This is a genomic window from Nocardiopsis tropica, from assembly GCF_042660575.1.
GTDB lineage: Bacteria > Actinomycetota > Actinomycetes > Streptosporangiales > Streptosporangiaceae > Nocardiopsis > Nocardiopsis tropica.
Genome location: NZ_JBHSUF010000003.1, coordinates 222230 through 278586 on the forward strand (window position 1 = coordinate 222230; position 56357 = coordinate 278586).

The 56357-nt window shown below is 74.0% G+C and carries 51 protein-coding genes (2 of these 51 running past the window's edge); 23 read left to right on the forward strand and 28 right to left on the reverse strand.

All coding sequences use genetic code 11. The features are described from left to right. A protein-coding gene (locus ACFQBR_RS06625; protein ID WP_344178646.1) for a hypothetical protein crosses the window boundary here: on the forward strand, positions 1 to 38 show its final stretch. 136 nt of this gene lie to the left of the window's left edge; 38 of the gene's 174 nt are visible here — the last part of the coding sequence; its start codon lies off the left edge, out of view; its stop codon occupies positions 36 to 38. An 11-nt stretch (positions 39 to 49) separates the two neighbouring features. After that, a complete protein-coding gene (locus ACFQBR_RS06630) occupies positions 50 to 817 on the forward strand; it encodes a DUF1266 domain-containing protein (protein ID WP_267949466.1) in 768 nt (255 codons plus the stop codon). A 34-nt stretch (positions 818 to 851) separates the two neighbouring features. Here ACFQBR_RS06630 and ACFQBR_RS06635 read toward each other — a convergent pair whose 3' ends face one another. The 6 genes from ACFQBR_RS06635 to ACFQBR_RS06660 all read right to left on the reverse strand — a co-directional run bounded on the left by ACFQBR_RS06635 (position 852) and on the right by ACFQBR_RS06660 (position 6835). Beyond that, positions 852 to 1826: a methyltransferase gene (locus ACFQBR_RS06635; RefSeq protein ID WP_344178672.1), complete on the reverse strand. Its 975-nt coding sequence runs from the start codon at positions 1824 to 1826 to the stop codon at positions 852 to 854. 54 nt (positions 1827 to 1880) lie between these two features. Further along, on the reverse strand, positions 1881 to 2966 hold the full coding sequence (locus tag ACFQBR_RS06640) for a magnesium and cobalt transport protein CorA (protein WP_344178650.1): 1086 nt from the start codon (positions 2964 to 2966) through the stop codon (positions 1881 to 1883). Between the two features lie 97 nt (positions 2967 to 3063). Beyond that, positions 3064 to 3717, reverse strand: coding sequence for an alpha-ketoglutarate-dependent dioxygenase AlkB family protein (locus tag ACFQBR_RS06645; RefSeq protein ID WP_267949464.1), 654 nt, complete (start codon positions 3715 to 3717; stop codon positions 3064 to 3066). A gap of 135 nt (positions 3718 to 3852) precedes the next feature. After that, positions 3853 to 5655 (reverse strand): hypothetical protein, encoded by a 1803-nt coding sequence (locus ACFQBR_RS06650; protein ID WP_344178652.1) that lies wholly within the window; start codon positions 5653 to 5655, stop codon positions 3853 to 3855. Positions 5656 to 5927: 272 nt separating this feature from the next. Next, positions 5928 to 6098 carry a DUF397 domain-containing protein gene (locus ACFQBR_RS06655; RefSeq protein WP_344178654.1) on the reverse strand — a complete coding sequence of 57 codons (171 nt, stop codon included), beginning with the start codon at positions 6096 to 6098 and terminating at the stop codon, positions 5928 to 5930. Continuing rightward, positions 6095 to 6835, reverse strand: coding sequence for a Scr1 family TA system antitoxin-like transcriptional regulator (locus ACFQBR_RS06660; RefSeq protein ID WP_344178657.1), 741 nt, complete (start codon positions 6833 to 6835; stop codon positions 6095 to 6097). Before ACFQBR_RS06660 ends, ACFQBR_RS06655 begins: the two co-directional genes overlap by 4 nt. 98 nt (positions 6836 to 6933) lie before the next feature. Between ACFQBR_RS06660 and ACFQBR_RS06665 the strand changes: the two genes are divergently transcribed. Beyond that, positions 6934 to 7215: a helix-turn-helix domain-containing protein gene (locus tag ACFQBR_RS06665; protein WP_344178660.1), complete on the forward strand. Its 282-nt coding sequence runs from the start codon at positions 6934 to 6936 to the stop codon at positions 7213 to 7215. Positions 7216 to 7273: 58 nt separating this feature from the next. Here the strand turns inward: ACFQBR_RS06665 and ACFQBR_RS06670 are convergent, their stop codons facing one another. Continuing rightward, on the reverse strand, positions 7274 to 8335 hold the full coding sequence (locus ACFQBR_RS06670; RefSeq protein WP_352984486.1) for an EamA family transporter: 1062 nt from the start codon (positions 8333 to 8335) through the stop codon (positions 7274 to 7276). A gap of 71 nt (positions 8336 to 8406) precedes the next feature. Between ACFQBR_RS06670 and ACFQBR_RS06675 the strand changes: the two genes are divergently transcribed. Continuing rightward, entirely contained in the window at positions 8407 to 9327 is a 921-nt protein-coding gene (locus tag ACFQBR_RS06675) for a LysR family transcriptional regulator (RefSeq protein WP_344178663.1), read from the forward strand. 15 nt (positions 9328 to 9342) lie between these two features. Here the strand turns inward: ACFQBR_RS06675 and ACFQBR_RS06680 are convergent, their stop codons facing one another. Beyond that, positions 9343 to 10272 carry a LysR family transcriptional regulator gene (locus ACFQBR_RS06680; protein WP_267949457.1) on the reverse strand — a complete coding sequence of 310 codons (930 nt, stop codon included), beginning with the start codon at positions 10270 to 10272 and terminating at the stop codon, positions 9343 to 9345. Between the two features lie 317 nt (positions 10273 to 10589). On the opposite strand from ACFQBR_RS06680, the gene ACFQBR_RS06685 reads away from it, so the two are divergent. The 3 genes from ACFQBR_RS06685 (at position 10590) to ACFQBR_RS06695 (ending at position 14853) form a co-directional block, all read left to right on the forward strand. Continuing rightward, positions 10590 to 11132 (forward strand): GNAT family N-acetyltransferase, encoded by a 543-nt coding sequence (locus ACFQBR_RS06685; RefSeq protein WP_267949456.1) that lies wholly within the window; start codon positions 10590 to 10592, stop codon positions 11130 to 11132. A gap of 327 nt (positions 11133 to 11459) precedes the next feature. Next, the gene (locus ACFQBR_RS06690; RefSeq protein WP_378552432.1) at positions 11460 to 12668 is read left to right on the forward strand and encodes a coiled-coil domain-containing protein; all 1209 of its coding nucleotides are present in this window, start codon (positions 11460 to 11462) and stop codon (positions 12666 to 12668) included. A gap of 76 nt (positions 12669 to 12744) precedes the next feature. Then, the gene (locus ACFQBR_RS06695; protein WP_378552565.1) at positions 12745 to 14853 is read left to right on the forward strand and encodes an FUSC family protein; all 2109 of its coding nucleotides are present in this window, start codon (positions 12745 to 12747) and stop codon (positions 14851 to 14853) included. Between the two features lie 68 nt (positions 14854 to 14921). On the opposite strand, the gene ACFQBR_RS06700 is transcribed toward ACFQBR_RS06695, so the two are convergent. After that, a complete protein-coding gene (locus tag ACFQBR_RS06700; RefSeq protein WP_267949453.1) occupies positions 14922 to 15575 on the reverse strand; it encodes a cyclase family protein in 654 nt (217 codons plus the stop codon). 251 nt (positions 15576 to 15826) lie between these two features. Between ACFQBR_RS06700 and ACFQBR_RS06705 the strand changes: the two genes are divergently transcribed. The 3 genes from ACFQBR_RS06705 (at position 15827) to ACFQBR_RS06715 (ending at position 21407) form a co-directional block, all read left to right on the forward strand. Further along, positions 15827 to 16510: a lysophospholipid acyltransferase family protein gene (locus ACFQBR_RS06705; RefSeq protein WP_267950348.1), complete on the forward strand. Its 684-nt coding sequence runs from the start codon at positions 15827 to 15829 to the stop codon at positions 16508 to 16510. 292 nt (positions 16511 to 16802) lie between these two features. After that, a complete protein-coding gene (locus ACFQBR_RS06710) occupies positions 16803 to 18149 on the forward strand; it encodes an FAD-dependent oxidoreductase (protein WP_267950347.1) in 1347 nt (448 codons plus the stop codon). 381 nt (positions 18150 to 18530) lie between these two features. After that, complete coding sequence (locus tag ACFQBR_RS06715; protein ID WP_378552435.1) at positions 18531 to 21407, forward strand: penicillin-binding transpeptidase domain-containing protein; 2877 nt, start codon at positions 18531 to 18533, stop codon at positions 21405 to 21407. A gap of 142 nt (positions 21408 to 21549) precedes the next feature. Here ACFQBR_RS06715 and ACFQBR_RS06720 read toward each other — a convergent pair whose 3' ends face one another. The 6 genes from ACFQBR_RS06720 to ACFQBR_RS06745 form a co-directional block, all read right to left on the reverse strand. Continuing rightward, positions 21550 to 21939, reverse strand: coding sequence for a DUF3040 domain-containing protein (locus ACFQBR_RS06720; RefSeq protein WP_267949451.1), 390 nt, complete (start codon positions 21937 to 21939; stop codon positions 21550 to 21552). Positions 21940 to 22143: 204 nt separating this feature from the next. Further along, a complete protein-coding gene (locus ACFQBR_RS06725) occupies positions 22144 to 23235 on the reverse strand; it encodes an ABC transporter ATP-binding protein (RefSeq protein WP_344182802.1) in 1092 nt (363 codons plus the stop codon). Beyond that, complete coding sequence (locus tag ACFQBR_RS06730; RefSeq protein ID WP_378552438.1) at positions 23235 to 24080, reverse strand: ABC transporter permease; 846 nt, start codon at positions 24078 to 24080, stop codon at positions 23235 to 23237. The genes ACFQBR_RS06725 and ACFQBR_RS06730 overlap by 1 nt, the downstream gene beginning before the upstream one ends. Further along, entirely contained in the window at positions 24077 to 24892 is an 816-nt protein-coding gene (modA, locus tag ACFQBR_RS06735; RefSeq protein ID WP_344182793.1) for a molybdate ABC transporter substrate-binding protein, read from the reverse strand. Before modA ends, ACFQBR_RS06730 begins: the two co-directional genes overlap by 4 nt. Further along, entirely contained in the window at positions 24885 to 25286 is a 402-nt protein-coding gene (locus tag ACFQBR_RS06740; protein WP_344182791.1) for a TOBE domain-containing protein, read from the reverse strand. Before ACFQBR_RS06740 ends, modA begins: the two co-directional genes overlap by 8 nt. A gap of 189 nt (positions 25287 to 25475) precedes the next feature. Next, on the reverse strand, positions 25476 to 27104 hold the full coding sequence (locus ACFQBR_RS06745) for a glycoside hydrolase family 10-like protein (RefSeq protein ID WP_378552442.1): 1629 nt from the start codon (positions 27102 to 27104) through the stop codon (positions 25476 to 25478). 321 nt (positions 27105 to 27425) lie between these two features. Here ACFQBR_RS06745 and ACFQBR_RS06750 point away from each other — a divergent pair, with 321 nt between their 5' ends. Next, positions 27426 to 28706 carry an isochorismate synthase gene (locus ACFQBR_RS06750; RefSeq protein ID WP_344182787.1) on the forward strand — a complete coding sequence of 427 codons (1281 nt, stop codon included), beginning with the start codon at positions 27426 to 27428 and terminating at the stop codon, positions 28704 to 28706. A 66-nt stretch (positions 28707 to 28772) separates the two neighbouring features. Beyond that, positions 28773 to 29273, forward strand: a complete 501-nt coding sequence (locus ACFQBR_RS06755) for a GNAT family N-acetyltransferase (RefSeq protein WP_344182785.1) — start codon at positions 28773 to 28775, stop codon at positions 29271 to 29273. Positions 29274 to 29349: 76 nt separating this feature from the next. Here ACFQBR_RS06755 and ACFQBR_RS06760 read toward each other — a convergent pair whose 3' ends face one another. Beyond that, positions 29350 to 29658, reverse strand: coding sequence for a threonine dehydratase (locus ACFQBR_RS06760; protein ID WP_267949444.1), 309 nt, complete (start codon positions 29656 to 29658; stop codon positions 29350 to 29352). A gap of 61 nt (positions 29659 to 29719) precedes the next feature. Then, complete coding sequence (gene aztA / locus ACFQBR_RS06765) at positions 29720 to 30418, reverse strand: zinc ABC transporter ATP-binding protein AztA (protein ID WP_344182783.1); 699 nt, start codon at positions 30416 to 30418, stop codon at positions 29720 to 29722. Between the two features lie 51 nt (positions 30419 to 30469). Between aztA and aztB the strand changes: the two genes are divergently transcribed. The 4 genes from aztB to aztD all read left to right on the forward strand — a co-directional run bounded on the left by aztB (position 30470) and on the right by aztD (position 34871). Further along, a complete protein-coding gene (gene aztB, locus ACFQBR_RS06770) occupies positions 30470 to 31363 on the forward strand; it encodes a zinc ABC transporter permease AztB (protein WP_267949442.1) in 894 nt (297 codons plus the stop codon). Further along, entirely contained in the window at positions 31360 to 32568 is a 1209-nt protein-coding gene (locus ACFQBR_RS06775) for an ABC transporter (protein WP_344182781.1), read from the forward strand. The genes aztB and ACFQBR_RS06775 overlap by 4 nt, the downstream gene beginning before the upstream one ends. A gap of 4 nt (positions 32569 to 32572) precedes the next feature. Beyond that, entirely contained in the window at positions 32573 to 33514 is a 942-nt protein-coding gene (gene aztC / locus ACFQBR_RS06780) for a zinc ABC transporter substrate-binding protein AztC (RefSeq protein ID WP_344182779.1), read from the forward strand. Positions 33515 to 33683: 169 nt separating this feature from the next. Beyond that, a complete protein-coding gene (gene aztD / locus ACFQBR_RS06785) occupies positions 33684 to 34871 on the forward strand; it encodes a zinc metallochaperone AztD (protein ID WP_344182777.1) in 1188 nt (395 codons plus the stop codon). A 199-nt stretch (positions 34872 to 35070) separates the two neighbouring features. Here the strand turns inward: aztD and ACFQBR_RS06790 are convergent, their stop codons facing one another. From ACFQBR_RS06790 to ACFQBR_RS06805, 4 genes are all read right to left on the reverse strand, one after another. Next, on the reverse strand, positions 35071 to 37089 hold the full coding sequence (locus ACFQBR_RS06790; RefSeq protein WP_267949438.1) for a PhoX family protein: 2019 nt from the start codon (positions 37087 to 37089) through the stop codon (positions 35071 to 35073). A gap of 548 nt (positions 37090 to 37637) precedes the next feature. Next, the gene (locus tag ACFQBR_RS06795) at positions 37638 to 38999 is read right to left on the reverse strand and encodes a GntP family permease (RefSeq protein WP_344182775.1); all 1362 of its coding nucleotides are present in this window, start codon (positions 38997 to 38999) and stop codon (positions 37638 to 37640) included. A 12-nt stretch (positions 39000 to 39011) separates the two neighbouring features. Further along, entirely contained in the window at positions 39012 to 40211 is a 1200-nt protein-coding gene (locus tag ACFQBR_RS06800) for a glycerate kinase (RefSeq protein ID WP_344182773.1), read from the reverse strand. A gap of 64 nt (positions 40212 to 40275) precedes the next feature. Continuing rightward, positions 40276 to 41376: a CdaR family transcriptional regulator gene (locus ACFQBR_RS06805; RefSeq protein ID WP_352984464.1), complete on the reverse strand. Its 1101-nt coding sequence runs from the start codon at positions 41374 to 41376 to the stop codon at positions 40276 to 40278. Between the two features lie 140 nt (positions 41377 to 41516). Here ACFQBR_RS06805 and ACFQBR_RS06810 point away from each other — a divergent pair, with 140 nt between their 5' ends. Beyond that, positions 41517 to 42161, forward strand: a complete 645-nt coding sequence (locus ACFQBR_RS06810) for a VOC family protein (RefSeq protein WP_344182769.1) — start codon at positions 41517 to 41519, stop codon at positions 42159 to 42161. Between the two features lie 364 nt (positions 42162 to 42525). On the opposite strand, the gene menD is transcribed toward ACFQBR_RS06810, so the two are convergent. From menD to menB, 3 genes are all read right to left on the reverse strand, one after another. Beyond that, positions 42526 to 44238: a 2-succinyl-5-enolpyruvyl-6-hydroxy-3-cyclohexene-1-carboxylic-acid synthase gene (gene menD / locus ACFQBR_RS06815; RefSeq protein WP_352984462.1), complete on the reverse strand. Its 1713-nt coding sequence runs from the start codon at positions 44236 to 44238 to the stop codon at positions 42526 to 42528. Between the two features lie 184 nt (positions 44239 to 44422). Next, positions 44423 to 45409, reverse strand: a complete 987-nt coding sequence (locus ACFQBR_RS06820) for an o-succinylbenzoate synthase (RefSeq protein ID WP_344182765.1) — start codon at positions 45407 to 45409, stop codon at positions 44423 to 44425. Further along, positions 45406 to 46245, reverse strand: coding sequence for a 1,4-dihydroxy-2-naphthoyl-CoA synthase (gene menB / locus ACFQBR_RS06825; protein WP_267949431.1), 840 nt, complete (start codon positions 46243 to 46245; stop codon positions 45406 to 45408). The genes ACFQBR_RS06820 and menB overlap by 4 nt, the downstream gene beginning before the upstream one ends. A gap of 239 nt (positions 46246 to 46484) precedes the next feature. Between menB and ACFQBR_RS06830 the strand changes: the two genes are divergently transcribed. The 3 genes from ACFQBR_RS06830 to ACFQBR_RS06840 all read left to right on the forward strand — a co-directional run bounded on the left by ACFQBR_RS06830 (position 46485) and on the right by ACFQBR_RS06840 (position 50175). Next, entirely contained in the window at positions 46485 to 47741 is a 1257-nt protein-coding gene (locus tag ACFQBR_RS06830) for an AMP-binding protein (RefSeq protein ID WP_378552454.1), read from the forward strand. A gap of 532 nt (positions 47742 to 48273) precedes the next feature. Beyond that, positions 48274 to 49683 carry an RNA polymerase sigma factor gene (locus tag ACFQBR_RS06835; RefSeq protein ID WP_344182763.1) on the forward strand — a complete coding sequence of 470 codons (1410 nt, stop codon included), beginning with the start codon at positions 48274 to 48276 and terminating at the stop codon, positions 49681 to 49683. 144 nt (positions 49684 to 49827) lie between these two features. Next, positions 49828 to 50175 carry a hypothetical protein gene (locus ACFQBR_RS06840; protein WP_378552456.1) on the forward strand — a complete coding sequence of 116 codons (348 nt, stop codon included), beginning with the start codon at positions 49828 to 49830 and terminating at the stop codon, positions 50173 to 50175. Positions 50176 to 50203: 28 nt separating this feature from the next. Here ACFQBR_RS06840 and ACFQBR_RS06845 read toward each other — a convergent pair whose 3' ends face one another. Continuing rightward, positions 50204 to 50566: a GntR family transcriptional regulator gene (locus ACFQBR_RS06845; RefSeq protein ID WP_344182759.1), complete on the reverse strand. Its 363-nt coding sequence runs from the start codon at positions 50564 to 50566 to the stop codon at positions 50204 to 50206. A 112-nt stretch (positions 50567 to 50678) separates the two neighbouring features. Continuing rightward, the gene (locus tag ACFQBR_RS06850) at positions 50679 to 51065 is read right to left on the reverse strand and encodes a hypothetical protein (protein ID WP_267949427.1); all 387 of its coding nucleotides are present in this window, start codon (positions 51063 to 51065) and stop codon (positions 50679 to 50681) included. Between the two features lie 144 nt (positions 51066 to 51209). Between ACFQBR_RS06850 and ACFQBR_RS06855 the strand changes: the two genes are divergently transcribed. Together ACFQBR_RS06855 and ACFQBR_RS06860 are read left to right on the forward strand one after the other, a co-directional pair. Next, positions 51210 to 51809 (forward strand): TetR/AcrR family transcriptional regulator, encoded by a 600-nt coding sequence (locus tag ACFQBR_RS06855; protein WP_344182757.1) that lies wholly within the window; start codon positions 51210 to 51212, stop codon positions 51807 to 51809. A gap of 135 nt (positions 51810 to 51944) precedes the next feature. Then, entirely contained in the window at positions 51945 to 52724 is a 780-nt protein-coding gene (locus ACFQBR_RS06860; RefSeq protein ID WP_267949425.1) for a sporulation protein, read from the forward strand. Positions 52725 to 52834: 110 nt separating this feature from the next. Here the strand turns inward: ACFQBR_RS06860 and ACFQBR_RS06865 are convergent, their stop codons facing one another. Together ACFQBR_RS06865 and ACFQBR_RS06870 are read right to left on the reverse strand one after the other, a co-directional pair. Further along, positions 52835 to 54643, reverse strand: coding sequence for an ABC transporter ATP-binding protein (locus ACFQBR_RS06865; protein ID WP_378552459.1), 1809 nt, complete (start codon positions 54641 to 54643; stop codon positions 52835 to 52837). Between the two features lie 113 nt (positions 54644 to 54756). Next, positions 54757 to 55770: an ABC transporter permease gene (locus ACFQBR_RS06870; protein WP_344183082.1), complete on the reverse strand. Its 1014-nt coding sequence runs from the start codon at positions 55768 to 55770 to the stop codon at positions 54757 to 54759. Between the two features lie 381 nt (positions 55771 to 56151). Between ACFQBR_RS06870 and ACFQBR_RS06875 the strand changes: the two genes are divergently transcribed. Next, positions 56152 to 56357 carry the 5' portion of a hypothetical protein gene (locus ACFQBR_RS06875; RefSeq protein ID WP_344183084.1) on the forward strand. It continues 139 nt past the right edge of the window, so the window shows 206 of its 345 coding nt (coding positions 1–206); its start codon is at positions 56152 to 56154; its stop codon lies off the right edge, out of view.

Consider the following 56357-nt stretch of genomic DNA (forward strand, 5'->3'; position numbering starts at 1 on the left):
GCGAGGCGGAGGGGATCCGCCGCCTCCCGAACCCCTGAGGAGGGGCGCCATGGGACTGTTCTCCAAGCGGGCCAGGCTCCGGAGCGACCCCGCGGGGTTCTTCCAGGGGCCGCTGGCGCACGCCTTCGCCTCCGGGGCGCACATGCCGACGGCGGGGGGCGGGGTGTGGAACGCCGTCCACTCGTCGTGCTCCTGCTGCGACGCCGAGGACGAGCGGGCCAAGCTCCGGGACTCCTGGGGCATCACCGACACCGCCGGGTGGGACGGCGCGCTGCGCCGCCTGACCGACGACCACCGCCCCGCCTCGGACGTGACGGTTCTGCTGGACCTGCGCAACCGGGCGATGGCCCGCGCGCCCGGGCACCCCTTCGACGCGGGCGTGTGGCCGGACCTGATCGCCCACTGGTGCCGGGCCCGCGGCGCCGCCCACCGGGTCTACGAGGAGATGGTCCTGGAGGCCGCCCGGATCTGGGAGTACGAGGAGCGCATGGTCGAGGACGGGGTCCTCCCCCGGGGCGTGCCGGTGCGGACCGTGCGCGCCTACGACTTCGGCCGGGCGGTCAACCTCGCCCGGTGGGGCGTCAACGCCGGGTACGCCGACGAGCGGGCCGCGCACGGGCACATCCTGCGGGCGGGTGCGCAGTCGATGCGCCACCACGGCTCGTGGCAGGAGATGTCGGCGGGCTTCGTGCTGGGGCGGGCGATGGCCTTCGACGAGGGCTCGTTCGGCCCCTACTACACGGACTCGGTGGCGGCGCACAAGGTCCTGGCCGGTGATCCGGCGAGCCCGTGGCTCAACCTCCCCTGGCGGATGTGACGGGACGGGCGAGGGCGGAGGGCCCGCCCCATGGTCATGGCTGCGGGACGGGGCCGGCGACGAGGAGCCGCATCTCCAGCGGCAGGTCGAGGATCTCGCGCGTGGTGAGCCCGGCGGAGCGCAGCAGTTCCTCGTAGCCGCGCTCGGTCCGCTCGGCCCCCGGGGTCATCACCATCATGTGCACGTCCAGGACCAGCGACAGCCAGGGACGGCCCTCGTCGGGCAGGATGCGTTCGGCGACGAGCACCCTGCCGCCGGGGGCCATGGACCGGCGGCAGTGGCGGAGCAGACCGCGCGCGTCCTCGTCGGACCAGTTGTGCAGCACCCGGCTGAGCAGGTAGACGTCGGCGCCCTCGGGGACCCCTTGCCGGAAGTCGGCCTCGACCAGGTCGCACCGTCCGGCGTCCGCGAACGCCCCGAGGCGCTCGCGGGCCGCGGCGAGCGCGGCCGGGCGCTCCACCAGGACGCCGTGCGCGCCGGGGGCGGCGGCCAGGACCGCGGCGAGGAGCTCGCCGTCCCCTCCCCCGAGGTCGACGACCGTGCGCACCCCGCCGAAGTCGTACACGTCGGGGATCCGCGTGGAGAACCGGCCGCCCGCGGCCATGCCCGCGGTGTAGAGCTCCGCGTCCCGGGGGTGCCGTTCCAGGTACGAGAAGACGTCGGTGCCGTGGGCCTCTCCGAAGGCGGTCCGCCCCGTGCGGACGGCGTCGGCCAGGTGCTCCCACGAGTCGCCGAACATGTCGCTGTCGTAGAGCAGGGCGAGTTCGGCCATCCCGGAGGGGTGGCCCCGGCGCAGGTGGGAGCCGACCCGGGTGGGCTCGTGGCGGCCGTCTCGCTCGCGGACCACGCCCACGGCCGCCAGCAGCCGCAGCAGGCGGTCCAGCCGGTCCGGGTGCAGGCCGAGCCCCTCGGCCAGGGAGCCGGTGTCGGCGGGGCCCTCGCCGAGGCGGTCCAGGACCCCCAGCTCGACGGCGGTGGCGACCGCCCTGGACACCCACGCCCCCGTCATCAGCCGGATCACCTCGCGTTCGGCGGATTCCCCGTCGCGCACCGTGTTCCCTCCTCACAGCCAGCCGTTGCGTCGGAACACAACGTAGAGGGTGAGGCTGGAGAGCGCCATCAGAAGGAGGGACAGAGGCCAGCTGAACATCCACTCGAACCCGGACCCGGGCGGGATGTTCATGCCGTACGCGGAGGCGATGAGGGTGGGCACGACCAGGATGCCGCCCCAGGACGAGACCTTCTTCATGGCCTCGTTCTGGGCCTGGTCGATGAGGGCGCTGTTGACGGACATGATGTTCTGGAGGATCTGGCGGAACCCCTCGGCGTGCTCGCGCACGGCGCTGACGTGGTCGGCGACGTCGCGGAGGAGGTTGTGCAGCGTACCCCGGGCCTCGGCGGGGGCGTGGGGCGGTCCCGGGTCGGCCTCCTCGGGGCGCTCCAAAAGCGTCATGAGGTCGGTCATGACGACGTCGAGCGGGTCGACCGCGCGGTGCAGGACGATGACCTGGCGGGCGAGCCGGTAGGTGCGGCGCGAGGCCTCCGGGTCGCTGTCGAGGACCTGGGTCTCGACCTCGTCGATGTCGTCCTGGATGTCGAAGACGACGGGCGCGTAGGCGTCCACGACCCTGTCGAGCACCGCGAGCACGACGGCCAGGGAACCGTGGGCGAGGACCCGCGGCTCGGCCTCCAGGCGGCCCCGGACGGCCTCGACGTCCACCTGCCCCCGGTGCCGGATGGTGATGACGAAGCCGCGGCCCCCGAAGAGGTGGAGCTCGCCGACCCGGACGGCCTCCCGGTCCCGGTCGTAGTGCGCCGGTCGCAGCACGACGAACAGGACGTCGCCGTAGGTCTCCACCTTGGGCCGCTGGTGGGCGACGATGGCGTCCTCCAGGGCGAGCCTGGGAAGGGAGAAGTGCCGGGCGGTGTCGGTGAGCTGCTCCTGGTCGGGCTCGTCCATGCTGATCCAGGCCATGAGCCCGCTGTCGCGGGCGAGGGCCCGGCGGGCCTCCTCGACGGAGTCGGCCTCGCGCTCCCGGCGCCCGTCGCGGTAGAGGACGGCGCGGACGGTCCCCGGCGAGTCCCGGGCCGGCAGCCGGGCGGCCTCGTGGCCCAGGGCCATCACGCGTTCGGGCGAGGAGTCGTGCATGGGCTTCCCTCCCGGGCGGTGGGTACTGTGCCCGATCCTGGCGGGGCGCGGGGGCCGGGGCGCGCCGACACGCCACGCCCGGGCGAACCGGGAGCGGTCAGCCCTCCAGGCCGGAGGCGCGGACGGTGATGTTGAGCCGTCCGGCCAGCCCGAGGGAGGGCGGGGCGGTTCCCGGCCGGGTGCGCGGAACGCCGTGGTAGGCCATGCGGGAGGGGCCGCCGAAGACGAAGAGGTCGCCGCTGCGCAGTTCGACGTCGGTGTAGGGGCGGGTGCGGGTCTCGGTGTTGCCGAAGCGGAAGACGCAGGTGTCGCCGAGGCTGAGGGAGACGACGGGTTCGCGGGAGAGCTCGTCCCTGTCCTGGTGCATGCCCATGCGGGCGTCGGCGTCGTAGAAGTTGACCAGCGCCACGTCGTAGGGGTCGGCGCCGGGCCCGGGCGGGGCGCCGTAGGCGGCCCCGACCGCGCGGGCGGCCAGGTCGGCGAGGACCGCCGGGAAGGGCCGGACGGGGGTGCCGTCGGGGAGGGTGCGGGAGTAGGAGTAGGGCTGCCAGTGCCAGCCGAGCCCGACCATCTGAACGCTCATCACCCCTCCGCGGGGCATCGGGTGCCGGCGCATCCCGGCGGGGCCTCGGGCCCAGTCGCGGCAGCGGCGGACCAGGTCGGCCTGGGCGTCCCCGTCCAGCCATCCGGGCAGGTGCACGGCGCCGGGGGCCACCTCCACCGGCGGGGAGCCGAACAACGCGTCGCTCATACCCCCATCGTCCCCGCGCGGGGCCCCGGCGCCAACCGCGGCTCCCGGGAAGCGCCCGGGAGCCCCCCTGGCCCTGACGGCGGGCGCACGAGGGGAGCGCCCCGCCCCCGCGGTGGGGCCGCGGGGGCGGGAGGGTCAGCGGCGCAGGAGTTCGCGGATGTTGACCACGAGCAGGAGCACCACGATGACCGCGATGGGGACGGCGATCGCGATCCGCCAGTCGGCGATGAACGCGGCCACGATCCCGACGGCGATCCCGATCACGAAGGCCGCGATCGCCAGACCGGTGAGGTACTGGATGAACTTGCGGCGGGCGACCGAGTCGACGGCGGCGAAGGCCACCACGACCCCGAGCATCGCGTAGAGCGTGAACTGCCCGTCCAGCAGGAACATGGGCAGGGCCAGGGACACCAGCAGGAGCGGGGTGCTCAGGGCCACCCACAGGTGCAGGAAGCGGGTGGTGCGCTGCTGGCCGGAGGAGTACGGCAGGTGCGGGGCCTTGAGGTGCCCGGTCGGCGTGGGCACCAGGGGCGTCTCGGAGGCCAGGGCCCGGAGGTGGGTGTCCCGTTCGTCCGCGGTCAGCACGCGCTTCTCGTAGACCTGGGCCAGCTCCTCCTCCAGGGCCTCGATCTGCTCGGTGTACTCGCGGGCGCGCGGCCGGGAGTGCGCCTCCCGGGACAGGGCCATGCGGGCGGAGTCGAGCTGGCGCAGCTCGTGGCGGCGGCGCAGGACGTCGGCGTCCATCTCGCGCAGGCGCTCGTCCAGGACGCCCACGTGGGAGCGGAGCTCGGCGCGGGCGGCGGCCTCGGTAGGCGCCACCTTCTGGAGGCCGACCCAGGCCAGCGGGTCCGCCCACGAGCGGCGGATGGTGCCGTCGCGCTCATAGCGGGGGCCGCTGGGCGCGCGCTCCCCGTCGAAGAAGTCGCGGGTGTCGCGCCCCCACAGACCGCGGAAGCCCTTCAGCCAGGGGGTGTCGTCGTCGATCAGGACGGCGTACCACTCGCGGTCGCCGCCGGGGCCGAGGCGTTCGCCGTCGCCGCGCGCGTAGTCGACGAAGGGGACGCCGATGCCGTGGCGGTTGATCGCGCTGTCCGCGCGGAAGACGCGGTGCGCGATCCACTGCCAGACGCGGATGATGCCGCGCAGGAAGGAGGGGTCCACCTGGATGAGGTAGTCGCCGGGGAGCATCTGGTGGGAGTGCGATCCCGCGCCGACGTAGACCATCGGGTGGTCGCCGTCCCGGTGCAGGTCCGGGTCGTTCCAGCTGCGCCTCAGGTCGTCGCCGTGGTACTCGTGCGAGGAGGCGCCGACCCAGACGGGGCGCGTGGTGCCGTCGGGGTTCTCGACGGCGTAGACGGTGACGCGCTCCCAGTCGGCCTCGTGGTCGTTGACCCCGCCGTAGATGGTCCGCCAGTCGTTCATCGCGTAGAAGAACCAGTACTGGAGGATGATGTAGCCGCCCTCGCGGGACACCCGGCCGTAGTAGGTGGCGCCGCCGTTGTCGACGCGCTCCCGGTACCGGGTCACCGCCGCGAAGGTGACGCCGCCGGGGACGGCGCCCCGGATGAGCAGGGAGAGCTTCATGAGGATGTCGAGGACCCGGCCCAGGACGCCGACAGCGGCAAGGCGGCCGCTCTTGGGGATGACCGAGCGGGCGACGCCCTTGTAGCGCCGGGCCTCCTCGCGCAGGGTCTCCTCCTGGACGAAGCGGAGGTGCTTGTGGCGCTCGGGCCACTCCTCCTCGGCCTGGGACAGACGGTCGAGGGTCAGCTCACCCGCGGGGACCAGGACGCGTTCGCGTCCGCCGGGCTCCTCGATCCACAGGCTGCAGTTGCGTACGTAGGCGTCCACGTCGGTGGGGAAGAAGAGTTCCCCCTTCGTGCACATGAGCACGGGTTCGTGGGCGCGCAGGAGTTCGAGATCAGATTTCGCGGCCATGATCGCACCAAGCTAGTGCATTCGGACTGTCCGATACGCGAGGGGAAATCCCAGCTCAGGACCGGTTCCCATACACTACGTGACGGTATGTCCTGCTCAGGCCCCCTACGGCGTCGTGACGCCCGCCGGTTTCCGCCTGAATCCCCCCGCTTTTCCGCCACAGAAGTGTCGCGTCTCACAGTTTGTCCGGTGCGCGGAAACCCCTGGAAGCGGACCCCGCCGATACCCCCGCCCGGTCGGACGACCGGGCGGGCACGGTCTCGGGGCGGCGACTACCGGGCCTCGGCCGCCAGCAGCGCGCGCCACTCGTCGGAGGGGAAGGAGAGGGTTCCCGCATCGCGGTTCTGCGTGTCGCGGACGTCCGCCCCGATCCCGGAGAGACGAGCCTCCACACAGGCCCCACTGTTCGCGGAGTAGGAGGATTTGAACCAGTCAGCAGTCACAGCAGTTCCCCCAGCAGTTCACGGGTGGTCTTGTGGGGCAACGCTAGCGCGTACGCGTCTCGGAGCAACTCGGTCACCCTGGGAAGAACTGCGTCTCCATAGACCTGATTCCCCTCCAAGTGGTCACTCGTCACGACATGTCGACCGTCCCGGAGCTGGAACACCATAATCGGGCCAGGGATACCCAGAAGAAGACTCTTCTCCGGGACCAGGTGAAGTGACACCCATTCCGGGAGTGACAGCAGGTGCTTGACTTGATCAGCACGAACCGCGTTCGGAACACCCGTCAATGCCGTCACGGGAAAAACCGCCCAAATATCTGAGGACAGGTGCCCCAAGCGCTCGGACCGCAACTGCGCGAGACGTTCGACGTCCCGGACTTTTCTACCAGCGCGGTACACCAGACGCGCATATGCCTGGCACCGCAACAAGCCCGGAACCGTGACCGGTGAGATGAGATCAATCCGAAGCGCCTCCCTCTCCAAGGTGTCGACATCCCTCAGGAACGGAGGAAGGTCATCCCTGACCTCCTCCTTCCACGCCGCGAGGACGGCGCCGTTCGCCTCCAGGGCTTGATCCAGGGCGTCCACCGCCCCCCGCGTCGGATTCGTCTTTCCGGAGAGATACCGGGACAAGGACGCCTGAGAGACACGCGAGTGCGAGGACAGCGCGGCCTGCGTCATCCCGCTGAGCTGGAGGTGGCGGCGGAGCACATCGGGGAAGTGAGGAGGCTTCACAGGAATCATTGTGCAACGCCTTCCACCCGCGTGTCCGGCGTATCCCGAAACTCGCCGATCAGTGGAGCAACCTGACCGGCAGAGGCCACTTTGGAGGCATGGAACAAGCACGCAAGTCGAATAAAGAAGCCACGGCGTTCACTACCCCGCAGCCGGCGGTGAACCACCGGTACAACCTGGAGGAGGTCCTCGCCACCGGCCCCGACTTCTACCTGTTCACCGGGGAGGCCGCTCTGGCGCTGGGGGTCGGGGTCTCCACGGTCAGGCGCTGGTCGGACCGCGGACGCCTCGTCTGCGCGAGGAACCCGCGCGGTGTGCGGTTCTTCCGCGCCGGAGACGTCTTCGCACTCCGGGAGGAGCGGACCGGCGGCCATCGGTGAGCACGGCAGGCCCAGGGGGCCGCCCGGACGGGCGGTGGCCCTCCGGCGTTCCCGGGGCTCAGGCGGCCCGGTCGGCCTCGCGGGACCCGGGCGCCTCCGCCTGCTCCGCCTCCGGGGTCCCGAGACCGGCCGGAAGCACGGGCCCGTCCCGGTCCTCGGCGGAGGGCTCCGCCGACGCCCCGGCGACACCCTCGCCCTCCCGGCTCCGGCGCGCGGCCTCCGGGCCGGGCACGGCGGGCCGGTCGCTCCGGTCGCCCCGGGCCGCCCCCACCCCGGCGACCACCACCAGCGCCATGCCCACGACCTGCACGGCCACGGGCGCCTGGCCGATGACGACCAGGCCCATCACCAGGCTGACCGCGGGCTCCAGGCTGGAGAAGGTGCTGTAGGCGGTCCGGCCCATCCGCTGGAGCGCGACCATCTCCAGCAGGAACGGCACCATCGGGAAGAGCAGCGCGATCACCAGCGTGAACAGGATCAGGTCCACGTCCGGGGCGGCGAAGACGGCAGGCGCCCCGAAGGGTGCGCTGACCAGCGATCCCACCGTCATGGCCAGCGCCAGGCCGTGCACGGCCCCGAAGCCGGCGCCCACCCTCTGGGTCAGCACGATGTAGGCGACCACGCAGACCGCCCCCGCCAGGGCGAAGCCGACCCCGGCCAGGTCGAGGTCCCCCCGCCAGGGCCGGGTGAGGCAGAGCACGCCGAGCACGGCCGCGGCGATCCACACGAGTTCGCGCCGGCGGCGCATGGCGGCCACGGCCACGACGAGGGTGCCCAGGAACTCGATCGAGGTGGCGGCGCCGAGCTCGATCCGCGCCGTCGCCTCGGAGTAGAACAGCATCATCCCCGCGCTCGCCGTGCCCAGGATCACCACGGCCCCCAGTTCGCGCGGCGTCGCCGCGCGCACGGCGCGCCACAGGGAGCGACCGCCGAGGGCCAGCAGCAGGACCGCCGCCCACGTCAGCCTGAGCCAGGTGACGGTGGCGGGACTGGCGTGCGCGAACGCGGTGACGGCCAGGGCGCTGCCGGTGTGCAGGGTGAACATGCCGATGAGCAGCATGACCGGCGCCGGGACCTGGAAGCGGGCACGGCGCAGCGAGGACACGAATGAGGGGATCACCCGACCATTGGATCCGAGAGGTTCGTTTCTGTCCACGGACCGATGGTTGATGGACCGTGTAGTTTCGGTGGATGGATTTCACCCGGTTGGGTCTGCTCGTGGAACTGGAGCGCCTGGGCACGATGGCCGCAGTGTCCGAGGTCACAGGCATGAGCACGTCGGCGGTCTCCAAACACTTCGCCGTCCTGGAGAAGGAGGCCGGCGTCCCCCTCCTGGCGCCCGACGGCCGCCGCGTGCGCCTCACGCCGGCGGGGCGGCGGCTCGCGGAGCACGCGGTGGACATCCTGGCGCGGGTGGAGGCGGCCCGGGCCGAGTTCGAGGGCGAGGGCGAGCCCGTCGGCCGCGTCGACCTGGTGATGTACACGAGCGCCGCGCCCGTGGTGCTTCCCGCACTGCGGCGCCTGCGGCAGGACCACCCGGGCATCGAGGTCCAGCTGACCGAGCACGAGTCGGAGCAGGCGCTCACCCTCCTCCAGACCGGGGGCGCGGACCTGGGGGTCGTTTACCAGTACAGCCTTCTCCCCCGGGATTTCCCGGGAACCCTGACGGTGCGCCCGATCGGCGGCGAGGAGCTGCTCCTGTCCCAGCCGTCCGAGGGCGCGGACAGCCGGACCCTGACCCGGCGGCGGCTGCGGGAGCTGTCCGGGGCGTCGTGGATCGCCAGCCCCTACCGGGGGGACGAGGAGGCGCTGGTGCAGCGGATGTGCGCCGACGCCGGCTTCACGCCGCGCATCGCGCACCGCGTCGACACGCTGGAGCTGTTCGAGGAGCTGGTCGCGGCGGGGCTGGGCATCGGCGTGGTCCCGCGCCTGGCTGCGGTGACCCGCCGCGGTGTGGCGCACGCACCCCTGGGAGAGCTGGGCGGGGTCAGGGAGGTCTTCCTGGCCGGCCGCACCGGCGGGTGGGCGTGGCGGCCGATCCAGCTGGTGGCGCGGTACCTGCACGAGGCGGCCGGGGAGGTCCTGAACGACGTCCCGCCGCTGCCCGCCTGAGCCCGGGCGCCCCGGTCAGCCCGCGATGGCGAAGGGTCCCACGGACGGCACCGGGACCTTGCTGGCGGCCTCCCGGACGGCGGTGAGCAGGGGCTCGGGGGAGGAGCCGGCCCGGGACAGGGCGACGATGTGCCGGCGCGCCGTCTCGCGCACGCCCCGCACGACGATCTGCGGCGCGTGCAGCCCCGTCCAGGCCAGCCGCGGCATCAGGGCGATGCCCAGGCCGGCCTGCACCAGGGAGAAGACGGCGCTGAAGTCGTCGACGGTGTGCACCACGCGCGGCTGGAAGCCCGCCTGGTTGGCCGCGCCGGACACGCACTCGTGCCAGGCGGTGCCGGGCGCGGACATGATCCAGTCCTGGTCGGACAGGTCCTCGGCCAGGTGGAGGCTGGTGCGGGCGGCCAGCGGGTGCTGGTACGGCAGGATCGCGTCGAGCAGTTCCACCATGACGGGGTCGACCCGGAAGTCGGGGTCGCCCGAGGCGGGCAGGTGCCGGGTGGACATGGTCAGGGCCACGTCCAGGCGCCCGGAGCGCACCATTTCGGCGCTCTCCTCGGGCTCGGCCTGGACGACCTCGAAGGACCACTCCGGGTGGCTGGTGCGCAGGCGCGCGAGGGCCGGGGCCACGAGGTCGCTGATCCCCGTGGAGAAGGAACCGACGCGGATGACGCCGCGGTCGCCCTGCGCGTACTCGGCGAGGTCGGCGGTGGCCCGCTCCATCTCCGCGAAGATGACGTGCGCGCGCCGGAGCAGCACCCGCGCGGCGCCGGTGAGCAGGAAGCGGCGGCCCTGGCGTTCGACGAGGGGGACCCCGGCCTCCTTGGCCAGGACGGCGAGCTGCTGGGAGACCGCCGACGGGGTGACGTTGAGCGCCTCCGCCGTCGCCGCCACCGTGCGGTGGTGTTCGAGTGCCTGGAGGAGCTGCAACCGCCGAACGTCGATCATGCGATCCAACTTATGACAGTACGAACAGGTTTCCGTGTGGTTTCCGTCCCGTTGCCCCAGCTCGGAAGGTGATTCCGTGCACACTGCCGAAGCGTGGCCCAACACCGGGCGAATCCTGGGTTTACCAAGGAAAGAATCGAACTAATTCTCATAGTGCGATCTCGTGCATCTCTTTTTTTCGTGTCACGCCCGCTCGGGTCGATACCGGCACGTACAGTCGGAGCACAGCTCAACCACGGGTCTCCACCTTGGGGACCCCGGGGGATCAGCACCCAATGCTGGTGGGAACGGGTGAGAAGAACATGCAAACTTCGCTGATGACCAAACCTCGTACGACCGACGTCGGTCTCCTCAGCTTCCGCTACCTGGGCGCGCACGAGGTGGAGGAGCTCGCGGACCTGTGGGGCGCCCTCCACCAGCAGCACACCCTGAGCGCCTCGCACCTGTCGGACATCATCAGCGCTACGAGCCTGGACGAGTCCTGGCGGCGCCGCCGCGCCCAGTATCTGGCCTGGCTGTCGGACCCCGACACCATGGCGATCCTCGCCGAGAGCGGCGAGGACCTGGCGGGGTACGCGATGGTCACCATCCGCGAGAGCGCGCAGGGCAGCTGGGACCGCGGGACGCGGGTCGCGGTCGTGCAGACGTTCGCGATCGACCCGGAGTACGACTCCAGCGGGGTCGGGTCGAAGCTGCTGGAGGAGGTGCGCCGCCAGCTCGCCTCCATGGGCATCCGCGACATCGAGTTCTCCGCGCTGGCCACCGCGTCCGAGGACATCAGCTTCCTGGAGCGGGAGGGCTTCCGCCCCTTCGTGACGACCATGGTCTGCCGCGTGGACGGCTTCGGCGCCCACGACTGAGCCTCCTCTCCCCCGACGCCCACCGCGGACGCGTCCGGGCCCGCCCCCGAGGCGCGGGCCCGGACGGCGCCCCGGCAGGCGCCCCCGCCGCGCCCCGCACCGATCCTGTCCGGTGCGGGGCGCGGCGCCTTTCACCCCGGGCAGCGCGGTCCCGTCCGGCTCCTCGGGACCGATGACGCCGACGCGCCGCCCCACGCCCCCGCGGGAAGCTTGCCCGGCAGGGGCGGGGCCGCGGGCACGGGGCCGCCCCGCGGGCCCGAACCCCTCACGTCGCGGGAGGGCGACACACCCCGGCGGCGGGCGGCGGCGAACCGCTACGCTCACCCCGTGGCCACCTCCGACTCCAACACCTGCAACTTCCCCGGCTGCGACAGGCCGGTGCCCCGCGCGTCCTCCCCCGGGCGTCCTTCCCAGTACTGCGGACTGCCGGAGCACACCCGGTGGCGCGCCTGGAAGGAACGCCAGCGCCAGGCCCAGGAGGCCGAGCGCCAGGAGGAGGCGGCGCGGGCCGCCCAGGAGCCGGCGCCCGGAGCCTCCCCGGCGCCGGGCGCAGAGCCCGTCACCGCCGCGCGCCTGCGCGCGGACGACCTCCTCACCCGGTTCGCCGTGCAGAGCGAGCAGCTCACCGCCACCCTGCGGGCCGCGACCGAGGCCTTCTCCACCATGACCGATCCGGCCGCCGCCGAGGCCCAGGTGGAGGCGGCCCGCCTCGCGGGCGCGCGGCACGCCGCGGAGGCCGACGGGGCCCGGCTGGAGGCGGAGAACCGCCGGCGTGAGGCCGAGACCGCGCGCCGGGTCGCGGAGGACGCGGCCGCCGCCGCCGTGGCCGCCGCCCAGGAGGCCGAGCGGATGGCCGACGAGGCCCTGTCCGCCCGGGACGCCGCCCTGGAGGAGCGCGACCGGCACGAGGCCGCGGCACGCGCCGCCGCCGTCGAGCGCGACGCCGCCACCGCGGAGGCCAACGCCGGGCTGGCCTCGGCCGAGCGCCGGATCGCCGGGATCACCGCCCGGGCGGCGGAGGAGCTCGACCGCGAGCGCGCCGACGCCGCGCGGCGGGTGCAGCACGCCAGGGCCGAGGCGGAGGGGCTGCGCGCGGAGACCGCGGAGCACGCGCGCCGCCGCGACGAGGCGGTCCTGGCGGCGGAGAGCGCCCTGGCCCGCGCGGAGCGCGCCGAGGCGCAGGCGCACCGGTCGGCCCAGGAGCTGTCCGCCGAGCGGGAGCGGTTCGGCGCCGAGCTGGCCCGCGCCCAGGAGCGGCTGGAGTCCGACCGCGCGGCCGCGGCGGCCGAGCGCGAGCGCCTGGCGGCCGAACTCGACCGGCTCACGGCCGACCGCGAGCGCCTGGCCGCGGAACTCGACTCCCAGCGCCGCAACGCCGAACTGACCCTCGCGGAGTCCAGGGAGGCCGCCGCCGCCCGCCTCTCCCTGGCGGAGGAGGCCCGCGACAGGGCGGTGGAGCGGGCCGAGCGGGCGGAGGCGGAGCGCGACGAGGCTGTCGCCTCGGCCGCCGCTGCGGTACAACAGTCGTCCAAGTAGTCACCTAAGTACCGGTTCATCCCGGTCTAGGATGGAAGCCGTGCGAGATCTGGGAACCACAGGAGACACCGGGCCGATGAACCTGGGCGGTTCCCACGCCTCCGACGACGGTCCCGGCGCGGACGCGGACAAGGGGCCCCGGCGGGCCCAGGTCGGAGAGCGCCCCCGCCCCCGCGTGGACCTGAAGGCCGTCTTCGGCCTGGAGGCCGGGGCGTGGGCGTGGACCACCGCGGCCCAGGCCACCATCGCGATGACGGTGTCGTTCGCCCTGGCCGCCCTCGTCTTCGGCCCGCAGATCGGCACCCTGGCCGCCCTGGGGTCCATGACCGTCCTGTACGAGAAGAAGACCCCCTACGCCTACCGCTCCGCCGCCCTCGCCCTGGTGGGCCTGGGCTTCGTCGCCGCCGTCGCGGTCAACTCCATGGCCGCGTCCCTGTCCCCGTGGGCGGCGGTGGCCTCCATCGGCCTGACCGCCGGGGTCGCCACCTGGGTCTGCGCGGCCTGGCGGGTCGACAAGCCCGGGCCGATGTTCTTCGTGCTGGTCGCCACCATCTCCACGATCGCCCCCGGGACCCTGGCCGACGTGCCCCTGCACGCGCTGGTCGCGGCCCTGGGCGCGGCGGTCGGGTGGGCCGTCTCCATGTCGGGGGCGCCCCTGCGCGCCCGGCACCCCGAGTACCAGGCGGTGGCCGCGGCCTTCCGCGCGCTGGGATCCCTGCTGCGCTCCGTGGGAACCCCGGACCTGGACCACGCCCAGCACAAGGCGTCGACGACCCTCGCGGACGCCTGGCGCATCGTCCTGCTGGGGCAGACCCGCGGCTACCGCACCACGGCCGAGGCCGCCAGGCTGCGCGCCCTGCTCCGGTGGGTGTCCGACATCCACCTGGCCGCGACCCAGGTGTGCATGGCGCGCCCCTCCCCGCTTCCGGAGGAGGTCGCGGAGTACGCCGACGCCCTGGCCCTGGCCGTGGCCGACCCCGGCCGGGCCCCGGACCCCGACTCCCTGGACGAACTGCGCCGGGGCATGCGCCCGCGCTCGCTGGAGGCCAGGCTCTACTCGCTGCTCTCCCGGGCCGCGCACTCGGCCCGGCGGGCGAGCCAGGACGAGGAGGACGACGAGCGCACGGAGACACTGCACGACGAGCGCTACCCCGCGCTGTGGGGCGCCCTGCGCTCCAGCCTGAGCGGGGACTCGCTCATCCGCCCGACCGCGCTGCGCATGTGGGTGACGGTCACCGCGGCGGGGGTGTTCGGCCTGTGGCTGGGCCTGGACCACTACTACTGGGTGGCGCTGACCACGACGGCGGTCCTCCAGGCCGGAAACGTCGTGCTGACGATGAACCGCTCGGTGCAGCGCTCACTGGGCACCCTGCTGGGCGTGGTCGTCGGCGCCGGACTGCTGATGCTCGACCTGCCGCTGGCGGCGGTCATCGTGCTGGCCGGGGTGCTCCAGGGGGCCACGCAGCTGGTGGTGGGGCGCAACTTCCTCTACGCCTCGGTGCTGCTGACCCCGATGGCGCTGCTGCTGTCCTACACCGCCTCGCCGCACCCCATCACCGCGCTGGCCGAGTCGCGGATCATCGACACCGTGGTGGGGTCCGCGTTCGGTATGGCGGGCTCGCTGCTCCTGTGGCGCAAGGCGTCGGCGACCCGGCTGCCGCAGGCCATCGCGGGCGTTCTGGCGACCACCCGCCAGTGCATGCTGGCGGTGCTGGACCAGGAGGTGGAGATCGGCCCCGGGCGCCGCTACCGGCTCCGGCGCGACATGCGCGCGGCCCTGGTGAGCCTGCGCGGCGTGTACGAGAGCGCCATCGGCGACGTCCCGCGCGCCGCCTCGACCCGGCCGCTGTGGCCCGTGGTCGTGGCCACCCAGCGCATCGGCTACCTCGCCCTGGCGGCGCTGGCGCAGGACCGCAAGCCCGAACCGGTGGGCGTCATCACGCTCCAGAGGGTGGACCTGGCCTTCGGGGAGCTGATCTCGGCGATAGAGGAACGCCGCACGCCGCGGCTGGGCGCACTGCCGAGGCTGGCCGCCTACCCCCGGATCAACATGGAGCTGCGGGCGCTGTCCAACTCGATGACCAGCGCCGTCGCCCAGGACGAGCGCGCCGCCCAGCAGGAGGTCGAGCGGCGGGCCCAGCGGGAGCGCAACCGGGCCCAGAAGGACGTGGACGCCGACCTGTGACCCGGGCTCCGGGGCTCCGGCGCGGACGCGTACGGGGGGCGCGGTCCCCGGCACGCGTCCGGCGGCGGTCAGCCGGTGAGGGCGAAGGCCCGCACGGGGAAGGCCGCCATCCCGCGGACCTTGGGGGGCGCCGCGAAGAAGGTGAACCCCTCCTCGGGGAGCTGGTCGAGCAGGCACAGGTGCGAGACGACGGGGATCCCCGCGGCGAGGAGGACGGCCAGCGCGGGCCTCGCCCCCTCCGAGGCGGGCGAGGTGTCGTCCACGCCGACCGAGTCGATGCCCACCAGGACGGCCCCGGCCTCCACGAGGGCCTTGGCGGCGGTCTCGGTCAGGCGCGGGTGGTCGAAACGGCCGTAGGCCTCGGTCCGCCAGTGCCTGTCCCACCCCGTGCGCACGAGCACAGCGCGACCGCGCAGGTCGAGGCCTCCGAAGGCCTCCGGGCCGATCTCGGGGGACGACGCGGCGGTGACGACCGTGCCGGGGAGGCCGGCCACGCGCGCCAGGTCCAGGTCGGCGAGGTCGGCGCCGTCGCGGTAGCGGTGGGCGGGCATCTCGACGTAGGTGCCCGTGGCTCCCACCATCGTGACGCGGCCGCTGCTGTCGCCGTGGCCGGGCACTGCGCCGGGGACGGAGACCCCCTCCCGGACGACCGGCCGGGGGACGCCCGGGCTGGTGGTCATCCCGTCGGTGATCTGGTGGCTGACGTCGACCAGTTTCGGCATGGCTGTTCTTCCTCGCTTCACGAGCGCGTCCGGATGCTGGGCCCCCGACCTGCGCCAGAGGTCTAGACCATCAGCGTAGCGCGTGTGACCCACGGCACGGCAGTGTCCGAGGGAACAGTCCCGACCGCGCCTCGGCCCCGCCTCCCGCTCCGGACCCCCGCTAGGCTCGAGGGCGCGCGGACCATCGGGAGCCCTCGGTAAGTCCGTACACCCCACGGACCCACCACCCACCGAGAAGAGGCGACCTCATGGTGTCACTTTACGCAGCCGCCAAGGCCGTCATCGCGCCGGCCACCCGCGTGGTGTGGCCGCAGCGCGTGGAGGGCGCGGCCCACGTCCCCCCGAAGGGGCCGGTGATCCTGGCCTCGAACCACCTCGCGCTGATCGACCCGCTCTTCATCGGCGTGGCCTGCCGCAGACCGGTCCGCTTCATCGCCAAGCAGGAGCTCTTCGACGAGGGCACCCTGCCCCGGCGCCTCTTCGCCCGCGCCCTGCGCGCCATCGGCCAGCTGTCGGTGGACCGGCGCCCCGGCGAGAGCGCCCAGGAGGCCATGGACAACAGCCTGGCCGTCCTGGAGGGCGGGGAGGTCTTCGGCATCTTCCCCGAGGGCACGCGCTCCCCCGACGGGCGCCTGTACAAGGGACAGACGGGGCTGGCGTGGCTGGCGCTGACCACGGGCGCGCCCGTGGTCCCGGTGGCCCTGACCGGCACCGAGCGCATCCTGCCCCCGGGCCGCAGGGTCCCCTCCCTCAACCGCGTGGGGGTGCGCTTCGGCGAGCCGGTGGACCTGTCGCCCTGGAAGGACAAGGCCCACAAGGCGCGTCCGCGCCGGGAGGCGACGGACGCCGTCATGGACGCCATCGCCAAGCTCTCCGGCCAGGAGCAGGTGCCGAGGTTCGCCTCGTCGGTCAAGGCCGAGCTCGAACAGGGGTGACTTTCCCCACAGGCACACGGGGGCTGATTCGCCCGTGACGGGGCGTTGACCCCTGATTGAGGACCACGGGCGACATCCGCGGAACGCCGCGGACCCCGCCCCCACCAGGGGTGCCCGCCCGCAGGGCGGCGCCGGACCCCTTCCACGCCCCTGGGGGCGGGAGCGGAATTGTCTACCATTATAGTAGGTTTTCCCGGTGCCAACACCGGATAGATTAGGCAAGCCTTACCTTTTGATGGCGTCCGACTCTGGCGCGAAGACTTGGAGCTGTGCGATGACGCGACCACTGCGAGTGGGAATCGTGGGTGCGGGGCCTGCGGGGATCTACGCCGCGGACCTGCTCACCAAGGACGAGACCCTGTCCGCGTGCGGCACGTCCGTCAGCATCGACATCCTCGACAAGCTGCCCGCCCCCTACGGTCTGGTCCGCTACGGCGTCGCACCGGACCACCCCCGGATCAAGCAGATCCAGGGGGCCCTCCACAAGATCCTCGACAAGCCGGAGATCACCTTCTACGGCAACGTCGAGTACGGCGTGGACCTCAAGCTGGAGGACCTGCGCCGCCACTACGACGCGGTCGTCTTCTCCACCGGCAGCGACCGCGACCGGCCGCTGGACATCCCCGGCGTGGACCTGCCCGGGAGCCACGGCGCCGCCGACTTCGTCTTCTGGTACGACTCCCACCCCGACGTCCCGCCCTCCTGGCACGTCGAGGGCACCAGCGTCGCCGTGATCGGCGCGGGCAACGTCGCCGTCGACGTCGCGCGCATCCTCGCCAAGAGCGCGGACGACCTGCTGGACACCGACATCACCGACAACGTGTACGAGGGGCTGCGCGCCAAGCAGATCACCGACGTCCACGTGTTCGCCCGCCGCGGCATCGCCCAGTGCAAGGCCACGCCGATGGAGCTGCGCGAGCTCGACAAGCAGCCCGGCGTCGAGGTCATCGTGTACCCCGAGGACTTCGACATGGACGAGGGCAGCCTCCGCTCCTGCGAGGAGTCCAACCAGGTCAAGACCAACGTCAAGGTCCTCCAGAACTGGGCGATCCGCGACCCGCGCGGCGCCGAGCGCCGCCTGCACCTGCACTTCCTGCACAGCCCCGTGGAGATCCTCGGCGAGGACCGGGTCACCGGCTTCCGCACCGAGCGCATGGAGCTGGACGGCGAAGGCGGCGTCCGCGGGACCGGCGAGTACGTCGACCACGAGGTCCAGGCCGTCTACCGGGCCATCGGCTACCTGGGGTCGCCCCTGGCCGACCTGCCCTTCGACGAGGAGCGCGGTGTCGTCCCCAACACGGGCGGCCGCGTCCTGGATCTGGACGAGAACCACATCGACGGCGTCTACGCCACGGGGTGGATCAAGCGCGGTCCCGTGGGCCTCATCGGCCACACCAAGGGCGACGCCCTGGAGACGGTCACCAACCTGGTGGCCGACCGCGAGTCCTTCACCCCCGCCGCCGAGCCCGACCCGGTCGCCTTCCGGTCCCTGCTGGAGGAGCGCGGCGTGGACTACACCACCTGGGAGGGCTGGCAGCGGATCGAGGCCCGCGAGGAGGAGCTGGGCGCCGAGCGCGGCCGCAAGCGCCTCAAGCTGCGCTCCCGCGAGGAACAGACCAGCATCGCACGCCAGGCCTGACAGGGCGTGTGAGCTTCCCCGGCCGGTCCCGCGCCCCTCTGCGGGACCGGCCGCACCCCCTTCCCGCACAGGTCGGGTTCCCACCGTGAGATTGCGCATGTGCGATCGCCGCCCCGTACCGGAACAACGGCGTCGGCTGATGGGTTAGAGTCACTGTTGGTCGGTGTGGTAGCAAGTGTCCCCCGGGCCTCAACTATTGCCTTCGCGGAATACCGCGTCCGGCCCCGCCCTCGGGCGGGTGACCGTACGGCCAGGAGCCCCGTTGTGCCCCGCGCCGAGAGGCGACCGCCATGCCGACCTTCATCCTCGTGCCCCGCTCCCACCGAGGTGGGAGCGGGGCATCGTGGTATCTCCAGGCAACGTAGCGAAGGACGGTCAGGCGTGGACGAACGGTCCCCCCGGCAGCCGGATTCCTCCGGGCCGCCCGAACAGTCGGACGAGACCCCGGTAGGCGATTCGCGCCCCGAGAACCCCTACCGCATCCCCCGGCGGCCCCAACCGCCGAGCCCGGCCGAGAGCGGGGGGTTCGGTTACGAGCACCCCCGTCCGGCGGACCCGGCGTCCTCCGGCGAACCGGAGCCCGCCGCTCCGGCCCAGCCGTGGGAACCGCAGCGGGGACGGCACGGACACCCGGAGGAGGACGACTCCTTCGAGCGTTCGGCATCGACGTGGGACAACCCCTACAGGGAGTCCGCGGACCGGGACTCGCCCCCGGCCGGGGCTGCGTCCTCCGGGTGGGACTCCCCCCGGCACGGCGAACCCTCCGCGCAGCCGTGGAGCGCCGCCGACGCGGACGCGCGCCCCCGCGACCCCTGGGACGCCCCCTCCGCCGAGACCCCCGCCCCGAGCGCACGGGACACCCCCTCCGACCCAGACCGGCCCCGCAGCTGGGACGCCCCCGCCGGCGGCTCCCCCGCCCCGGACGCAGGGGACAACCCCCCGGGCGGGGAGCCCTCCACCGAGTCCTGGAGCGACACCGCCCGGACCTGGAGCGCCGCCGACGCGGACGCGCGCCCCCGCGATTCCTGGGACGCCCCCTCCGGCGAGACCCCCGCCCCGGACGCATGGGACGCCCCCTCGGGGAGGACCCCCTCCGACGAGTCGTGGACCCCCCCCGTCGCGGACGCGAGGCCCGACGACTCCTGGGACACCCCCTACCCCGCCGCCCAGGGCCCCTCCGGCGACTGGAACGCCTCCCGCGAGCCCAGCGGCCCCCAGCCCGCGCACGACTCGTGGCAGGAGCCGCAGGCGGAGTCCGGGCCGGGCCCGGACGGCCGCGGCGGCACGTGGGGCGACGACCCCTACCGGAGCCCCGGCGAGCCGGGGCGGGAGACCCGTCCCGCGGCGCAGGGCGCCCCGGACGACCGGTACGACGGCTGGGACGACGACCCCTACCGGGGGCAGCCCGTCCACCAGGGCGACACCCCCTATCCGGGGAGCGAGCCCCACCGCGACGACGCGGAGAACCGCGCGGCGGCGGGCCCGGCGTCCGGCCAGGGCTTCGAGTACCTGTACAACGGCGGCTCGGGCCCGGGCGGCCCGGAGGGACCCGAGGGGCCCGACGACGCCTACGACCCCGGCCCGCCCCCGCCCCGCAAGTCGCGGCGCGGCCTGCTCATCGGCATCGTCTCCGCGGTGGTGGTGCTGGCGCTCGTCGGCGGCGGCGTGTCCTGGTACGTGCTGACCATGCCCCAGCCCGAGGAGGCCACCGCCGAGTACCAGGCCTCCTGGGAGGCGCAGGACTACGAGCGCCTGGCCGCCGTGACCAGGGGCGACGATGCCGCCGAGATCCTCGGCGGCATCGACGCGGGCCTGGGCGTCGACTCCATCGAGGTGGAGGTCGGCACGCCCACGACCGACGGCGGCACCGGCAGCGCGCCCTACGAGGTCACCATGTCGCTGACCAACGCCGACGACTGGGGGTGGGAGGGGGAGCTCCCCCTCATCCGCGAGGACGGCGCGTGGTGGATCGACTTCTCGCCCGAGGTCGCCTACCCCGGACTCGGCGAGGGCCAGGTCCTGGCCCGCACCGCGGTGTGGGGCGAGCGGGGGCAGGTCCTCGCCGCGGACGGCACCCCCCTGGAGGGCGCCGCGATCTCCGGCTCGCTCCAGATGATCGCGGGCTCCCTGGGGGAGGCCACCGAGGAGGACCTCGAACGCCTCGGCCCCGCCTACAGCGTCGGCGACACGGTGGGCCTCGGCGGCCTCCAGCTCACCTACGAGGAGCAGCTGGCCGGCGAGGCGGCGACCACCATCCTGATGGTGGACGCCGCACAGGCCGAGGACCCCGCCTCGCTGGAGGCGACCGAGGAGAACACGGTCGCCACCCTGGACGGGTCCGACGGACAGGACATCACCACCAGCATCGACATGGGGATCCAGAACGCGGCGTCGAGCGCCATCATCGACTCCGACGACCCCGCGGGCCTGGTCGCGGTCCGGCCCTCGACCGGGGAGATCCTGGCCGCGGTGAACGTGCCCGGCGGGTTCAACCGGGCCTTCGAGGGCCAGTACCCTCCCGGCTCGTCGTTCAAGATCGTCACCTACAGCGCCCTCCTGGACAACGGGATGGGCATGGACGCCTCCCTGGACTGCCCCGAGGAGTACGACCTGGGCGGCTGGCCGTTCCGCAACGCCGGCGGGGCCGAGTACGGCGCCCAGTCGGTGACCGAGGCGTTCGCGACCTCCTGCAACACGGCCCTCGTGGAGCGGGTCGGCGCGCAGCTCAGCGGCGAGACCCTCCAGGCCAGCGCCGAGCAGTTCGGCATGAACGCCCCGCTGGACATCGGCGTCCCCGCCTTCGAGCCGTCCTTCCCGCCGGTGGACAGCAGCACCATGCTGGGCGCGCAGAGCATCGGCCAGGGCCAGATCCTCACCTCGCCGCTGCACATGGCGACGGTGCCCGCCGCCGTCGCCGACGGTTCCTGGCGCCACCCGGTGCTGGTGACCGAGCCCGCCGCCACCGAGCTGCCCGAGCCGCGGCCGATCGCCAACGCGGAGGCGCTGCGGGGGATGATGCGGGCGGTCGTCACCGACGGTACGGCCGAGAACGTCCCGTTCCAGGGCGAGGTGTTCGGCAAGACCGGCACCGCCGAGTACGGGACCGCCGAGGACGCAGACGAGAACGATGAGCTCCCCAGCCACGCGTGGATGGTGGGGTACAAGGGCGACGTGGCGTTCGCCGTGGTGGTCGACGGGGGCGGCGGCGGTTCGGCCGTGGCCGCGCCCCTGGCCGCCGCGTTCACCAACGCCCTCTGACGGGAACGGCAACGGGCGGGCACCCACCGGTCGGTGGGTGCCCGCCCGCCGTCGTCCGCGTGGACGCGGTCGGCGCCGTGCCCGGCCGGGGCCGCCAGGAACCACGGGGGACGGGCCCCCGGGGTTCCTGGCGGCCCGGGTCCTAGCGGCCCGGGTCCTCGTCCACTGCGGGGTCCTCGTCCACGGTTCCGGAACCGGTGCCGGCGGGGTCCTCGTCCGCCGGAGCGACGCCCGCCGGGCCGCTGTCCGGAACGGTGTCCTCCACCGTCTCCGAGGTCCCGGCCGGGACGGGGGGCGGTGGCTGCGGAGCGGTCGGTGTGAGGACGAACAGCAGGACCAGCAGCCCCGCGGTGACCGCGGCGATCAGGCCGCACGCCACCCACGGTTTCCAGCCGTCCAGGCCGGAGTCGGCCATGGCGTCGGGATCGTCCGCCCCGAAGGAGTCCAGGCGCTCGGCAAGGTCCGGTTCGTCCTCGCGGAGCTGCCGCTCGATCTCCTCGAGGATTCTTCGCTCATGCTCTCTCAGGGACATGGCACCCTCCTCAGCCGCTGGGGGAAGGACTGTCGTCGCCGGGTTCCTTAAGTCTCCCCCGGGTGGGCCCCGGATATCCAGGTGTCCGCCGCTTTTCCCGAGCCTGTTTCGGGCAGGCGGGCCGGCGGCGGGCCCGGGGCCCGGATCCCGGGCCCGGCGTGCCGCCGTCTCGGCCCGCCACCGCGATGAACTGGGACGACGCCCTCAGCCGGGGTAGCACTCCACCTCGGCCGCCTTGACGCCCGCCCACACCTCGCTCCCCTGTTCGAGCCCGAGCTCGGCCAGGGCTGCCGGGCTGACGTCGGCGGCCAGGGACAGCCGTCCCGCCAGGTGCACGCGCACCTGGTCGCCGAACCTCTCGATGCCGTCCACGGTCAGCCGCCACACGTTGCGGGGGCTGCCGTGCGGGTGCCGCGGGTACAGGGCGACGGCGCGCGGCGGGAAGGCCACCAGGACCTCCCCCCGGTGCGCTCCGCCCACCTCCACCCGGGCCCCGTCCGCGTCCCCCCGGGGCCCCAGGAGGACCGTGGTCCCCTCGGCCCGCCCCCGGAAGAGGTTGAGCCCCACCAGACGGGCCACGTACGGGGTGCGGGGCCTGCGCGCCACCTCGGCGGGAGGGCCCTGCTGGACGACCCTGCCGTCCTCGACGACCGCGATGCGGTCGGCCAGCACCATGGCGTCCAGGGGGTCGTGGGTGACCAGCACGGTGGCCCCGTCGAACTCCTCCAGGAGGCGGCGCAGCCGGCCGCGCACGTCGATGCGGGTGCTGGCGTCGAGGGCGGCCATGGGCTCGTCGAGGAGCAGCAGGCGGGGACGCACCGCCAGGGCCCGGGCCAGCGCGACCCTCTGGGCCTGGCCTCCGGACAGGTTCCGGGGCCGGACCCCCGCGTGGTCGGACAGGCCCATGTGGGCGAGGAGCCCGGCGGCCCGCTCCCGGGCGGCGGCCCGGGTCGCGCCCTGGCAGCGGGGGCCGAACGCCACGTTGTCCAGGGCGCTCATGTGCTCGAACAGCAGGTAGTCCTGGAAGACCATGCCGATGGGCCGTCGCTCCACCGGCGTGGTGGTCTCGTCGCGGCCGTCCACGCGCACGTGCCCGCCGGTGAGGGGCGCCAGCCCGGCCAGGGCGCGCAGCACCGAGGACTTGCCGGCCCCGTTGGGGCCGAGCAGGGCCAGGATCTCTCCCTGTGCGGCCTCCAGGGCCACGTCGAGGGAGAACCCGCCCCGGCTCAGCCGCAGCTCGGCGTCCAGTGCGGGGGGCCGGGCAGGCGGGGTGCGGGCAGCGCCGTCCGGCCCCATCAGGCGTTCACCCACCTCTCGCGCAGCGTGGCCAGGACGGCCAGGGAGACCAGGAGCAGGACCAGGCTGAGCACGATGGCGGCCTCCGGGTCGCGCTGCATGGCCATGTAGACGGCCAGCGGCATGGTCTGGGTGGTGCCGGGGAAGTTCCCGGCGAAGGTGATGGTGGCGCCGAACTCCCCCAGGGCTCGGGCCCAGCACAGGACGGCGCCCGCACCGATCCCGGGCAGCACCATGGGGAGGGTGACGCGGGTGAAGACGGTGACCCGGCTCGCGCCGAGGGTGGCGGCGGCCTCCTCGTAGCGGCGGTCCGCTCCGCGCAGCGCGCCCTCCACGCTGATCACCAGGAACGGCATGGCGACGAACACCTGGGCGAGGACCACGGCGACGGGTGTGAAGGGAATCGTGATCCCGAACCAGGTGTCGAGGTACCGGCCGAGCAGGCCGTTGCGCCCCAGCACGAGCAGCAGCGCCACGCCGCCGACGACCGGGGGGATGACCAGGGGGACGGTGACCACGGCGCGCAGGACGCGGCGGCCGGGGAAGTCGGTGCGGGCGAGCAGCCAGGCCAGCGGCACCCCGAGGAGCAGGGACACCAGGGTGGCGGCGGTGGCGGTCGACAGGGACAGCCAGAGCGCGGCCAACACCTCGGGTTCGGTGACCCGCTCGCCCATCGTGGACCAGGGCGCGCGGATCAGCAGCCCCGCGAAGGGGAGCACGAGGAAGGCCGCGCCCGCGAGCGCGGGCAGGACCAGGATCCACGGGGGGCGGCCGGACCGGACGCGCGGCGGGCGGTCCCGTCCGCGGCGTGTGTCCCGGTCCGCCCCCGGGCCGCCCGCGGTCACGGCGTACCGAACCCGGCCTCGGCGAGGACCCGCTCCCCCGTCCCGGACAGGACCAGCTCCACCCAGTCGGAGGCGAGTCCGGCGTCGGCGGTACCCGCCAGGACGCCGATGGGGTACTCGTTGACGGCCTCGTCGGCCTCGGGGAAGTCGATGCCGGTCACCCGGTCCCCCGCCGAGGCGACGTCGGTGGCGTAGACGAGCCCGGCGTCGACCTCGCCCAGCTCGACCTTGGTCAGGACGGCGCGCACGTCCCGCTCGTAGGTGTCGGGGGTGACGGCGACCCCGGCGGCCTCCATGGCGGCGGCGGTGGCCGCGCCGCAGGGGACCTCCTCGGCGCACAGGGCGACGGAGACGCCGTCCCCGGCCAGGTCGGCGAAGTCCTCGACGCCTCCGGGGTTGTCGGGCGGCACCGCGATCCGCAGCGTGTTCGTGGCGAAGACGGCGGCGCCGCCGCTGCCGGACGCCCACCCGGCGTCCAGCCCCTCGCCCTCGACGACCTGCCGCATGGTGGCGGTGTCGGCGGCGGCGAAGACGTCGGCGGGGGCGCCGGAGTTGATCTGGGCGGCCAGCTCGCTGCTGCCCGCGAAGTTGAGGACCACCTCGGCCCCGGGGCGGTCCCCCTCGAACTCCTCGGCCAGGGCGGTGAACACGTCGGTGAGCGAGGCGGCGGCGAAGACGTGGAGCTCACCGTCCCCGCTCCCCGCCGGGGAGCCGTCTCCGCCGCCCTGCGCGCCGCAGGCGGTGGCGGCGAGTGCCGCGGCGGCCAGGGCGCAGAGGGTGCGCGGGGCGCGTCGGGGGGCTCTCTCACGCATGGCGTCCCCCGGTGGTCTCGACGACGACGGCGGTGGACTTGACGACGGCGGTGGCGGTGCTCCCGACGTCCAGCCCGAGCTCGTCGGCGGCCTCGCGGCTCATCAGGGAGACCACCCGGTGCGGCCCCGCCTGGATCTCCACGGCCGCCATGACCCGGTCGCGGACGACGTTGGTGACCAGTCCGCGGAAGCGGTTGCGGGCGGAGGAGAGCCGGCGGCCGGGGTCCTCGTCCGCGCCCGCGCGCATGAACGCGGCGAGTTCGGCGCCGTCGAGGAGGCGCCGGGCGGAGGTGTCGCGGGTGGCCGCGAGCCGGCCGGAGTCGACCCAGCGGCGGACGGTGTCGGCGCTGACGCCGAGGAGGTCGGCGGCCTCGCTGATCTGGTAGGTCGGCATGCGACGAACCTACCCCTCGCCGATGCCAGGGCAACAGGTGGTTTCGGCTAGCAGATCATAACTTTTTTTCTCGCTCCCGCGGAGGTTGCGCCGACCCCGGGTCAGGGGTCCGCAGGGGCGCGGACGACGGGACCCCCGGCCGACGGTGTTCCGTCGGCCGGGGGTCCCGTGCGGGGCGCTGGCCCCGGGTCAGCCGCGGATGTCGGCGGCCTCGCTCACCGGGCCCTCGGCCCGGTAGTCGTCCAGGGCGGTGACCACGTACCCGGCGCCGTCCTCCAGCGGTGCGTCGTCGGCCAGGGCGGTCCCCCCGGTGAGCCCCACGAGGTTCTCCGGGGCCAGGGCGGCGCACCGCGCCTCCTCCGAGCCGGTGTCCGCGCCCGCGGGCAGGCGGTAGACCGCGTAGAAGCGGGCGGCGTCGGCGGCGTCCCACTCGACCTCGACCCGGTCGCCGTCGGTCCGGGCCTGGACGCCCCCGACCTCGCCGACGAGCGGTCCCTGGTTCTCCGGGGCCTCCGCCTGCGGCGGGAGCGCCGGCCGGCCGTAGTGGGCGTCGGCGAGTTCGGCGTAGGCGTCGGAGGCCTGCTCGCGCAGGTTCTTGATGGAGAAGTAGATGTCCCCTCCGACCTCGGGCAGCTCGCCGGAGTAGTCGAGCTGGGTGCTGAGCGCGTCGTCGCCGCGCCAGCCCTCCTCGCCGACCCGGTAGGCGGCCTGGCCGATGTAGAGGTCCACGCCGGTGCCCTCGACCTCCGAGGCCCACCAGTCGGTCATGGCCTCGTAGTCGGCGGTGGAGAAGCCCCTCTCCCAGTACAGCTGCGGGGCGACGTAGTCGACGGTGCCGTCCTGGATCCAGGTGCGGGTGTCCGCGTACTGGGCGTCGTAGGACTGGAGGCCGGAGCTGGGCGAGCCGCTGGGGTCGGTGCTGTCGTTGCGCCAGATGCCGAACGGGGAGATCCCGAAGCTCACCCAGGGCTTGGTGGCCTCGATCCCCTCGTGGACGTCGGCGATGAGCCGGTTGACGTTGTCGCGCCGCCAGTCGCCCCGGTCGTCGAAGCCGCCGCCGTGCTCCTCCCAGCTGGCGTCGTCGTCGAACTCCTCCCCGTCCTTGGGATAGGGGTAGAAGAAGTCGTCGAAGTGGACCCCGTCGATGTCGTAGCGCTCGACGACGTCCATGATGACGCCGGTGACCCACTCCCGGACCTCCGGGTTGCCCGGGTCCACGTACGCCTCGTCGCCGTAGTCGACCAGCCAGTCCGGGTTCTCCTTGACCGGGTGGTCCTCGGCCATGTCCTCGATGTCGGGGTCCTGGAGGCCCACGCGGTAGGGGTTGAACCAGGCGTGCATCTCCAGCCCGCGCTCGTGCGCCTCGGCCACCGCGTACTCCAGCGGGTCGTAGCCGGGGTCGCCGCCCTGCTCGCCGGTGAGGTAGCGGGCCCACGGCTCCAGCTCGGACTCGTAGACCGCGTCGGCGGTGGGGCGCGCGTGCAGGAAGACGGCGTTGAGGCCCATGTCGACGGCGTCGTCGAGGTAGGCGTCGAGCTCGTCCTTCTGCTCCTGCGCGGACAGGCCGGGCTCGGAGGGCCAGTCGATGTTGCGGACGGTGGTGAGCCACGCCCCGCGCATCTGGCGCTCGGCGCCCCCGCCCTCGCACTGGAGCGGGGCCGCCGACGTCCCGGCCTCTCGCGTGCCGGGGGCGTCGCCGCCGGCCGCCCCGCCGCCGGAGGCGGCGCAGCCCGACAGCAGGAAGGTGGTCGCGGCTGCCGACGCCGCCCACCGCGCTGCGGTGCGCCGCGTGCTCCCGGCCCGTGCCACTGATCCCATGAACGGTTCTCCTCTGAGGTCCTTGGCGCACAGCCGTCCCCCTGGCGTGGCGCCGCGACCAAGGTTAGAGCAGGAAGTCAATTTTTGGACACGATTCGGACAACTTGTGGATAACGTCGCATCAAGGCAGGTGAGGGAACATTGTCGCGGCGCAACGAAACACCGCCGGGCAGGGGGCTTCGCCCCTCCCGCACCCCCGAGGAGGGTCAAATCGGCACCATCCGGGCCGTCCGCCCGGGGAAGCACGAGGGGCGGAGACCGCACCGACCTCGGACGGACCGGGACACAACCGCCCCGGGCGAGGTCCTACACTCGGTGACCGTGAACGTCGCCCTGAGCCCACCCAAACTGTTCGTCCGCACCGTTCCCCTGAGCGATCACACCGCCGGCCTGGTCCGTCTCCTGCCGGACGGCGCCCCCCTGGCCTGGCTGACGGGGGACGAGGGCGTCGTGGGCTGGGGCGAGGCCGCGCGGCTGGACCTGGGCGCCGAGCCCGAGGGGACCGCGCCGACCGACACCACCCGCTTCTCCGAGGCTGCCCGGTGGCTCAACGGGCTCATGGAGCACGCCGAGGTCTCCGACGGGGTCGGTGCGGCGGGGACCGGCCTGGTCGCGTTCGGGACGTTCGCCTTCGCGCCCACCTCCCCCGGATCCGCCCTGGTCGTGCCCCGCGTGCTGGTCGGGCGGCGCGGCGGGCGCAGCTGGCTGACCACGGTCGGCGACGAGCCCGGGGACCGCCCGGGCGAGCTCCCGCCCCCGGCGTCCGCACCGCGCCCCGTGGGCCCGGTCTCCTGGACGCAGGGGTCGCTGTCGGGGGAGGACTGGATGTCCGCCGTGGCCGGCACCGTCGAACGCATCCGCGCGGGGGAGCTCGACAAGGCCGTGCTCGCGCGCGACGCCTTCGCCGAGGCCGCCTCTCCCATCGACGTCCGCACCCTCCTCGAACGCCTGCGCCTGCGCTTCCCGAGCTGTTTCACCTTCTCCGTCGACGGCATGGTCGGGGCGACCCCGGAGCTCCTGCTGCGCCGCGAGGGCGACCGGCTCACCTCGCTGGTCCTGGCCGGGACCCGCCCCCGGGGCGAGGACCCGGACGACGACCGGCGCCTGGCCGACGAACTCCTCGCCTCCGCCAAGGACGTCGACGAGCACCGCATGGCCGTGGACTCCCTGCGGACCGCGCTCGCACCGCTCGCCGAGGAGATGGAGGTCCCGGCACGGCCCAGCCTGCTCCGGCTCGCCAACGTGCAGCACCTGGCGACCCGCGCGCACGCGCGCCTGTCCCCCGGGGTCTCCGCCCTGGACGCCGTCGCCGCCCTGCACCCCACCGCCGCCGTGGGGGGCACGCCCACCGGCACCGCCATGCGGCTGATCGCCGGGGCCGAGGGCATGGACCGCGGCGGCTACGCCGGCCCGGTCGGCTGGGTCGACGGGGCGGGCAACTCCGAGTGGGGCATCGCCCTGCGCTGCGCGCACGTGGACGGCGCCCGGGCCCGGCTGTTCGCGGGGGGCGGGATCGTGGAGGGGTCGGTGCCGGAGGCCGAGCTCGCCGAGACCGAGTCCAAGTTCCGGGTCATGCGCGAGGCCCTCACCGACGGGGCCTGAACGGCCCCGGCCCGCCGCGCGGGCCGTGTCACATCCCGGAAACACGCGGGCGGTACTTTACCGCCCATGCGTATCGACATCGTGAACTGGGACGATCCCGACGCCACCGCCCTGCGCGCGGGGCAGCGGGCGGAGATCGCCGAGCGTTACGGTACCCCCGACTCCGAGCCCGGGGTGGCCCCCTCCGCCGAGGACATCGCGGTCTTCACCGTGGCCCGCGACGGCTCGGGCGCCGCCGTGGGGTGCGGCGGGCTCCGCGACCTCGGCGGCGGGGTGGGCGAGGTCAAGCGGATGTACGTCCTTCCCGCGGCGCGCGGCACCGGCGCGGCGCCCCTGGTCCTCGCCGCGCTGGAGGACTGGGCGCGCGGGCGCGGGTGGACGCACCTGCGGCTGGAGACCGGCGACCGCCAGCCGGACGCCGTGCGCTTCTACACCCGGTCGGGCTACACGCCCATCCCGCGCTTCGGGGCGTACGCGGGGTCGCCGTCCTCCCTGTGCTTCGAGAAGGCGCTCGGGGCCCCGCTCCCGGCGGCCTCCGGGGCCGGAGCCGCGGCGCGCCTCGACTGAGGCGGCCGGGCACGCGGACCGGGCCGGGGCCTCCCGCCGACGGCGGGAGCGGGACCGGCCGTCCCCGCGCAGCGGGTCAGGAGACCGGGGCGTGCTCGTCCCAGTGGCCGTCGTGCTCGCGGTGCAGGTGCCCGTCGTGCACGTAGTCCACATGGTCCCCGTGGGGCACCGCCACGTGGCCGCACCCCTCGCCGTGCCGGTGCCCGTGGTCCTCGTGCACGGTGTGCTCCTCGTTCGCGCACTCGTCCCAGTGGCCGTCGTGCCCGTGGTGCAGGTGCCCGTCGTGCACGTAGTCCACATGGCCCTGGTGGGGCACCGCGACATGGCCGCACCCCTCGCCGTGCCTGTGCCCGTGGTCCTCGTGCACGGGATGCGTCGCCGTCATCTCTCCCCCTCTGGACGGTCCGTCGTCCCGGTGTGGCCGGGACGCGTGCCCGACCAGTCCATCAGAGATCGTCCGCGGTGAAAAGGGCCTGGTCGGCAGTGGTGGACAGCTCCGCCAGGCGCCCGTCCTCCATGCGCAGGACGCGGTCGGCGTGCGCGGCCTCCCGGGCCGAGTGCGTGGCGTGGACCACCGCGACCCCCCGGGCCCTCTCCTCTGCCAGCACCGCCGTGATGCGCTCGCGGGAGTCGGCGTCCAGCCCGGTGGCGGGCTCGTCCAGCAGGAGCAGGTCCGCCCCCTGAGCCAGCCCCTGGGCCAGCAGGACCCGTTGGCGCTGTCCTCCGGACAGGTCCCCCAGGACGCGCCGGGCCAGGTCGGCGACGGCCAGCCGGTCCATGCAGGCCTCGACCACGGCCCGGTCCCCGCGTGTCAGGCGCCGCCAGGGCCCGCGCTCGGCCCACCGCCCCATCTCGACGGTCTCGCGCACCGTGACGGGCAGCGCGTCGGAGACGGCGCTGCGCTGGACGACGAGGGCGGGACGCCGGGCGGCGCCCCGGCGGACCCTTCCCGCCGTCGGGGCCAGGGTCGAGGCCATCACCGCCAGGAGGGTCGACTTCCCCGAGCCGTTGGCGCCGACCAGGGCCGTGACCGTGCCCGCGTGGACCGTGGCGGTGACGCCGTGCAGGACCGCCCGTCCGCCGTAGCCCGCGTACACGTCCTCCAGCGCCACCGCGGCTGTTGCCGCCGCATCGACCGATGTCATGACCACTCCCGATTTGGTATTGAAAACGGTTTTCATTATAGAGTGCCCGACATGGAAGCCCTGTTCGACCCGTTCGAGGTCGTGTTCGTCCAACGCGCCCTGTGGGGAGGCGTCCTCGTCTCGCTCATCTGCGCCCTGGCGGGAACCTGGGTCGTGCTCCGCGGCATGGCCTTCCTCGGCGACGCGATGTCGCACGGGATGCTGCCCGGCGTCGCGGTGGCCTCGCTCCTGGGCGGGAGCCTCTTCGTCGGCGCGGCCCTGGCCGCCGTCGCCATGGCGCTGGGGGTCACCGCCCTGAACCGGTCGCCCCGGCTCTCCCAGGACACGAGCATCGGCCTGCTCTTCGTGGGCATGCTCTCCGCGGGCGTCATCATCGTCTCCCACTCCGGCTCCTTCGCCGTGGACCTGACCGGCTTCCTCTTCGGCGACGTGCTCGCCGTACGGGAGCGGGACCTGCTCCTCCTCGCGCTGGCCCTGTTGGCGGCCCTGGTAATCGCCGTCGGGGGCCACCGCTCCTTCGTGGCCCTGGCCTTCGACCCGCGCAAGGCGACGACGCTGGGGCTGGCGCCCCGGGCCGCCCACGCCGCCATGCTCGGCCTCGTCACCCTGGCGGTGGTGGCCTCGTTCCACGTGGTCGGCACCCTGCTGGTCTTCGGCCTGCTCATCGCCCCTCCGGCCGCCGCCGCGATCTGGGCCCGGAGCATCCCGGCGATCATGGTCGGCGCCGCCCTGCTGGGCTCCGCCTCGACCTTCGTGGGCCTGCTCGTCTCCTGGCACTGGGGGACGGCCGCCGGGGCCAGCATCTCGGCCACCGCCGTCGCCCTCTTCTTCGTCTCGGTCGCCTCCTCCCGCGTCCGCCCCCTGCTCGGGGCGCTGCGCCGGACCCGGGCCGCCGACGCGCCCCCCGCACCGATCCACGCCCACGAAAGGTCGAACGTGTCATGAACCGCCCCCACCGCAGGACCGCGGTCCCCGGGGTGTCCGCCTGGATGCTCGCCGCGGCACTGCTCACCGGATGCGCCTCCGCCCCGGACCCGCAGGAGCCCGAGGACGGGGAGGCCACGCCCCACGGTTACGTCGAGGGGGCCGAGGAGGCCGCCGAACCCCAGTCCCGCCTGGTCGTCGCCGACGCCGAGGGGGCCGTCCAGGTCCTCGACCTCATCACCGGGGAGACCACGCTCCTGGACCCGGTCGGGCCGGTCGACGGGATCACCGGCGACGGAAGGTTCGCGTACCTCTTTTCATCCGATGAGCGGATGACAACCGTGATCGACAGCGGAACCTGGACCGTGGACCACGGGGACCACATGCACTACTACCGGGCCGACATCCGCCCGGCCGGAACCGCCGAGGGGATCGCCGCCGCCAACGCGGCGACCGACACCGCCCTCACCGCGCTGACCGACGGCGGCGGCGGGGTGTCCCTGCTGGACCGCCCCTCCCTGGAGGACGGGGCGGTCGAACCGGTCGGCATCGCCACCACCGGGGACGCCCCGGCCGTCGTCGCCCCCCACGGCGGGGCGGTCGTCACCGCGGGTGCGGACGGGGTCCACGTCGACGACCGGTCCGGCGAACCGGTCCTGACCCTGGACGAGGAGTGCACCGACCCCCGGGGCCAGGCCACGACCCGGCGCGGCCTGGTCATCGGGTGCGAGGAGGGCGCCCTCCTGGTCACCGAGGACGACGGGGAGTTCGCCGGCGAGACGCTCCCGTACCCCGACGGCCTGCCCGACGACGCACGGGCCGAGGAGTTCCACCACCGGCCGGGCGCCGGAGCCCTGGCCGCGGTGCCCGCCCCGGACACGGTCCTCGCCCTCGACCTCGCCGAACAGCGGTGGGACCACTGGGAGCTGCCCGGCGTGGTCTCCGTCGCGGCCGTCGGCGAGGGCGCCTCCGTCCTGGCGCTCACCGAGGACGGCGTCCTGCGCTCCTTCGACCCCGGAACGGGAGAGGAGCGGGCCCGGACCGAGCTCCTGGACGAGGTCGACACCGAGCACCCGCCCTCCATCCGGGTGGACACCTCCCGGGCCTACGTCAACGACGTGCGGGGCGGCCTGGTCCACGAGATCGACTACAACGACGACCTGCGCGTGGCGCGCACCTTCGAGACCGGGGTCGCGCCGCAGTACATGGTCGAGACCGGACGGTGAACCGATGACCGACCCCCGAACCACGAACCCGCGCCGCACCGGCACCGCCCTGGCGCTCGCCCTGGCCGTACCGCTCGGCCTCACCGCCTGCACCCCGGGCGGGGAGACCCGCGGCGGCGTGGTCGTCACCACCAACATCCTCGGCGACATCACCCGCGCGGTGGTCGGCGACGAGGCGGAGGTGACCGTGCTGATGAAACCGGACGCCGACCCCCACTCCTTCGGCGTCTCCGCCCAGGAGGCCGCGACCATCGAGGAGGCCTCCCTGCTCGTCCACAACGGCCTCGGCCTGGAGGAGGGGGTACTGCGCAACGTGGAGTCCGCCGAGGAGGCGGGCGTGCCCACCCTCGCGGTCGGCGAGCACGTCGATCCCCTCGCCTACACCTCCGACGAGAGCGAGGGCGAGCCCGACCCGCACTTCTGGACCGACCCGCAGCGGGTGGCCACCGCCGTCGGCCTCATCACCGAGAACGTGGTCGCGGAGGTGGACGGCGTCGACGCCGACGCCGTGCGGGCCAACGCCGCCGCCTACGAGGCCGAACTGACCGCCCTCCACGACTGGATGGGCGGGGAGTTCGACGCCATCCCGCCCGGGGACCGCAAGCTCGTCACCAACCACCACGTCTTCGGCTACCTCGCCGACCGCTACGGGTTCGAGGTCGTGGGCGCGGTGATCCCCAGCGGCACGACCCTGGCCTCGCCCAGCGCCTCGGACCTGAGCTCGCTCGCGGAGACCGTGGAGGAGGCCGGGGTCCGCGCGGTCTTCGCCGACTCCTCCCAGCCCGACCGCCTGGCCACCGTGATGGCGGAGGAGGCCGGGGTGGAGATCGACGTCATCCCCCTCTTCTCCGAGTCGCTGACGGCCGAGGACGGGGACGCGGCCACCTACCTGGACATGATGCGCGCCAACACCACCGCGATCACCGCGGGCCTGGCCGCACCCTAGACCCCGCCCCGCCCCCGCGCGGCCGGGCGCGACCCCCTCCGCCCTCCCCGGGGAGGGCGGCCGCGCCAGGCCGCCCCAAGGGGCCGGCCGGACCCCCCGGACACCGGCGCCGCCGCCCGGCGCGTGCCGCGCACGAGAACACGACCCCTGACACGAGGACCGAGACACCATGAGAACACCGCACACCGCGACCAGGGCGGCCCTGCCCGCCGTCCTGTCGGCGGGACTGCTGCTGACCGCCTGCTCCACCGGGGCCGACAGCGCCCCCGAGGAGGAGGCCCCGGCCGCCGACACCGCCGCCGCTTCCGTCGCCGAGCCGATCGCGGTCACCTACGACGGCGGCGTCCTCGTCCTGGACGGCACCACCCTGGAGGTCGCCGGGAACATCGAGCTGGAGGGCTTCAACCGGCTCAACCCCGCCGGCGACGACCGCCACCTGTTCGTGTCGACCTCCGACGGGTTCCAGGTCCTGGACGCCGCCGCGGGCGAGCTGACCGACACCGTGTTCCCCGCCGACACCCCCGGCCACGTGGTCCGCCACGGCGGTCGCACGGTGCTGTTCGCCGACGGCAGCGGCGAGGTGACGTCCTTCGACACCGACGCCCTGGGCGACGGCACGCCCGAGGACCTGGACGTGTACACCACCGAGGAGGCCCACCACGGGGTGGCCGTGGAACTGGGGAACGGCGAACTCCTCGTGACCCTCGGCGACGAGGAGGAGCGCGTGGGCGCCGTCGTCCTGGACGCCGACCGGGAGGAGATCGCCCGCAGCGAGGACTGCCCCGGCGTCCACGGGGAGACCACCGCCGGGGGCGAGACCGTCGTCATCGGCTGCGAGGACGGCGCCCTGATGTACCAGGACGGCGAGTTCACCAAGGTCGAGGCCGAGCACGACTACGGGCGCATCGGCAACCAGGCCGGGTCGGAGGACTCGCCCATCGTCCTGGGCGACTACAAGACCGACCCGGACGCCGAGCTGGAGCGCCCCGAGCGCGTCGCCCTGGTCGACACCTCCGACGCCTCGCTGTCCCTGGTGGACCTGCCCTCCAGCTACACCTTCCGCTCCCTGGGCCGCGGCCCGCAGGGCGAGGCGCTGGTCCTGGGCACCGACGGGTCGCTGCACGTCATCGACCAGGAGGAGGGCGAGATCACCGACTCCGTCGAGCTGATGGACCCCTGGGAGGAGCCCCTGGAGTGGCAGCAGCCCCGCCCGGCCCTGTTCGTCCGGGGGGAGACCGCCTACGTCACCGACACGGCCACGCGCCAGATCCACGCGGTGGACCTCGGGACCGGTGAGGTCACCGCCTCGACCACCCTGGAGGAGACCCCCAACGAGCTCAGCGGCGTGAGCTCCTGACACCGGGGCCGGCGGGCGCAGCGGCGCCCGCCGGCCCCCCGTGCGTACGGCCCCCGCCCCGCGAAGTGCGGGGCGGGGGCCGTGGGCGCACCCGGTGCGCGGCCGCCGGCGCGGGCGGCCGTGCGCGGGAGCGACCGGCCCGGCAACCCCCACGACGGAGCCGGGGCCGGCCTCCCGCGCCCTCCCTCGGGGAGGGGGTCTACCTGCCGACGTCGCGCCCGGCGGTGTGCCAGATGCACACCACGGACGGGCGCGGGAAGTCGCCGTCGGGCCACGTGCTGGTGGGCTCCGCCAGGGTGCCCCCGTCGCCGGGGTGCTGCGGGGCGAGGAACACCGTCTTGTTGTCCTTCGAGATGAGCGGGCCGCAGGCCTCCGCGCCGACCGGGACGGTGGCGAAGGTCCTCAGCTCACCCCGGAAGCGGCCCTCGACGGGGACCACGTGCAGGGCGTCGTTGATGCCCAGCGCGCCGGGCTGGCCGTCCGTGGAGATCCAGAGGTTGCCGTCCTTGTCGAAGGTCAGGTTGTCCGGCGCCGAGATCGGCATGACCTTGGACTTGTCGAAGCCCGCGTAGTAGGTGTCCTCGTCCTCGGGGTTGCCGCAGACGATGGGCACGTTCCAGGCGAACTCCGTGGCCCCGGCGTCCGAGCCCGCCTCCACGATCTCCAGGATGTGGCCGTGCTTGTTGGGGCCGCGCGGGTTGGGCTCGTCGGCCTGGCCGGGCTCGCGGGCGGAGTTGTTGGTCAGCGCGCAGTAGACCTTGCCGGTGACGGGGCTCGGCTCGAAGTCCTCGGGCCGGTCCATCTTGGTGGCGCCCACGGTGTCGGCGGCGAGCCGCGTGCGCACCAGGACCTCGGCGACGCTGAACCCGGGCACGAAGCTCTCGGTGTCGGTGCACAGGGCGATCCACTCGCCGCTGCCGTCGAACTCGCCGTCCTCGGGGAGCGCCCCGGAGCCGTCGAACTCCTCGGCCGGGCTGTTGCCGGTCAGGCGGGCCACGTAGAGGGTCCCGGTGTCCAGCAGGGTGAGGTTGTGGCGGCGCGAGCCCTCGACGTACTTCTTCGCGCTCACGAACTTGTACATGTAGTCGAAGCGCTCGTCGTCGCCCATGTACGCGGCCACGCGGCCGTCGTCGGTGATCCGGATCGTGGCGCCCTCGTGCTTGAAGCGGCCGAGCATGGTGCGCTTGAGCGGCTCCGACCCCGGGTCCAGCGGGTCGATCTCGACGATGTAGCCGAACCGGTTGGCCTCGTTGGGGTGCTTGGCCAGGTCGAAGCGCTCCTCGAACCGGTCCCAGCGGCGGCCGGCGAGGCCGGTCCCCATGCCGTACCGGGCGTTGGGGGCGTCGGCGGGGGCGTTGCTGAAGTACTGGTTGAAGTTCTCCTCCGCGCTGAGGAAGGTGCCCCAGGGGGTCATCCCGCCCGCGCAGTTGTTGAGCATGCCCTTGACCAGGGTGCCGTCCGGGTCGTCCTGGGTTCTGAGCAGCTCGTGCCCCGCGGCGGGGCCGGTCAGGCGCATCGGGGTGGAGGCGGTGAGCCGCCGGTTGAAGGCGCGCTCCCCGTCGGCCAGGCGCCACTCGCCGGTGCCGGCGTGGCGCTTCAGCTCCACGATGGACCCGCCGTGGGCGGCCATGGCGATCCTGACGTGCTCCTCGTCCGCGGTCGCGCCGTCCGTGTACCCGGGGAACATCAGTTCCTCGTTGGTGTACTCGTGGTTGACCCACAGCAGGCCGTTGTCGTCGTCGAGCTGGTGGAAGCCCACGTAGTCGCAGTTGTAGCCGAACTGCTGTTCCTGGGCCTCGGCCGTCTGGGCGTCGACGTCGAACTCGGGGGCCCCGGGCAGGACGGGGTCTCCCCAGCGGATGATGACGTGCTGGTCGTAGCCCCGGGGGATGGTGACCTTGTCGTCGGTGTTGGGCTGCACGCTCGTGAAGGTCGGCCGGGGCGCGGGGTGGGGGCGTCCGGGCCCGCGGTCGGCGGCCGCGGTGCCCAGGGCGGAGAGGCCGAGGGCGGAGACGCCCGCGCCGACCGCTCCGGCGCGCAGGGCGCTGCGGCGCGAGAGGGCCTTCTGGAAGATGTCGCCGAAGTAGGGGTTGGCGCTGGTGTTGGGGGCGGGGTGGAAGCAGGCGTCGCCACAGCGCAGGGCGCATGTCGCGCGGGAGCGACCGCCCCCTACCTGGCCGAGCAGCGGCAGCGGGCGGCGGGGCGCGGATTCGGGCACACCTTCTCCTTGGGGATCGTCTCTGCTCCCGTGCGCTCCGCCAACGTGCGGGGGCGGGTCGGAGCGCGCGGGTCGTTCTCGTCCGGCGGGCCTCCCGCCGGACGCTCTCGACCTTGGCCGAGGTTCCACTCGCACAGGTGAAACCGAGGTGAACGCCCCTACAACTCCACCGCATCCCTGGGTCGGTCACGCTCCACGGTCGTCAGGGCACCCACCGTCGACTTACGCCGCGATCCTCACACGTCGGACGCCCCGTGTCCTACGTGCCACGCCCGGTCACCTGTCCGTGTGGATCCTCACCGGAACCGGTCCCCCTCCCGCCTTCGGGGCCCTTACGTCGACGAGGGCGTTCCCGGCGCGGGTGCCGGAAGCCCCTTCCCGCCCGGAGGGACCGGCACGTCCCGGCGGGGGCGTCCCCCGCGCGTGGGCGTGCGCCGCGGCCGGCAGGGGCCCGAGACGCGTCCGCCCCCGCCGGGGTCCCGGCGGGGGCGGACGCGGCGCGGACCGGCGCGCCGCCGGCCGTACGGGCCGGGGCGCGCCGAGGCGGGTCACAGCAGGAAGAGGGCCAGCACCTGGATCGCGGCGAAGGCGGCGACGCCCTCGACGGCGGTCGCCACCGTGAGGGTGCGGTAGGCCGTCGCCACCGGGATGCGGCTGAGCTGGGAGACCACCCAGAAGTAGGAGTCGTTGGCGTGCGAGACCACCATCGCGCCCGCGCCCACGGCGAGCACGGTCAGGACCATCCCCTCGGGGGAGGCGAGCCCGAGCGAGCCGAGCATCGGCGCGATCAGCGCGGAGGTGCTCACGATCGACACGGTGGACGAGCCCTGGGCGGTCTTGAGCGCCGCGGCGATCAGGAACGGCACGGCCAGGCCGATGCCGAGCCCGGCCAGGTTCTCGGACAGGAAGCCGGTCAGCGGGGAGGCCGCCAGCACGGCGCCGAAGGAGGCGCCCGCGCCGGTGATGAGCAGGATCGGTGCGGCGACGCGGATCGACTCGTGCATCTGCTCGTTGAACCGGGTCAGCTTGCCCGAGCCGCGCAGGAGGGTCGTCGCGGCCAGGAGGCCGATGACGAGCGCGATGACCGGGGTGCCCAGGAACGTGAGGACGTCGAAGGCGGTCCCCTCGCCGATCGGCCGGCCGGGGAGGTTGACCACCGAGGAGGTGCAGATGAGCGCCAGCGGCAGCAGGATCGGCAGGAACGCGGCGAAGGCGTTGGGCAGGCGGCCGTAGCTCTCGCGCAGCTCCTCGTAGGTCTGCGTGGAGATGTCGTCGTCGCTCTCGGCGGGCAGCGGCGTGAAGTCGCGGCGGGAGAACACGGTCGCGTAGGCCAGCCCCGCGAGCGCGGCCACGGCCGAGACCGGCAGGCCGAAGGCGATGACCATCCCCAGGTTGTCGGCGATGCCGATGTTCTCGGCGGCGGCGAGCGGGCCCGGGGTCGGCGGCACCAGCGTGTGCGTGGCGTACAGGCCGGTCATGAGCGCGATGGCGGTGGCGAGCGAGGACACGCCGGTGCGCAGGGTGACCGCCTTGCGCAGCGAGTTGAGGACGACGTACCCCGAGTCGCAGAACACGGGGATGGAGACGATGTAGCCGATCAGCGTCATCGTCAGGTTCGGGAACCGGGTCCCGATCACCCGGATCAGCGCCTCGGCCATCGCGATCGCGGCGCCGGAGCGCTCCAGGATCACACCGATCATGGTGCCGAAGAGGATCACCAGGCCGATGTTGCCCAGGGTGCTTCCGAAGGCCGTCGTCACGGTGGTGACGATCTCGCCGAGCGGAAGGCGGAAGGCGAAGGCGCCGAGGATGGCGGCGCCCATGAGCGCGAGGAAGGGGTTGACCTTCCAGCGCGCTGTGGCGAGCACGATGCCCGCCACGAGGACGATGAGGATCAGGAGCGCGGTCACGTGCGGTTTTCCTTAGGGATGTACGGGTCGGGTGAAGCTGTTCGCGAGGAGCCGGCAGCAGTTGTAGGCGGCCCAGGTGATGCCGGGGATCGCCTCTTCCTGCATCTGTTCCAGGGAGCCGGGGCCCCGCGCGATGGAGAAGGCGGCGGTGATGCCCGAGCGGCGGAGCTCCTCGGCGGAGACCGCGACCCTGCCGGCGATCACCACGACGGGGCGGTCGGCGGGGGTGAGGCGGCGCACCGCGTCGACGACCTTCCCGGCCAGGGACTGGCCGTCGAAGGACCCCTCCCCGGTGAGGACGAGGTCGGCCCGGGATAGGAGCTCCTCGGCGCCCAGGACGTCGGCGACCATGCGGGAGCCGGGGACGACCTCGGCGCCCAGGAGCGCGGTCAGCCCCGCGGGCAGGCCGCCGGCGGCCCCCATCCCGGGGAGGTCGCGGACGTCGGTCCCGGAGGCCTTGGCGAGCACGTCGGCCAGGCGGCGCAGTCCGGCGTCCAGGGTTCGCACGTCCTCGGGGGAGGCGCCCTTCTGCGGGCCGAAGACGGCGGCCGCGCCCTCGTCGCCGAGCAGGGGGTTGGTGACGTCGCAGGCGATGCGCCAGCGCACGCGGCGGGCGCGGGGGTCGAGCCCGTCGAGGTCGACGCGGTCCAGGCCGGTGAGGGCCCCTCCCCCGTCGGGGAGCTCGGAGCCGTCCGCGTCGAGGAAGCGCGCCCCCAGCGCGGCGAGGAGGCCGGTGCCCCCGTCGGTGGTGGCGGAGCCGCCGATGCACAGGAGGATCTCCTCCACACCCGCGTCCAGCAGCGACGACACCAGGGGGCCGATGCCCCGTGTGGTCGCGGTCAGCGGCCGGAGGGGGACGTCGGAGACCGCGGGCAGCCCGTTGGCCTCGGCGGCCTCGATGACGCCCGTCAGGTGGTCGGGGGAGAGCCCGTACCTGGCCCGGACGGGCCTGCCGAGGGCGTCGGTGGTGTCCGCGGTCAGCGCGGTCGTGCCCCAGGCGCCGAGCAGGGCGTCGAGGGTGCCCTCGCCGCCGTCGGCGAAGGGCAGGGTCCGGACCTCCACCGGCGTGCCCTGCTCGTCGAAGGCGTCCTGGACGCCCCGGGCCATCGCCGCCGCCACGTCCACCGCCCCGGCACTCCCCTTGAAGGAGTCCGGGATGATGGCGACGCGGAGGGGGGATGCCTCGTCATGTGTGCGAAACGCTGTGGACATGCAGGAGAGCCTAAGCACATCACCGGTGCGTTTCGACGGTGATTCGCCCAGTCTTCCTGGGACTTTATGTGAACCCTGTGTGCGATTCGCCCAGAGCGTCACACGCGTACAGGGCCATCTGGAGCGTGGTCAGGTGGTCGGCCCGGCGGATGTCCAGACCCGTCACGGACCGGATCCGCTCCACCCGCTGGAGCAGGGTGTTGCGGTGGACGTACACCGAGTCCGCCGCGGCCTGCATCGAGGTCGTCGAGGCCACCGCCACGACCGTGCGGCGCAGCGCGCCGTTGAGCTCCGCGACCCTTCCCGCCAGGTTCTCCAGGGTGCGCGGGGGCAGGTGGGCGACGGCCACGGCGATCGTCCGCGACCACGGCACGCCGCTCTCCGCGGCGGGGATCAGCCCGGCGTAGCGGCACAGGGCGCGCGCCTCCTCCGCGTGGGCGAGCAGGACGCCGACGTCGTCGGTGGGCGCGGTGGCGGTGTGGCGGCTCTCCGGCGGCAGGCCCGGGGCGCGCGGCGCGGGGGCGGCACCGGAACCGACCAGCCAGAGGGCCCCGTGCAGGACGGCGGCCCGGTGCCCGGCGTCGGCGTTGATGCGGACCACGGCCGTCTCGGCCAGGCCGGGAGGGGCGGCGGAGCCGTCCGGGCGCGGGGCGGCGGCCGCCCACAGGGCCAGCGACCAGGGCGGGGCGAGCCCGGCGGCGGCCAGCCGGGCCCGGGCCGCCGCAGGGCGGGCGGTGCCCGAGCTGAGGGCGGCGATGAGGTCGCGGGCCTCGGTGTGGCGCCGGGTGACCGCGTCCTGCTCGTACTCCTGGGCGAGGAGGAGCTGGACGGTCAGCGCGACGACCCGGGCCAGCGGCGCGACCTCGTGCGGGTCCCCCGTCACCCCGACCACACCGCGCAGCTCACCGTCCACCACCAGGGGCTCGTTGGCCCCGGGCCGGTCGGAGGTGCCCGGCTCGGGGGACGTGACGAGCACCCCGCGCCCCTCGGCGATCACCCTCTGGGCGCCGCGGTGGAGGGTGCCGCGCCGGTCGGGGTCCAGGCAGGCGATGATGGTGCCGTGCTCGTCCATCACGTTGATGTTGTGGCTGATCGTCGGGGCGATCAGGTCGACCACGCGCTGGGCGAGGTCGCCGCTCAACGGTGGCCTCGCGTGTTCGGCCATGGCCCACAGGATAGGCGCAGGTGGGAGGGCGGCGGGCCGGGCGGGGGCGTCCCGGTCCCGGCGGTCGGCGCGGCCGGGGCGGGTCCGCTCCCCGGCGCCGTGGGCGGCGCGGTGTCGGAGCCGTGGCCTATCGTCGGAGCATGGCAGAGCAGACCACCCGCCCCGGGGTCCACCGGGCCGGTCCGGCCGACTGGCGATGGCTGCTGGGAGCGTTGCGCGCCCGGTTCGAGACCGCCTCGTTCGGAGCGGGGGCCGCGTTCGTCGCCGCCGTGGGACTACTCGCCCAGGAGGCCGACCGTCCGCCCGACGCCGACCTGCGGGCGGGGCACGTCCAGCTCGCCCTGCGCGGCCGGGACGCCGGCGGCGTGACCGCACAGGATGTCCGGTTGGCCGAGCGCATCAGCGCGCTCGCGTCCGACCGGGGGCTGTCCGCGCGACCGGACCGGGTACAGGTGCTGGAACTGGCCCTGGACACGCCTGCGCCGGAGGCGGTCCTGCCGTTCTGGTCGGCCGTTCTCGGCGGACGCGGAGCGGACGGCAGCGTGGTCGACCCGGCGGGGGGTCTCCCGCCGCTGTGGTTCCAGGCGACCGGCTCGACCGCACCCGACCGGCAGCGCTTCCACCTCGACGTCACCGTCCCCCCGGAAGCCGCCGACCGGCGGATCGCCGCAGCGGTCGCCGCAGGCGGACGCGTCGTCGACGACAGCCGCGCACCGGCCTTCGTCGTGCTGGCCGACCCCGACGGGAACAGGGTCTGTGTCTGCACCGAGCTGGGACGGGACTGAACACCGACCGCACGGGGCGTGCGCATCGGACCCGCCGCGGTTCCGGCCGACCGCCCTGACCACCGGGGGCGCGATCGGCGCCGTGCCGGCGCACGCGGGCGGCCGTGGAGCCGATCGGCGTCTTCCGGCCCGGAGCACCGTCCCCGCACCCTGCCCGGGGTCCGGCCCCGGACACCGGGGCGGGCCCCCGGCCGGCGCCGCTGTGGACCGTGGTCCGGACGGTGCCCGCGAGGGCTCCGTCAACGCGCCCCTCCGCGATCGCACCGCGGCCGTCCCCGCCCCGGAGGGGGCACGGGACGGGGCCCGTGTCACGGTCGCGCCCGCACGGCCGGCGCCGGTCGCGTGCGACGGCTCCGGCAGGTCCTCACAGGGCCGCTTCGACCGCCGCGTCCACCGCCGACTGCAGCCTGCGGCGCAGCGCGGCGCTCTCCGGTCTCTTCGTGCACACCTCGATGACCCGCAGGCCCTCCCCCAGGAGCGCCTTGGGCAGGTCGGTGGCCCACTCCAGCCGGGTGTAGGGCAGGTCGGCCACGGCCGCCACACGCTCCATCGACACCCCGTGCGGCGTGCCGAAGACCCGCTCGAAGTCGGGGTGCCCCGCCTGCTCCAGGCCGGAGAAGATCCCGCCCCCGTCGTTGTTGACCACCACGACGGCCAGGTCGGGCCGGGGCTCCCCCGGGCCGATGATCAGGCCGTTCTGGTCGTGCAGCAGCGCCAGGTCGCCCAGCAGCGCGTAGGCCTGGCCGCCGTCCGCGCCCTGGTGGGCGAGCGCGGCGCCCACGGCGGTGGACACGGTGCCGTCGATCCCGCTCACGCCCCGGTTGCCGACCAGGCGCACGCCGCAGCGCGCCCGCATGGTGGCGTCCAGGTCGCGGATGGGCATGCTCGACCCGGCGAACAGCAGCGAGCCCGCGGACAGGTGGGAGGCCAGGTCGCGGGCGAGCCTGGGCTCGCTCAGCACCTCGTCCCCGTCCAGGACCGCGTCCAGCGCGCCGCGCGCGGCGGCCTCGGCGAGCCGCCACCTCTCGGACCACGCCGTGCGCGGCGGGGAGGCCGGGTCCAGGCCCGCCGGCGGCGCGACCGCCGCGACCACGTCGGTGGCGGTGCGGGCCGGGTCGGAGAACGCGTTGGCCAGGCTGCCCGCGGGGTCGCCCACCGCTCCGGCGGTCACCGCGACGTGCCGCTCGGCCCTGCGCAGGAACGCCAGGATCTGGCGGGACAGGTTCGGGCGCCCCACGCTCACCACCAGTTCCGGGGCCTGCCCGGAGACGAAGCGGGGCGAGGCCAGGAGCTGGCGGTAGGTGGAGACGGCGTCCCCCCTGCGCGCGTTGGAGGTGGGCTCGGCCAGGAGCGGCCACCCGGTCAGCTCGGCCAGCGCCAGGAACGGCACCGGGTCGTAGTCGCCGTCTCCGCACACGATCACGCCGCGCTCCGCGGCGGGCAGGACGAAGGGTTCGGGAGGGGAGGGCGGTCCGGGGCGGTTGATCCACGGCCGGCGGTCCGGACGCCCCTCCAGGGGCTCGGGCCACGCGTCGGCGGAGTCGTCGGGGGTCAGGGGGTCGCGGAAGGCCACGTTGAGGTGGACCGGCCCGGGTCTGCCCCCCACCGCCGCGCCCCAGGCGCGGCAGGCCAGGGAGCGCCAGTAGGCGACCATCCCCGGCACCGGATCGGGGGTGCCCACCTCGGCGAACATGCGCACGGCGCCGCCGTACAGGCCGATCTGGTCCACCGTCTGGTTGGCGCCGGTGCCCCGCAGCTCCGGAGGCCGGTCGGCGGTCAGCACCAGCAGGGGCACCGCGCTCTCGTCGGCCTCCATCACGGCCGGGTGGAGGTTGGCGGCCGCCGTACCGGAGGTGCACACCACCGCCACCGGGCGCCGGGCCGCGCGGGCCAGGCCGAGTGCCAGGAACGAGGCGGAGCGCTCGTCGACGCGCACGTGGACGCGGATCTCGGGGTGGGCGACGAGGGCCAGGGCGAGCGGTGTCGAGCGCGACCCCGGCGCGACCACGGCCTCGACCAGGCCGCCTCGGGCCAGCTCGTCGACGAGGACCCGCGCCAGGGCGGTAGACGGATTCATCAACTCTCTCGATCGTCTCAAGGTGTACCAAGTATCGCCGCGTGGACTCGTCCCCTCCAGTCAACCCCCACCCAGGGCGGAGGTCGAACGAATCCCGCTGTTGTTCCCGGCACATCCGCGCCGGGCGCACCGGTGCCCGACGCGTCGGCGCCCGCGGCCCCGGCGCCGGTCCGCCGGGCCGGGGCTAGCCGGTTCCGGAGACCTCGTCCGCAGCGGCGCGGGCCGCCTCGGCCCGGGCACGCCACCCGGCGGGGTCCACCTCCACCGCGCGCAGGCTCTCCTCGTCCACCGCCACCGGCCGGACCGGCAGGAACCCGTCCAGGGGCAGCAGCGGGTCCGCGGTGACGTCGGCGGTGAGCATCTGCCCGGTGGCGAGCCCGCACGCGTGGGGCAGGTCCGGCAGCGCGGCGGCCAGGGCCACCCCGGCCGCGAGCCCGACGGAGGTCTCCACGGCGCTGGAGACCACCACGGGGAGCCCGCACGCCTCGGCGACCCGCAGCGCGGCCCGCACCCCGCCCAGGGGCTGGACCTTGAGGACCACGATGTCGGCCGCGCCCGCGGCCCTGACCCTGAGGGGGTCCTCGGCCCGGCGGATCGACTCGTCGGCGGCCACCGGGACGTCGACGCGGCGGCGCACCTCGGCCAGCTCCTCCAGGGTCGCACACGGCTGTTCGACGTACTCCAGGCCGAACCGGTCCAGGGACCGGACCATGCGCACCGCGGTGTCCACGTCCCAGCCGCCGTTGGCGTCCACGCGCACCTTCCCGGAGGGGCCGAGGGCGTCGCGGACGGCCTCGACGCGGGCCAGGTCCTGCGCCGGGTCCTGCCCCCTCTCCGCGACCTTGACCTTGGCGGTCGCGCAACCGCCCGCGGCGACGATCGCGCGGGCCCGCTCCGGGCTTAGCGCGGGGACCGTCACGTTGACCGGCACCCGGTCGCGGACCGGTTCGGGCCACCCGAGGAAGGCGGCCTCGTGACAGGCCGCCCACCAGCGGGAGGACTCGCGCGGACCGTACTCGGCGAAGGGCGAGAACTCGCCCCAGCCGGCGGGCCCGCGCACGAGCATCCCCTCCCGGACGGTGACGCCGCGGAAGCGGTCGCGCAGGCCGACCGCGAAGGCGCGCCCCCCGGCGGGGGCGCCCTCCGGGCCGGACCCGACGGGGGGCGTCACGGGCGGCGCGGGAACTTGTCGAACTCCGGACGCCGCTTCTCCTTGAACGCGTCCCGGCCCTCCTGGGCCTCCTCGCTCATGTAGTAGAGCATCGTGGCGTCACCGGCGAACTGCTGCATCCCGGCGGCGCCGTCGCTGACCGCGTTGATGGCGCCCTTGAGCATGCGCAGCGCCAGGGGGGACTTCTCCAGGAGCTCGCGCGCCCAGGCGACGGTCTCCTTCTCCAGGTCCTCCAGCGGGACCACGGTGTTGATCATGCCCATGTCCAGCGCCTCCTGCGCGCTGTACTGGCGGCACAGGTACCAGATCTCGCGGGCCTTCTTCAGGCCGACGGTCTCGGCGAGCAGCCAGGAACCGTAACCGCCGTCGAACGAGCCGACCTTGGGCCCGGTCTGGCCGAACTTGGCGTTGTCGGCGGCGATGGTCAGGTCGCAGCAGACCTGGAGGACGTTGCCGCCGCCGATGGACCAGCCCGCGACCATGCAGATGACGGGCTTGGGCAGGCGGCGGATCTGCACCTGCAGGTCGAGGACGTTGAGCCGGCCGATGCCCTGGCGGGCCACGGCGTCGTCGCCGATGTACCCGTCGTCGCCGCGGATCTTCTGGTCGCCGCCGGAGCAGAACGCCTGGTCGCCGGCGCCGGTGAAGATGATCACGCCGACCCCGGAGTCGTCGCGGGCGATGTTGAACGCCTGCTGGAGCTCGAACAGGGTCTGGGGCCGGAAGGCGTTGTGCCGCTCCGGGCGGTTGATCGTGATCTTGGCGATGCCCTCCGCGGTCTCGTAGATGATGTCGGAATACTCGCCCGACCGCTGCCAGTCGATCACGCTGCTCACGGCTACTACTTCTCCTCACGGGGACACTGGGGACGACGCGGACGCGCCTTCGTCGGCCGCGTCCAAGCGTCAACCCTACGCATTCTGCCAGGCGAGCCGGGACGAACAGGCACGCACCCGGCCGCCCGGCGCCCCCGGGCGCTCCGCGCCCCGGTCGCCGCCCGGGGCGCGGGGCCCCCGGCCCGGGGTTCGCGGAGCCCGCGGGCGCGGTGGCGGCGGACGGGCGTACCCTGGCGGGCGTGGCACGCGAGAATCAGGTCGAAACCCAGGTCGAGGTCCCCCCGTCCGAGGGGGGCCGCCCCCTCCAGGCCGTCCTCGGGCTGGCGCCGGAGCGGTTCGGGGACCTGCTCGCCCGCGCCCTGGACGGCGAGGGCCCCGCCCTGCTGCCCGTCCCCGCGGGCACCCCCGACGCGCGGGTGCGCGACCTGCTCGCCGCGATGCGGCCCTCGTCCCTGCGCGGCCCGGACGGCGTGACCGCACTCGGGGACTCCGCGCCGGCGGGCGCCGACACCGCCCTGGTCGTCACCACGTCGGGCTCCACCGGCGCCCCCAAGGGGGTGGAGCTGTCCGCGGAGGCCCTGCGCTCCTCCGCCCGCGCCTCGGTCGCGCGGATCGGCGCCGCCCCGGGCGACCCGTGGCTGTGCGTGCTGCCCGCCGGGCACATCTCCGGCATCCAGGTGATGATGCGCGCCCTGGTGACGGGGACCCGGGCGGTGCACGCCCTCTTCGACGTGGACACGGTGCGGGAGGCCGCCGAGCGGCTGCGGCCGCACGTGTCCCTGGTACCCACGCAGCTGCGGCGGCTCACGGCCGCCGGGGTGGACCCGTCCCTGTTCGGGTCGGTCCTGCTCGGCGGGGCCGCCGCCGAACCCGCGCTGGTCGGGGCGGCCCGCGCGGCGGGCGCGCGGGTGGCGACCACCTACGGCATGAGCGAGACCTGCGGCGGATGCGTCTACGACGGCGTCCCCCTGGACGGCGTCCGGGTGCGGATCGACGCCGAGGCCCCCGGCGGGCCCGGGCGGATCCTGCTGTCGGGACCGGTGCTCCTGAGCGGGTACCGGCTGCCCCCGGGCAGCCCCGCCGATCCGGGAGCGCCGTCCGCCGACGGCGACGGGCGGCTCTGGCTGCGCACCAACGACCTGGGCCGCCTGGACGCGGACGGCCGCCTGACCGTGCTGGGCCGTATGGACGAGGTCGTCAACACCGGCGGCCACAAGGTGGTGCCCGGCCAGGTCAACGCCCTGCTGATGGAGCACCCGGCGGTGGCCGAGTCGGTGGTCGTGGGCCGCCCCGACCCGGAGTGGGGCGAGCGGGTGAGCGCGGTGGTGGTGCCCGCCGACCCGGACGCGCCCCCGACGCTGGAGCAGCTGCGCGCGTGGGTGCGCGAGCGCCTGCCCTCCTACGCGGCGCCGCGGGAGCTGGACCTGCGCGGGTCCCTGCCGATGCTCGCCTCGGGCAAGCCGGACCTGGTGGCGCTGCGGGGCGCCGCCTCCTGAGGCCGGGCCCCGACCGGGGCCCGCCCGCCCCGCCGTTACCGCCGCACTCCGCACGCGTGGGACCCTGGGCCCGCCGGGTACCGCGCTCCGCTCCGCGGAGAGGGGCGCTGACCTGGGGGTCGTCGGCGCCGTCCGCCGGCGGCGCCGCCACGGCCGACGACAGCCGGGCCCGGGCGGCGGGGAACTTCCCGGAGGTCCCCCGCGTCTACCTGAGTATCCGGTCCCTTCGGCCCCTCTCCCAAGGAGGTCCGCAGTTGGCGCCAGCCATCGGTCCACCCGTTCGTGTCCCTGCGCCCTCCTCGCGGCCCGGCCGGGCGACCGGGCCGGGGCGCGGCCGCACCCGAGCGGGCTCCTTTACCCGCTCGCGCACACGCTTCGCCACTCTCCGCCCAGTGATCTGTACCACTCTCGACGATATCCAATCGAGACAGGGAACATTTGACTCCCCGACACGTTGGACATATTGGCGCGTCCAGTCGGCGGGAACCCTCCGCCACGTGCCATACGTCTTGGAAGGGAGGGAGGTGCCCAGATGACGAGCACTGCCCTAGCCGCTTCGGCACACACCGCCGAGGCCCCCGACGGCCCCGCTCAGAACGAGGACGCGGCCGCCGACGCGGCCCTGGCCGACCTGATCACCCGCGGACGCGCCCAGGGACACCTGTCCCTCTCCGAACTGCGTACCGCTTTCACCGCGGCCGGGGTCTCCTCCGGAGACGGCCGATCCATCCTGCGTGAACTCACCGAGAACGGGGTCCGGCTCGCCAACGGGGGCGACGACTCCGCGCTGGTGTCCGATCCTGACGCCGAGGACGACGTGCTGGAAAACACTCTCATCGCCACGGTGCCCGACACCGACGAGGCACCCAAGGCCGCATCCGGCAAGGCAGGGGCGCGCAAGGGCCCCGCCACCCGGAGGAAGGCCCGCACCACGCGGCGCACCAAGAAGACCGAGACCACCCAGGCCACCACCGATCCGGAGACCGGTGAGGCCGACCTCGACGACCAGTCGCCCGCCATGGGCGACTCGGTCCACACCTACCTCAAGGCCATCGGCCGCCGCCAGCTCCTCACCGCGGAGCAGGAGGTCGACCTGGCCAAGCGCGTCGAGGCCGGGCTCTACGCCGAGTACCGGCTGGGCCTGCACGGCGACGTCGACGGCTCCGTCACGATGTCCGAGGCCGAGGTCGACGAGCTGGAGTGGGTGGCCGAGGACGGCCGCAAGGCCAAGTCCCACATGCTGGAGGCCAACCTGCGCCTGGTGGTGTCGGTGGCCAAGAAGTACAGCGACCGGGGGATGTCGCTGCTGGACGTGGTCCAGGAGGGCAACCTCGGCCTGATCCGCGCTGTGGAGAAGTTCGACTACAGCAAGGGCTTCAAGTTCTCCACCTACGCCATGTGGTGGATCCGCCAGGCCATCCAGCGCGGCTTCGCCGACTCCGCCCGCACCATCCGCCTTCCCGTGCACGTCCTGGAGCTCCTCAGCAAGGTGAGCCGGCTGGAGCGCGACATGCACCAGGCGCTGGGCCGCGAGCCCACCCCCGAGGAACTGGCACTGGAGCTGGACAAGACCCCGGCCCAGATCGAGGAGCTGCTGCGGGTCACCCGCCAGCCGATCAGCCTCGACTCGACCATCGGCGAGGACGGCGAGACCCGTATCGGCGACCTCATCGAGGACATCGACGCCTCGGAGGCCTCCGAGGTGGTCGACCGCCAGCTCATGGCCGACCAGCTGCGCAACGCGCTCTCCGACCTGGAGCCGCGCGAGGCGACCATCATGTCCCTGCGGTTCGGGCTGATGGACGGCCGCCCGCGCACCCTGGACGAGATCGGCAAGCACCTCGGGCTGACCCGCGAGCGCATCCGGCAGCTGGAGAAGCAGTCGCTGTCCAAGCTGCGCCACCCCAGCCGCGCCCAGCAGCTGCTGGACTTCGCGAGCTAGACGCGGTCCGACACGCGAACGGGGCCGCCTCCCGCACGGGGGGCGGCCCCGACGCGTGTCCGGCCTCAGGGATCTCCCCCATTCGCCCCTGGTATGGGGCCCACGCCCCTGACAGAGGGTCCCCGCGGTGGCACGATGGCGCACATGACGAACAGTGCCCACCGCGGCGACGAGATCGCCGCGGCCCTCAAGGCGAGCCGCGAACTCGGACCCGAGTACGACGAGGCCCTGGCCGCCTCCCTCGTCGAACGCATCGACGACACCATCGAGGACCGGGTCCGCCACCACGTGGTGCGTCAGACCACCGAAGCCTCCGCCCGGGCCGGGATGCCCTCCAACACCGTGCGCTTCGTGCTCTCGCTGGTGTGCCTGGGCGTCAGCATCCCCGTCAGCGCCGTCACCGCGACCCTGGGGTCCCCGGGAATGCTGCCGCTGGTGTGGCTGGGCCTGATCGCGTTCTACGTGGTGTCCGTGGTCGGCCTGCGTCGCTGAGGACGCACGTCCGCTCCGCGCCGGGCCCTCAGCGCCTCAGCGCCGCGCGCAGGATCTCCACGGCCTCGTCGTGGTCCAGGCCCACGCGGGAGATCACCTCGGCGTAGTCGCGCGCGGCCGCCAGCGCCTCCGCGCGCTGGTCGTCGCCGCCCGCGGCGACGAAGGTCCCCGAACGCCCGCGGGTCTCGACCACCCCCGCCTGCTCCAGCTCCCGGTACGCCCGCGCGACCGTGTTCACCGCCACCGAGAGCTCGCCCGCCAGGGCGCGCACCGTCGGCAGCCGGTGGCCGACCGCGAGTTCGCCGTTGGCGGCCGCGATCGCCACGATCGACCTGATCTGCTCGTAGGGCGGTACCTTCGACGTCGGATCTATGCGGATGAAATCCGCCATCTCCTACTGCGCTCCCCACGGTCGCCTGCTGCGGTGTCCGGTCCCCGGAGGGACCGAACACCAAACTACCGTGCGCGCCCCGGCCGCCGGCGGCGAACCGGCGGAACCGGCCTCATCCCGGAAGGCGCGGCACCCGCTGGATCCCGTGCATCCGGTGGGCCTCCCGGGCGGTGAGCAGCGTCTCCGCCGTCTGCGTCGCCTCCCGCACCTGCGGCCGGGCCAACCCCTTACGGCGGTGGATCCGGTCCTGGTACCCCTTGAGCCCCACCAGTGTGCGCTCCTTGGCGTAGGCGGCCCGCATGGCCTCGGTGAGCGCCTCGTCCAGCGCCACGCCCCGCTCGTGGACCTCGACCACGGAGGCCCCCGAGCCCCTCACCGCGTCCAGGGCCTCCTGCGCCTCGGCCACTCCCCGCAGGAGCTCGGGCAGGCGCGCGGCCCGCTCCCGGTCGGCCTCCAGGCTCTCGCGCGCCTGTGTCGTGCTCTGCTTGGCAAGTCCCATGTGTGCGCTCCGTACCCGCGTACCGTCGGTCGAGGCCACTCTAGAGGTGACGAAGATCATCCGACGACCCGGGCCGCGCGTCGGTGGTGGCCCCCGTCCCCGGGATCTGCCACCTTGGCGTCCCACACCCCCGAGAGGAACACCGTGAGCAGGAACTACGCCGGACTCAGCCGCGAGCGCATCATCGTCGAGGCGCTCCACATCATCTCCGGGCGCGGGTTGGGCGGCCTGTCGATGCGCCGGCTGGGCGACGCCCTGGAGGTGGAGGCCATGGCCATCTACCACCACTTCCCCCTGGGCAAGGAACAGCTGTTCAACGCCATCGCCGCCTACGTGGCCTCGCCCTCCCCCACCGGAACCGCCCCCGCGGACGGGGAGGACGGCGCCGAGGAGACGGAGGAGGAGGCCGTCGACACCCGGCCCTGGGACGTCCGCCTGACCGACTGGGCCGACACCCACCGCGCGCGCATGCTCGCCTACTCCGGCGCGCTCTCCCTGCTGGTGCACCGCGCCCCGCACACCCCCGACAGCGACGCCACCCGCGCCCTCATGCACCGCGCCTTCACCGACGCCGGCCTGACCGGCGAGGACGTGGTCCGCGCCGCCGACGCCCTCCACTCCTACTGCGTCGGCGCGGTCGTCCACCAGGTCCGCCACGCCGACGACGAGGACGCCCCCGACGAGGCCGAGGCCGAGGCCCGCTTCCACCTCGGGCTGCGCGCCCTCCTGCGGGGCCTCACCTGAGCCGAACAGGACACACACGGTGACCGGGAACCCCGGACGCCTCCCCCGCGTCTCTTCCCCGGGTGCCGAAACCCGTTCCCCTCATCTGCACGCCGCCCGGCCACGGCACCACCGGCGCGGTACGGAGATCACGCCATGGTCCTCAAACGCCTGCTCGCCGGAATCGGATTCGGCGGAGCCTCCGTCGAAACCGTCCTGGACTCCGCCGGAACCCAACCGGGCGGCGTCCTGCGGGGCGTCGTCCACGTCGAGGCGGGAAGCGTCGAGCAGAGGGTCGAACGGCTCACCGTCGGCCTCCAGGCCAGGGTCGAGACCGAGGTCGGCGACCACGAGGTCAACAGCGACATGGAGTTCCACCGGGTCAGCCTGGGCGAGGGCACCGTCCTGGCGCCCGGGCAGCGCTTCCAGGTGCCCTTCGAGCTCCCCGTCCCCTGGGAGACGCCCATCACCGTCCACCAGGGCCGCCACCTGCACCGGATGCACGTCGGGGTGAACACCCGGCTGCACGTGGCGGGCGCCGTGGACCCCGGAGACCTCGACCCCGTGGCCATCGCCCCGCTCCCCTCCCAGGCGGCGGTCCTCGACTCGCTGGTCGGCCTCGGGTTCGCCTTCAAGCAGGCGGACCTCGAACGGGGGCGCATCCCCCACACCCGCCAGAGGCTCCCCTTCTACCAGGAGATCGAGTTCCGGGCGCCGAGCCGCTACCGGGGGTTGAACGAGCTCGAACTGTCCCTGGTCACCGACGGGCAGGGGTTCGACGCGGTGCTGGAGCTGGACAAGAAGCCCGGCCTGCTCTTCTCCGAGGGCCGCGACAGCTTCCACCGCTTCAGCGCCGACCACGCCCCCGGACGCGACTGGAGGGACCACCTGCACCAGTGGATCGACTCCCTGGCGGGCAGGCGCAGACTGCTCTGAGCGGCGGGGGCCGGGAGCGCGTCCGCCCGGCCCCGCCGGGGCGGCCCCCGGAGCGACTGCGGCGCGGGAGGGCCCGGGGCGGTCGGCGGGGGCCTCCCTCCGCGAAGGGCTCAGGCGTCCGCCGCCCGCTGCCGGACGCGCTCCGCCCGCAGGCGGCGGGCCTCCTCCGGGTCCAGCACGGGCGCAGCCGTGAGCAGCTGGCGCGTGTACTCGCTCCGCGGATCCCCGTAGATGCCGTCGCTGGTCCCCAGTTCCACGACCTCCCCCTTGCGCATGACGGCGACGCGGTCGCTGACCTGGCGCACCACCGCCAGATCGTGCGCCACGAAGATGTACGTCAGACCGAAGTCGTCCTGCAGCTCCGACAGCAGCCGCAACACCTGGTCCTGCGTCGACACGTCCAGCGCCGACACCGGCTCGTCGCAGATGATCAGCTTCGGCTTGAGGATCAGCGCCCGCGCGATCGCGATCCGCTGGCGCTGACCGCCCGAGAACGCGTGCGGGAACCGGTTGTAGTGGTTGGGCTCCAGCCCCACCCGCTCCAACAGCTCCTGCACCTGCCGGCGCACCTTCTTGCCGTCCTTCTCCCCCTGCACCCTCAGCGCCGTACCGATCGCGTCCCCCACCGTCAGACGCGGATTGAGCGAGGAGTACGGGTTCTGGAACACCATCTGCACATCACGGCGCAGCGGACGCAGCGCCCGCTCCGACATGTGCGTGATGTCGCGCCCCTCGAACTCCACCCGGCCCCGGGTGGGCTCCAGCAGACGCATCACCATCCGCGACAACGTGCTCTTACCCGACCCCGACTCCCCCACGATCCCCAGCGTCTCCCCCTGGTGCAGATCGAAGGACACCCCCTTGACCGCCCAGAAGTCCGTGGAGCGTCCCCAGAGCCCTCCCCGCACCCTGAAGCTCTGCGACACCTCCTCCACCCGCAGCAGGACCTCGCCCCGCTCCGGCCCCCGGGCCGGGGCGAACGCGTCGAAGGCCTCCTCCCCGCCCTCACCCGCCGCCGTCGCCCCCGACGGCTGCCTGCGCTGCTCGGCGCGCGCCTTCGCGGCCCGGTCGGAGCGGTCGCGCGCCCGCCGCCGGGCACGGGAGACCTCCACGCGCGGCACCGCGTCCAGCAGCTCCTGCGTGTAGGGGTGTTCGGGTGCGGACAGGACCCGGCGCACGTCGCCGCGCTCCACGGCCACGCCGTGGCGCATGACCACGACCTCGTCCACCGACCCCGCGACCACGGCCAGGTCGTGGGAGACCAGGATCAGGCCCATGTCCAGGTCGCGGCGCAGCTCGTCCAGCAGGTCCAGGATCTGCGCCTGCACCGTCACGTCCAGGGCCGTGGTCGGCTCGTCCGCCAGCAGCACCTTGGGATCGCACATCAGCCCCATCGCGATCAGGACGCGCTGGCGCATGCCGCCCGAGAACTCGTGCGGGTAGGAGTTGATCCGCTTGCGCGCCTGCGGGATGCCCACCCGGTCCAGCGACTCCACGGCACGGTCGCGCGCCTGCGCACGCGACACCTGCGGCCGGTGCACGCGCAGCGCCTCCACCAGCTGGTTGCCGATCGTGTACTGCGGGTGCAGCGACTGCATCGGGTCCTGGAACACCATCGCGATGTCGTTGCCGCGCATCCGCCGCAACTGCTTGTCCGACGCCGACACCACGTCCTTGCCCACGACCTCGATGGCACCGCTGATCCGCGCCCGGCTGCCCCGGTGCAGGCCCATCAGAGCCAGCGACGTCACACTCTTGCCCGAGCCGGACTCGCCCACGATGCCGAGCCCACCTCCCGCGGGCAGCTCGAACGACAACCCGTCCACCGCCCGGACCTCGCCGTCCATGGTCGGGAACACCACCCGCAGGTCGTCCACCCGGACGACGGCCTCGGCGGAGGACGGTGCGGACTCACTCATAGGGGACGCCTCTACTCTCTCGGTCCGGCGGGTCTGTGGACTGCTCCTCGGCGGGCGCCGGTCGGCACCCCGTGCGCGCCCGGCGCAGGGCGGCACGTCCCGCGCGTCCGGCACTAGCCGTGGATGCGCACGCGCGGGTCGATCAGCGGGTACACCAGGTCGACGATCAGGTTGCAGACGACGATGAAGAACGCCCCGAACAGGGTCACCCCCAGAATCACCGGCAGGTCGCTCTGCGTGATCGCGTTGACGGCGTACCGGCCGATCCCGTTCAGCGAGAACACCTGCTCCGTCAGGACCGCGCCGCCCAGCACCAGGCCCAGGTCCAGGCCGAAGATCGTCACGATGGGGGTCAGGGTCGGGCGCAGCGCGTGCTTGAGCACCACCTTCCCCTCGCTCAGCCCCTTGGCGCGGGCGGTGCGGATGTAGTCCTCGCCCAGGGTCTCCAGCATCCCCGCGCGGGTCTGCCGCGCGTACATGGCGGCGTGCAGGAACGCCAGCGTCAGCCACGGAAGGAACAGCCCCTCCGCCCACCCCAGCGGGTCCTCGGTGAAGGGCACGTAGCCCGGCGTGGCGAACAGGCCCCACGCGTGCACGAGGAAGGCCAGCGCCAGCAGGCCGGTGAAGAAGATGGGCAGCGACACCCCCGCCAGGGCGACGGCCATCGCCAGGCGGTCGAACAGGCTGCCCTTCCACACCGCCGACACCACCCCGACCAGGATCCCGCCGACCAGCCAGATGACACCCGCGCCCAGCGCCAGCGACGCCGTCACCGGCAGGCGGGCCACGATCTCGGGGAACACCTCCTGGTAGCTCTGGAAGGAGTAGCCGAAGCACGGCGCCGAGCACTCGATGGTGTCGCGGCCGAACCGGTACTCGGCGCCGAAGAAGATCCCCCGGACGAACTCCCCGAACTGCACGAACACGGGCTTGTCCAGTCCCAGCCGCTCGATGGTGGCCTGGATCGCCTCGGGGGTCGGAGCGCGGCCCACGTACATGGTCGCCAGCTGCTCGGTGGTCCGTCCCGCCCACCGGGGCACCACGTAGAAGATGGCGAAGGTGACCAGGGTGACCACGGCCAGCAGCAGGAGGCCGGCGCCCAGACGGCGCAGGATGTAGGTCAGCAACGCGCGTGCTCTCCGTTCAGGGGCTCGGACGGGGCAGGTCGCGGCGGGCCGCCGGGATCACGGTGACCGCCCAGGACGTGCCCGCACCGGCAACAGTAACCGAGCGTGTTCGATTGATCACGCTTATCCGTGCCGGTGTGTGCCCTGCCCCGGGGAGCCCTCCGCGGCCCCGGGCGCGGCCACGGCAGCACCGGGGCTGGACGAGAACAGGCCCCCCGATCACCCGGAGTTGACCACGTCCGGCCCTTCCCCGTGCTAGTTCTGTTTCCAGGGATGCGCCACCGCCCGGGCCACGGCCCCGGCGTCGGAGCGCACAGGTCGTACGGCGCGCGGGGCGAGAGCACGGCGCGCCCGGGAGACACCGTTTCGAGGAGGACGTCCATGCCGAACCTGTTCAGCGCGTCGGACCGCGCAAGGGTCGCCCGGAGCGTGGCGGACGCCCACGGCGTGGACTACCCGGAGGCGATGCGCATGGTGCAGGACGCGCTCTCGGGCCGGGGGGACCCGGAGCACGACCGGCTGGTGGCGCCCTTCCTGTGGGGGCTGCTCGGACCGGCGGCGGAGAGGCTCCACCGGACCCGCGTGGA

Bases quoted from the DNA above. Each gene is read 5' to 3' on its own strand.
- ACFQBR_RS06675 (WP_344178663.1), top strand. From the start codon at position 8,407: ATGGATTTCACCCGGTTGGGTCTGCTCGTGGAACTGGAGCGCCTGGGC.
- ACFQBR_RS06685 (WP_267949456.1), top strand. From the start codon at position 10,590: ATGACCAAACCTCGTACGACCGACGTCGGTCTCCTCAGCTTCCGCTAC.
- ACFQBR_RS06645 (WP_267949464.1), bottom strand. From the start codon at position 3,717: ATGAGCGACGCGTTGTTCGGCTCCCCGCCGGTGGAGGTGGCCCCCGGC.
- ACFQBR_RS06800 (WP_344182773.1), bottom strand. From the start codon at position 40,211: ATGTCCACAGCGTTTCGCACACATGACGAGGCATCCCCCCTCCGCGTC.
- ACFQBR_RS06680 (WP_267949457.1), bottom strand. From the start codon at position 10,272: ATGATCGACGTTCGGCGGTTGCAGCTCCTCCAGGCACTCGAACACCAC.
- ACFQBR_RS06845 (WP_344182759.1), bottom strand. From the start codon at position 50,566: ATGGCGGATTTCATCCGCATAGATCCGACGTCGAAGGTACCGCCCTAC.
- ACFQBR_RS06650 (WP_344178652.1), bottom strand. From the start codon at position 5,655: ATGGCCGCGAAATCTGATCTCGAACTCCTGCGCGCCCACGAACCCGTG.
- ACFQBR_RS06630 (WP_267949466.1), top strand. From the start codon at position 50: ATGGGACTGTTCTCCAAGCGGGCCAGGCTCCGGAGCGACCCCGCGGGG.
- ACFQBR_RS06640 (WP_344178650.1), bottom strand. From the start codon at position 2,966: ATGCACGACTCCTCGCCCGAACGCGTGATGGCCCTGGGCCACGAGGCC.
- ACFQBR_RS06635 (WP_344178672.1), bottom strand. From the start codon at position 1,826: ATGACGGGGGCGTGGGTGTCCAGGGCGGTCGCCACCGCCGTCGAGCTG.
- ACFQBR_RS06805 (WP_352984464.1), bottom strand. From the start codon at position 41,376: ATGGCCGAACACGCGAGGCCACCGTTGAGCGGCGACCTCGCCCAGCGC.
- ACFQBR_RS06775 (WP_344182781.1), top strand. From the start codon at position 31,360: ATGAACCGCCCCCACCGCAGGACCGCGGTCCCCGGGGTGTCCGCCTGG.
- ACFQBR_RS06760 (WP_267949444.1), bottom strand. From the start codon at position 29,658: ATGACGGCGACGCATCCCGTGCACGAGGACCACGGGCACAGGCACGGC.
- ACFQBR_RS06860 (WP_267949425.1), top strand. From the start codon at position 51,945: ATGGTCCTCAAACGCCTGCTCGCCGGAATCGGATTCGGCGGAGCCTCC.
- ACFQBR_RS06755 (WP_344182785.1), top strand. From the start codon at position 28,773: ATGCGTATCGACATCGTGAACTGGGACGATCCCGACGCCACCGCCCTG.
- modA (WP_344182793.1), bottom strand. From the start codon at position 24,892: ATGCGTGAGAGAGCCCCCCGACGCGCCCCGCGCACCCTCTGCGCCCTG.
- ACFQBR_RS06850 (WP_267949427.1), bottom strand. From the start codon at position 51,065: ATGGGACTTGCCAAGCAGAGCACGACACAGGCGCGCGAGAGCCTGGAG.
- ACFQBR_RS06665 (WP_344178660.1), top strand. From the start codon at position 6,934: ATGGAACAAGCACGCAAGTCGAATAAAGAAGCCACGGCGTTCACTACC.
- menD (WP_352984462.1), bottom strand. From the start codon at position 44,238: ATGAATCCGTCTACCGCCCTGGCGCGGGTCCTCGTCGACGAGCTGGCC.
- ACFQBR_RS06700 (WP_267949453.1), bottom strand. From the start codon at position 15,575: ATGCCGAAACTGGTCGACGTCAGCCACCAGATCACCGACGGGATGACC.
- ACFQBR_RS06745 (WP_378552442.1), bottom strand. From the start codon at position 27,104: ATGGGATCAGTGGCACGGGCCGGGAGCACGCGGCGCACCGCAGCGCGG.
- ACFQBR_RS06835 (WP_344182763.1), top strand. From the start codon at position 48,274: ATGACGAGCACTGCCCTAGCCGCTTCGGCACACACCGCCGAGGCCCCC.
- ACFQBR_RS06840 (WP_378552456.1), top strand. From the start codon at position 49,828: ATGACGAACAGTGCCCACCGCGGCGACGAGATCGCCGCGGCCCTCAAG.
- aztD (WP_344182777.1), top strand. From the start codon at position 33,684: ATGAGAACACCGCACACCGCGACCAGGGCGGCCCTGCCCGCCGTCCTG.
- ACFQBR_RS06720 (WP_267949451.1), bottom strand. From the start codon at position 21,939: ATGTCCCTGAGAGAGCATGAGCGAAGAATCCTCGAGGAGATCGAGCGG.
- ACFQBR_RS06725 (WP_344182802.1), bottom strand. From the start codon at position 23,235: ATGGGGCCGGACGGCGCTGCCCGCACCCCGCCTGCCCGGCCCCCCGCA.
- ACFQBR_RS06810 (WP_344182769.1), top strand. From the start codon at position 41,517: ATGGCAGAGCAGACCACCCGCCCCGGGGTCCACCGGGCCGGTCCGGCC.
- ACFQBR_RS06695 (WP_378552565.1), top strand. From the start codon at position 12,745: ATGAACCTGGGCGGTTCCCACGCCTCCGACGACGGTCCCGGCGCGGAC.
- aztA (WP_344182783.1), bottom strand. From the start codon at position 30,418: ATGACATCGGTCGATGCGGCGGCAACAGCCGCGGTGGCGCTGGAGGAC.
- aztC (WP_344182779.1), top strand. From the start codon at position 32,573: ATGACCGACCCCCGAACCACGAACCCGCGCCGCACCGGCACCGCCCTG.
- ACFQBR_RS06740 (WP_344182791.1), bottom strand. From the start codon at position 25,286: ATGCCGACCTACCAGATCAGCGAGGCCGCCGACCTCCTCGGCGTCAGC.
- ACFQBR_RS06865 (WP_378552459.1), bottom strand. From the start codon at position 54,643: ATGAGTGAGTCCGCACCGTCCTCCGCCGAGGCCGTCGTCCGGGTGGAC.
- aztB (WP_267949442.1), top strand. From the start codon at position 30,470: ATGGAAGCCCTGTTCGACCCGTTCGAGGTCGTGTTCGTCCAACGCGCC.